Genomic DNA, 56,129 nt, shown 5'->3' with positions numbered 1-56,129 from the left:
TTGGCGCCGACGAGTTCCTTGCAGACCTGGACGCCCGGCTTCAGGGGCAGGTTCAGATCGAGTACGAGGACGTCGGGCGCGACGGCCTGTGCGCGGCGCACGGCCTGCTCGCCGTCGCCCGCCGTGGCGACCACGTCGAAGCCGGCCTCCGCGAGGTCGCGGGCGACGGCGTCCCGCCACATGGGGTGGTCGTCGACGACCATGACCCTGACGGTGCCCTCCTGCTGTTGCTGTGCGCTCATCGTTCCTTTCCTGCCTTCCCCCGTGTGCTTGCTGTGTTCGGCGAGTCCCGCGGGACCCTCAGTTCCACTTCCGTGCCCTGGCCCGGCACCGAGATCAGCTCGGCCGTGCCGCCGATGTCCCGCAGGCGCCCCCGGATCGACAGGGCGACACCGAGCCGCCCCTCCCCCTCGGCCTCGGCGAGACGGCCGTCGGGGATGCCGGGGCCGTCGTCCCGCACCGTCACGATCACGCAGTCCGGCTCGTCCTCGACGAGGATCCAGGCACCGGCGTCCGGGCCCGCGTGCCGGTGCACGTTGTCCAGGGCGGCGCCCACCGCGGCGGCCAGCTCCCGCGCGGCCTGCGGCGCCAGGCCGACCGGAGCGCCCGGCTCCGAGACGGTCACCTTCGCGCCCGCGTACGGGAAGAGGAGCGAGCGCAGATCGCAGGGCTCGCCGTCATCGGCGGCCGCGTGGTCGTCGGGCTCCTCCACCGCACGGACGACGGCTCCGAGCGAGGCGTCCTCCGACTCGTGCGAGGTCCGCACCAGGCCGCCCGCCACCAGCGTGCGCAGCGCGACCTCCTGTTCCCCCGCCATCCTGCCGAGCTCCGCCGCCTCGCCGCCGAGCGCGCTGCCGCGCCGCTGCACCATCGCGAGGACCTGGAGCACGCTGTCGTGGATGTCGCGGGCGAGGCGCTCGCGCTCGCGGGTCGCGGCCTCGATCTCCAGGGCGCGGGCGAGGGTGCGCTCGGAGGCGCGGGCCACCTCGACGACGTATCCGATGGCGATGGACGCGATGCAGACGAGCAGGACGTTGTGGAGCGTGTCCTGGGTGGGCCTGCCGCGCTGCGCGATGTTGGCGACGCCGACGAGTGCCGATGCCAGGGCCGCCCACCGCCAGCCGCCCTTGATCGCGAACGCGAGCACCGCGCCCGCCGTCCAGATCGAGGGCAGCGTCGGGCCGTCGTGGACGATCCGCTGGTGCGAGTCGGCGACCGGCGTGAGCAGGATGCCGACAAGGGCGATGGTCAGGTCGGTGATCAGGAACCGCTTGGTGCAGCTCGCCGCGTTCGCGACCTTCGGCAGGGTGCCGATGGTCCACCCGGCCAGCACCGCGTAGAACGCGATGGCCACCCAGGGCCGGTCGAACTTCTCGTACGCGGCGACGAACAGGCCGATCGCGTACAGCATCGTCAGTACGCGGTAGCCGGTCAGCGCACGCCACAGCGGCTGTTCGACCGACATCCTCATGACGCGGACGCGCTTGGTCATGTCCCCCACCCCTTGGGGTCGCCCTGCGGCTCCCCCTGGCACTCGACTCCCCCTTGCAGCGACGCGCTTACGCGCCGGACCGTTCCTTCTCGGCCGCCGCCGCTGCCTTCTCCGCCTTCTTCTCCGCTTCCTTCTCGGCCTTCGCCGCGTCCGAGGCGCGGCGCTTGGCCGCCGTCGCGTACTCGTCGACGTACTCCTGGCCGGACAGCTTCATGATCTCGTACATGACCTCGTCGGTCACCGCCCGCAGGATGAACCGGTCGTGATCCATGCCGTGGTAGCGGCTGAAGTCGAGCGGCTTGCCGATCTTGATGCCGGGCCGCATCAGCTTCGGCATCACCTTGCCCGGCGGCTGGATCTTCTCGGTGTCGATCATCGCCACGGGGAGCACGGGCGCCCCGGTGGAGAGGGCCACACGCGCGAGGCCTCCGGGCTTGCCACGGTAGAGCCTCCCGTCGGGCGAACGCGTGCCTTCCGGGTAGATGCCGAAGAGCTCACCGCGCTCCAGGACCTCGATGCCGCTCTTGATGGCCGCCTCGCCCGCGCCGCGGCCGCCCGAGCGGTCCACGGGCAGCTGGCCCACGCCCTTGAAGAAGGCCGCCGTGAGCTTGCCCTTCACGCCCGGAGACGTGAAGTACTCCGCCTTCGCGATGAAGGTGACCTTGCGGTCCAGGACCGCGGGCAGGAAGAAGGAGTCCGAGAAGGAGAGATGGTTGCTCGCCAGGATGGCCGGTCCCTCGGCGGGTACGTTCTCAAGGCCCTCCACCCAGGGCCTGAAGCCGAGCTTCAGTGGCCCTCCGATGGCGACCTTCATTGCGCCGTAGATCAAACCGAGTGCCTCCTGTTATGTGTGGATCAGACCTTAACCCGCGGTAAGCCCAAAGGGCCCGACGGCCCTGGTCGGTGTCAGTCCGGTCGCGTACGGTGAAGTACTCCTCGAATCCACGCAGTACATCTCACGAAGGAGACCGAAGTGCCGGTCCTCCCCGGAGCCGAGCCGTACCGCCACGAGGGCGGCGAGGTCGGCGTCCTCCTCTGTCACGGCTTCACCGGATCCCCGCAGTCCCTGCGCCCCTGGGCCGAGTACCTCGCGGACCGTGGCCTGACCGTCTCGCTCCCGCTCCTTCCCGGGCACGGCACGCGCTGGGAGGACATGCAGATCACCGGCTGGCAGGACTGGTACGCCGAGGTGGAGCGCGAGCTGCGTGGGCTCCTGGAGCGGTGCACCGACGTCTTCGTCTTCGGCCTCTCCATGGGCGGCGCGCTCACGCTGCGGCTCGCGGCCAAGCACGGCGACGAGGTGCGGGGCATCGTCCTGGTGAACCCGGCGAACAAGGTGCACGGCCTGGCCGCGCACGCGCTGCCGCTCGCCCGGCATCTGGTGCCCTCGACGAAGGGCATCGCGAGCGATATCGCCCTGGAGGGCTCGGTGGAGATCGGCTACGACCGGGTTCCGCTGCACGCGGCGCACTCGATGCGCCGGTTCTTCCAACGCCTGGACCGTGAACTGCCGCAGGTGACACAGCCGTTGCTCCTGCTGCACAGCCCGCAGGACCATGTGGTGCCGCCGGTCGACTCGGCCAGGATCCTCAGCCGGGTGTCGTCCACGGACGTCACCGAGACCCTCCTGGAACAGAGCTACCACGTCGCGACGTTGGACCATGATGCGGACCGGATCTTCGAGGAGAGCTACGCGTTCATCGGCCGGCTCGCCCCCAGTGTCGGTAAGGAAGGGACGGCCACCGGTGGCTGAGCAGGACCGAATCGAACCCGACGGCGACGAGAGCCGCGAGCCCGAGAAGCGGGATGAGCCCTCCCAGGGGCTGCCGCTCGACGAGGACGCGGCCTGGCAGGCGATCGTCGCGGGGTACGGCCAGGAGCCGGCGGACCCGCCCGGCGCCAAACCGTTCAAGTCCGTCGAGGACCTGGCACTGCTCGAACCGGAGACGAACGAGACTCCGGGGTCGGGCTCCGAGAAGACCAAGAACCCCACTGCCCCCGACGACCCCGACGACTCCGGGTCCAAGAAGACGCTGGGCGGCTCCGTCTCCTTCGCCCCCGGCGTGGGCGGCGGCCCGCGTGACCACACGGCGCCCGAGCCGTCCGACGACGACCTGGGCGCGGACGACGAGGGTCACTTCGTCCCGCCGGAGCCTCCGCCGCTGCCCGCCGCGGACGTCACCGCCAAGTTCGCCTGGCTCGCCGTGCTGGGCGGCCCGCTGCTGCTTCTGCTCGCGGTGCTGCTCGGCTGGCAGATGACGTGGTGGCTGACGACGCTCAGCATCGGCGGCTTCCTCGGCGGCTTCGGCACGCTGGTGGCGCGGATGAAGGGCGACGACGAAGAGGACGAGGATCCAGGCCGCGGCGCGGTGGTCTGAGGGACCTACAGGCTCTTGGCCGCGGGAATCCTGAGGGCGGCGAGCACCGGCAGGTGGTCGGTGGCCGCCCGCAGATCCGCCTCGCTCACCCCGTCGAGCTCCAACGGGACGCCACAGCCGAGGACTTCGACCCCCGAGGTGGCGAAGATCGCGTCGATGCGCTGATGCGGGTCGCACGGCGTCGAGGTGTTCTCGCCGCCCCAGGGCGCGGTGGCCCAGCAGTCCCGAAGCTCCGATGCGAGCCTGCGGAACGTACGGCCCTTGGGCCGGTCGTTGAGGTCACCGCCCGCGACGGCGTGCTCCACGCCCATCCCGGCGACCCGGTCGAGCAGCATCCCGCCCTGTGCGTACCGCTCGTCGCTCTGCAGGCTCAGATGGCAGCTCAGGACGCCGAGCCGCGCGCCGCCGAACCGCACGACGGCGGTCGCGAAGCCGCGCCGGTGCAGTCCTGGCGTCAGCGGGAGCAGCACGTCCTCGGTCCGCTCGACGGTGGCCCGCAGCGAGCAGAGCAGCGCGGGCCCGGACGCGGTGGCCCCGCCCGAGAGCAGCACCAGATCGGCGGCGCGGGCGAGGCGCGCCAGCTTCTTGCGCCACCGGAAGAAGCGAGGCGCTTCCTGGAGGAGTACGAGGTCGGGCTCGCAGGCGGCGACGACCCGGGCGAGCGCGTCGGTGTCGTCCCGCATGGACCGGATGTTGTAGCTGAGTACCCGGACCACGGCTGAACCGTCGTCCTCGGTCCTGGAGTTGGGAAGCGTCACCATGGAGATCAAGATACGCGGTGCGAGGGTGCCGCCACGACGAGGCCCGCCGCCCCCGGAGGGGACAGCGGGCCTCGGTCGGAATCAGCGAAAGAACAGCGAGAAAACAGCGGGAAGTCAGCGGCGACTAACCCTGGCGTGCCAGGTCGGCGGCGCCCACCATCCCCGCCTTGTTGCCGAGCTGCGCCGCGAGCACCTGCGCGTGCGGACGCCACTGTCCGCCGATGAGCCAGCGCCTGAACGACTTGCGGATCGGGTCGAGCACCAGCTCGCCCTCGTCGGAGAGGCCGCCGCCCACGATGAACGCGGAGGGGTCGAAGAGCGAGGCCAGGTCGGCCAGGCCAGCGCCGACCCAGCGGGCCAGCTCGCGGTACGAGTCGACGGCGACGGGGTCGCCCTGCCGGGCCGCCTCGCTGATGTGCTTGCCCTCAATGCCTTCGACCGTGCCGTCGCCCAGACCGAGCAGGATCTCGGCTGACTCCGGCGTCGCGTTGGCGCGCTGCTGTCCGTACCTCAGAAGGGCACGGCCGGATGCGTACTGCTCCCAGCAGCCCTGGCTGCCGCAGCCGCACAGCAGCCCGTCGGGCACCACACGGATGTGCCCGAACTCGGCGGCCACGCCGAAGCGCCCGCGCCGCAGCTTGTTGCCGATGATGATGCCGCCGCCGAGACCCGTGCCGAGGGTGATGACGATGACGTCCTCGTGGCCCTGGCCCGCGCCGAAGCGGTACTCGCCCCAGGCTGCGGCGTTCGCGTCGTTCTCCACGACGACCGGCATGCCGACCCGCTGCTCGACCTTGTCCTTCAGCGGCTCGTGGCGCCAGTCGATGTTCGGTGCGAAGAGAACGGTGGCGCGCTTGTCGTCGACATAACCGGCGGCACCGATGCCGACGGCCTCCACGTCGTTCCCTTTGCCGGCGCCGGAGACGGCGGCACAGATCGCGTCCACGATGCCTTCGGCGGTCGGCGGAGTGGGCACCGTGTGGGTGTCGAGAATGGTGCCCTCTTCGTCGACCACTCCGGCCGCGATCTTCGTGCCGCCGATATCGACGCCGATGGTGAGTCCCATGTGTCCCTCAGTTTCGGTCGAGCCCCGCTACGGCCAACCGTACCCGAGGGGGGCTCAGTCCAAGTCGATGTGTTCGGCGGGACCGGGACCCTCGTCCCGCGGGTCAGGGCCCTTCGCCGCGTCGCTCCCGCGGGTCCAGCGGCCCTCCTGGCCCTCGACCGCGGAGCGGTAGGCGGCGAGCAGTTCGCCACCGGCCGCGGCGAGGTGGTCGAAGACGTCGGGGTTGCGCTCGATGACGGGCTCGACGGCGGCCTTCGCCTGCTGGACGACCTGCTTCACGGTCTGCTCGACGGCACCCTGCGCGACCGCGCCGAGCAACGGCGACTGGAGCCCCGACAGCTTCTCCGAGACGGCGTCGACGAGTTTGCGCAGCTCCTCGGCGGCCGATCCGGGCGGCGGCCCGTACTGGGCACGGCGCCGGGCCTTCTCCGCCGCGAGGTCCTCGGCGCAGGCCTTCTCCCACGCGTCGGCGTCGGGGGCGGCCGCTTCGGGTTCGGGCACTTCGCGCTCGGTGGCATCGCTCATGACGGAAGACTCCTGCGGAGGGCGGTCCAAGGTTTCGTACTCTCGACGTTACCCGAACGGCGGTTGCGCGTTCACCGTGTCTGCGGCCACAGATCGGGGTCGGGCGCGAACCGCACCCGCAGCTCGCCCTCGCGCAGCCCGGCGCCCTCGACGGTGCAGCGGCGCAGGGCGGAGGGCAGCGTGACGATGCGCCGGAACGGGCCCGCGGTGACGACCAGTTCGTCGCCGCGCCGGACAAGGCCGAGCTCTTCGCGTACGACTCCGGGGAGCGGGATGTTCCAGATCAGTACGCCGTCCTCGGCGAGGGCGTCGACGACGGGCCACTTCACGGGGGCCGGGGCGGCGGCGGGGGCGGGCACGCCGAGACCGGCCAGGTCGTCGTTGCCGCGCGGATCGCGTCCCAGGTGCTTCAGGGGACTCAGGCTCTCGCCGTACGTCTCTTCCCACTCGGCCAGCGTCTTGCGCTGCTGGGCGACGAGCCCGGAGAGCCAGGTGTCGGCGGTGTCGTCGGGCAGGACGCGGTTGGCGGTCAGGGCGTCGGTGCGCAGGCCCTGGAGGGCGAGGCCGGTGGCGGCGGCGCGCACGGCGTCGGCGCCCGCGGGGCCCGGCTCGGCGACCAGGCGGACCGTCGTGCCCGGATCTTCGATCACGGCCTGCGCGGCGGCGAGTTCGGTGTCCCAGCGGGCCGCGGTCTCGTACAGCCAGTCGGCGGGCATCGGGACGCCCGCGAGGCGGCCGAGCATGGGGCGCAGGGCGCGGGCCGCCTGTCGCTCGGGCGGCAGGAGCCTGCGGAGGTAGCGGCGCAGCTGCTCGGGGAGCGCGAGGACCGCGAGGGCGCGGTTCACCGGGGGCAGATCCACCACGACGGTGTCGTACGCGTCCTGCCCGGCGTCGCGCAGGGCGCGCAGCAGGGCCAGCTCGTCGCTGCCGGGCAGCGGGGTGAGCTCCTCGCCGTCGAGGCGTCCGGCGCCGAGCAGGTCGAGCGCGGAGGCCGCGCGCTTCTGCAGGGCCATGAGGTCGTCGCGGAACTCGTCGCCGGGGGTCAGCCTGCGGACGGTGAGGTTCGCGTGTTCCACGCCGATGGCCTCGACGCGGTCGGCCGAGATCAGCAGGGCGCGGTGCCCCTCGCGGGCGGCGGACAGCGCGGTGGCCGCGGCGACAGTGGTTCGGCCGGAGCCGCCGGGGCCGGTGACGAGGAGGGTGCGCATAAGAGTGAACGGTACGGGAGCCGGCGGGGGCGCCTTTGGCCGCGGGCCTGTTGCTCGGCTGACTTTTACCGCCGCTTCGCGGCGGATGTCTCCCGCCCACCCACCCGATTACCCAGGGTCTTCAGGCCTGACCGCCCGACTCCACCCGCTTCTTCAAGCCCGCGAGCGCCCGGTCGATGATGACCTTCTCCGCCTTGCGCTTGATCATCCCGAGCATGGGGATCTTGACGTCGACGATCAGCTTGTACGTGACCTCCGTGCCGGTCCCCGAAGGCTTCAGGAGGTACGACCCGTCGAGCGAGCGCAGCATCTGCGACTTGACGAGGGTCCAGCTGACCTCGTTCTCGCCGGTCCACGTGTACCCGAGCGTCTGGTCGTCCTTGATCGCGCCCGCGTCCATGACGAGGCGGACCTGCTTGGCGCGGCCCTGGTCGTCGGTGTCGAGCACCTCCGCCTCCTTCACCTCGCCCGTCCAGTCCGGGTAGCGCGCGAAGTCGGCGATCACCGCCATCACCTCGGCCGGTGCCGCCTCGATCGTGATGCTCGAGCTGGTGTGTTCCGCCATCGCTGTGGCTCCTCCAGATGCGGTCCGGTACGGGGGGCTTGGTGTGTGTACGTGTGTGACGCGTGAAGGCTACCGCGCATGGGGTGGCCCGCTGTCACCACTCCAGGGCCCACGGCCTGCCCGAGCTCGCGAAGTGCCCCACGTTCACACACTCCGTCGCCCCGATCCTCATACGCGGGGTCAGCGGCTGGTGGACGTGGCCGAAAAGTGCGTATCGCGGGCGGGTCTTGTGAATGGCTGCGAGAAGCGCACGGCTACCCCTCTCGAAGCGGCGCGCCACGGTGTCGTACACGAGCTCGGGGACGTCCGGCGGGATGTGCGTGCAGAGCACGTCGACCTCGCCGACGGCCTCGATCTTGGCCGCGTACTCCTCGTCGCTGATCTCGTAGGGCGTCCGCATGGGAGTACGAAGACCGCCGCCGACGAACCCGAAGACCCGGCCGCCGATCTCGGCCCGGCCGCCGTCGAGGACGGTGGTGCCCGGGCCCGCGTACTCGGGCCAGAGGGTCGGCATGTCGACATTGCCGTACGTCGCGTACGTCGGTGTGGGGAAGGCGGCGAACAGCTCGGCGTACTGCTTGCGCACCGCTCTCTCGATGGCGGGCTTGCGGTCTATCCCCGCCCACAGCCCGGCGCCGAAGTCCCTGGCCTCGTCGAACCGCCGTGCGGTGCGCAGCTCGACGAGGCGGTCGGCGTTCTCCTTGCCGAAGAGGTCGGGGAAGATACCGCGCGAGTGGTCCGCGTAGTCGAGAAACAGGACCAGATCACCGAGACAGACGAGCGCGTCGGCCCCCTCGCCCGCGCGGGCGAGATCCTTTGTATTGCCGTGCACGTCACTGACCACGTTGACCCGGAAACCTGACATGCCGATCACCCTAGAACGAGCGGGCAAACGTGGGTAGAGGCATCGAGAAGGGGGCGGACCTGCGGTTACTTACGAGTCGGGAATGGCGTGGCGTACTGTGCGGTTCAGACCACAACGTCGTGTGACGCACCGAACATCTGGCCCGGACCCCCTATCGAACAAGCCATACCCATGGGTAACGTCCGGGCAGTCCAGTAGTGCTCCAGCCGCCTTTCCCCCCAATTTCCACGGAGCACCTGCCCGATCTTGGACCGCACCGTCGCATCGCACAACGTCGTGGCGCCGGCGCCCTATGTAGGAGCAGCAGTCTTGCGCGAGTTCAGCCTTCCGGCCCTGTACGAGGTCCCTGCGGACGGCAACCTGACCGACATCGTCCGCAGAAATGCCGCGCAGCACCCGGATGTCGCCGTCATCGGCCGCAAGGTGAACGGCAGCTGGCAGGACGTCAATGCCAAGACCTTCCTCGTCGAGGTGCGCGCGGCAGCGAAGGGGCTCATCGCCTCCGGTGTGCGCCCCGGTGACCGCGTGGCCCTGATGTCCCGCACCCGTTACGAGTGGACGCTCCTGGACTTCGCGATCTGGAGCGCGGGCGCGGTCACCGTGCCGGTGTACGAGACCAGCTCGGCCGAGCAGATCCAGTGGATCCTGGGCGATTCCGGTGCCGTCGGCATCGTCGTCGAGCTCGACGTGCACACCGCCGCCGTCGACTCCGTGCGCGACCGGCTTCCCGACCTGGTCAACATCTGGCAGATCGACCGCGGCGGCGTCGCCGAGCTGAACCGCGCGGGCGCCGACATCCCGGAGGAGACCGTCGACGAGCGCAGCGCGGTCGCGGGCGCCGACGACCCGGCCACCATCGTCTACACCTCGGGCACCACGGGCCGCCCCAAGGGCTGTGTCCTCACGCACCGCAGCTTCTTCGCCGAGTGCGGCAACGTGGTCGAGCGCCTCAAGCCCCTCTTCCGCACCGGCGAGTGCTCGGTGCTCCTCTTCCTTCCCGTCGCGCACGTCTTCGGACGCCTGGTCGAGGTCGCCGCGCTGATGGCGCCGATCAAGCTGGGCCACGCGCCCGACGTCAAGAACCTCACGGACGAGCTCGCGTCGTTCAGGCCGACCATGATCCTGGGCGTTCCGCGCGTCTTCGAGAAGGTCTACAACTCGGCGCGCGCCAAGGCGCAGGCCGACGGCAAGGGCAAGATCTTCGACAAGGCCGCGGACACGGCGATCGCGTACAGCCGCGCGCTCGACACCCCGAGCGGCCCTTCGCTCGGCCTGAAGATCAAGTACAAGACGTTCGACAAGCTGGTCTACAGCAAGCTGCGGGCCGTGCTCGGCGGGCGCGGCGAGTACGCGATCTCGGGCGGCGCACCGCTCGGCGAGCGCCTGGGCCACTTCTTCCGCGGCATCGGCTTCACGGTCCTCGAGGGCTACGGCCTCACCGAGTCGTGCGCGGCCACCGCCTTCAACCCCTGGGACCGCCAGAAGATCGGCACGGTCGGCCAGCCGCTGCCGGGCTCTGTCGTCAGGATCGCCGACGACGGCGAGGTCCTGCTGCACGGCGAGCACCTGTTCAAGGAGTACTGGAACAACGAGGGCGCGACCGAAGAGGCGCTCGCCGACGGCTGGTTCCACACGGGCGACATAGGCACGCTCGACGAGGACGGCTACCTCCGGATCACCGGCCGCAAGAAGGAGATCATCGTGACGGCGGGCGGCAAGAATGTCGCTCCCGCGGTGATCGAGGACCGTATCCGCGCGCACGCACTCGTCGCGGAGTGCATGGTCGTGGGCGACGGCCGCCCGTTCGTGGGCGCGCTCGTCACGGTCGACGACGAGTTCGTGGGCCGCTGGGCCTTGGACCACGGGAAGCCGGCGGACTCCACCGCGGCGTCGCTGCGGGACGACGCGGACTTCCTCGCGGAGATCCAGAGCGCGGTGGACGACGGCAACGCGGCGGTCTCCAAGGCGGAGTCCGTGCGCAAGTTCCGTGTCCTCGCTCTGCAGTTCACGGAGGAGTCGGGACATCTGACTCCGTCGTTGAAGCTGAAGAGGAATGTTGTCGCCAAGGACTACGCCGACGAGATCGAGGCGATTTACCGCGGGTAGCGGTGGCGGGGCGCCCACTCGCCGTGGGGGGCCTTGTCTCTTCGCGGCTCACGGTCTCTTGTGGTTGCTCGCGCAGTTCCCCGCGCCCCTTACGGGGCGTGGGGAACTGCGCGGCCAGCCCGGGACGGCGGTCAGTCGCGCAACAACCTCCAGCGGCACCCCACTAGGCGCTACAGCAACTCCCGAAGCTTCTCCGCCAGCAGGTCCCAGCGCCACTTCTCCTCGACCCACTCCCGCCCCCGCTCCCCCATGCGCTGACGCAACTCCGCGTCGCCGAGCAGCGTGATGATCCGGTCGGCGGCGGCCTCCGGGGAGCCGCCCCGGACAACCCACCCCGTCTCACCGTCGAGCACCGCGTCAGGCGCCCCGCCGGAGTCCCCGGCGACGACCGGAAGGCCGGTCGCGGAGGCCTCCAGGTAGACGATGCCGAGCCCCTCGACGTCAAGGCCCCCGCGCCGGGTGCGGCACGGCATCGCGAAGACGTCACCCGCGCCGTAGTGCGCGGGAAGTTCCTCCCACGGCACCGCCCCCGTGAACCGCACGGAGTCCGAGACCCCCGTCTCGGCGGCGAGCTTGCGCAGGTCCTTCTCGTAGGGGCCACCCCCGACGATCAGGAGCACCGCCTCAGGCTCCCGAGCCAGAATCCTCGGCATGGCGAGGATCAACGTGTCCTGCCCCTTGCGCGGCACAAGGCGCGAGACGCACACCACGACCGGCCGGTCCGTCAGGCCGAGGCGGGCCCGCACGGCGTCCCCGCCCGACCCGGGGTGGAACGTCTTCTCGTCGACGCCCGGCGGCAGTTGGACCATCCGCCCAGCCGCCGCGGGCGACACCGCGGCGGCGATGCGCGAGCGGGTGTACTCACCCAGATAGGTGATCGTGTCCGTCGACTCGCCGATACGGCCGAGCAGTTGCCGTGCGGCCGGCAGCTGCGCCCATCCCGCCTCGTGCCCGTGCGTCGTGGCGACAAGACGCCTGGCGCCCGCCTTCCGCAGTGCGGGCGCCATGAGCCCGAGGGGCGCCGCCGCCCCGAACCACACCGACTCGCAGCCGTGTTCCCGCAGGAGCGAGACCGCGCGCCGTGTGGCGCCCGGGGTCGGGAGCAGCATCGTCGTGGGGTCGCGTACGACCTTGAAGGGTTGCTCCGCGTCGAAGGCGGCCGTCGCGTCGGCACCCTCGCGCCCCCGCTTCCACGTGGAGGCGTAGACGACGAGCTGTTCGGGGTCCAGGCGCAGCGCCATGTTGTGCAGGAACGCCTGGATGCCACCGGGCCTGGGCGGGAAGTCGTTCGTGACGATCAGGGTCTTGTGCATCGTCGCCCGACAGTACCGAAAGCCCGCCGGAGCGCCGAACGGCCTCGCCTCCCGGACGGCCCCGCCTCATGGCCCATTCACAGCCGCGCCCGGCATCATGGCTCACCGAACCACAATGAAGTATCCGAAAAGGGGCGTGGTGCGCGTGGTGCGGATCCTGACCGTCTGGGTCCTGACCAGGACCGTGCTGCTGCTCTGCGTCTTCAAGGTGCTCACCGCCCCGGGTCCGGACGTGACCAGCGACGTCTCCGTCATCTACCAGGGCTGGTACGAGGTCCTGCGCACCGGCACCTTCCCCCTCGACGACGTCACCTGGCAGTACCCGCCCGCCGCCGCCCTCGCGATCCTCTCCCCCGCCCTGCTGCCCTTCCTCGGCTACACGTCGGCCTTCTTCGTGCTCGCCTTCCTCGCCGACACGCTGGCCTGCGGGCTGCTCCTGTACGCGGGCCGACGGCCCGGCAAGTCCCTGAAGGGAGCCTGGGTGTGGGTCGTGGGCCTGGCGCTGCTCGGGCCGACCGTGTACGCCCGCTACGACGTGATGGTGACGGCCGTCGCGGTCGCCGCGCTGCTCGCCGGGGCGCGGCACCCCCGCACGATGGGGGCGCTCGCCGGGTTCGGCGCGCTGCTCAAGGGGTGGCCCGCCCTGCTGCTCATCGGCACGCCACGCGCGCGTGCCACCCGGAGTTCGTGGGGCGCGGCCCTCGCCACCGCCCTCGGCCTGACCCTCGCCTTCCTCGTGACCATGCCCGGCGCGCTCGCCTTTCTGACCTTCCAGCGCGACCGCGGCACCGAGATCGAGTCGCTCGGCGCGCTCGTCTTCCATGTCGCGCGCCATCTCGGCTGGCAGGGCGACGTACAGCTCAACTACGGCTCGGTGGAGTTCCTCGGCCCGTATGTCGCGCTGGTCAGCACGGTGGCGCAGGGTCTTTCCGCGGCGGCCTTCTGCTGGCTGCTCGTGTGGCGGCTTCGCGCGCGGGTCCGGTCGGCGAGCACGGTCGCTGACGCGGCCTTCGTCGCCGTGCTGCTGTTCACGGCGACGAGCCGGGTGATCAGCCCGCAGTACCTACTGTGGCTGGTCGGGGTCGCCGCCGTGTGCCTGGCGTTTCGCGCGAGCCGCATGGTGGTGCCCGTGCGTCTGGTGCTCGCGGCCACGTTCGTCACGTTCCTGGAGTTCCCCCTCTGGTTCTCGCACGTGGTGGCGAGCGACCCGCTGGGCATCGCCCTGCTCTTCACCCGCAACGGTCTGCTCGTCGCGGCGGCGCTGCTCGGCTGCCGGAACCTCTGGCGGCAGACGGTGTCCGAACCCCGGGCCCGCGAACGCGAGTCGGCGCCCGAAGAGGTCAGCCGAGCTCCGCACGCAGATACGTACGCCACCGCGCCGTGAACTCCTGCTCACTGGTGTCCAGGACGTCCTTCAGCGCATCTTCCACCGCACCGGGCCTCTTCTTGTGCTCACCGACCGCTTCGTAGAAGCCCGTCAGCTTCGCCTCGCCCCACTGGTCCGCGATCATCCGGCAGGCCAGCCACGCCCCTTCGTACGCCTCGGCCAGCTTCCCCGCCTCCCCGCTGAAGCCGAACGCCTCGTCATCGGGGAGAGCGCCGGGCAGTTGGTCCCGCTGGACGGCTCGGCGCAGTTCGGGGGCGGCCTGTACGGCGGTGCGGCCCGTACCGCGGTAGCCCACCCAGTCGGCGAAGCCTTCGGAGAGCCACAGCGGGGTCGCCGGTGAGGTGCGCGCGCGGGTCGCGACGTGGGCCGTCTCGTGGGTCAGGACGACCTGCTTGCCGAAGTCGCCGAGCAGGCCGTACGCCTCGGGGTTGACGATGATCCGATCCGCGGGCGCCGCCCCGGATCCGCCCGCCTCCCCCGTGGTCACCGCCGCGATCCCCTTGTAGCCGGAAGCAGGCGCCCCCAGCAGCCCGGCCATGCCTTCAAGGGACTTGGGCACCAGGACGACGACCCGCTCCGGCCACTTCCCCGGCCAGGCGTCCTTCACCAGGGGAACCGCGCGGTCGGCGAGGTCCGCGTACCCATGCAGCGTCTCCTCGTCCCGCTCGCTGCGCCCGATGCCGAGCACAAGGCTGTGAGCGCCCCGTACGGACGTGACGGGACCCTGGTCCCAGAGTTGCTGCGTGGCCTTCTTCGCGGGGCGCTCAGCGGCGACGTACCACCGTCCGTCGCGCTCCTGGAGCGTGAGCACGCGCGAGGTGGTGAGCGGCTCGCTGTCGTAGCCCTTGATCCGGTACCGGAGGTCCGCGGTCGCCGTGGCCCGCGTGCCGTTGCGGTCGAAGGCGGTCAGGCGGTACTGCCAGGACGTCAGCGGCACCTCGCGGAGGTTGTCGTAGACGTCGGCGGCCTCGGCGTCGCGGCCCGTCGCGCGGTACGCCTTCGCGTCCCGGTCGAGCACCGCGTCCGCGCGCCGGTCGAGCAGCCTGCGCACGTCCGCGGGCGCGGCATCGGGCGCCGAAGGACCGCCGCACCCGACGAGCAGGGCGACACAGATCCCCAGCACCCACGAGCCACGCCCTCGACCAGCCACGTTTCAGATCGTACGGGCAGCGGGCCGCGGGGTGCCGGTCAGACCCGTGTCACCGATGAGACCGGCATCATGCCGACCGGGTCGTAGCGCACGGGCGCTCCGGGGTAGGGCGCGTGCACGACCTGGCCGTTGCCCATGTACATCCCGATGTGGCTCGCGTCGTCGCGGTAGGCGACCAGGTCACCGGGCTTGGCCTGCGAGAGGGGCACCTGCTGCCCGGCGTACCGCTGCGCCTGCGAGGTACGCGGCAGGCCCACACCCGCCTGCCCGTACGACCACTGCATGAGGCCCGAACAGTCGAAGCCGGAAGGGCCGTTGGCACCCCACACGTAGGGGCGGCCCACCGCGGAGCGTGCCGCCGCTACGGCGGCGGCGGCCCGTGACGAGGACGGCACGGCGCTCCCGAGGTCGGGCAGGTCGCCGCGCCCCGAGCGAGACGCCCTGTCGTACTGCTCCCGGTCCCGCGAGGACAGCGAGTTGAGCAGCTTGCGCGCCTTGGCGAGCTTGTGCTCGACGCCGCGCTTGTGGCGGGCCACGGCGGCGCGGCTCTTCTCGAGCTCGGAGAGTTTGTGGCCGGCCTCCGTGCGCTCCTGGGAGAGGCTGCGCTGGGCTTTCTGGAGATCGGTCAGTTCACCGGCCTGCCGGATGCTGATGCGGTCGAGCGCCGCCGCCTTGTCCAGATAGCCGTCCGGGTCGGAGGAGAGCAGCAGGGCCAGGGAGGGGTCGATGCCGCCCGAGCGGTACTGGGCCCCGGCGAGCGAACCGAGCGCGCCGCGCATCGTGTTGATGCGCTCCTGGCCGCGGGCGACGCTGTCCTTGGCCCGCTCGACCTGCCCCCGCAGTGTGTCCGCACGCTCATCGGCCTTGTTGTACAGCTCGGTGGCCTTCTCGGCCTGCTCGAAGAGGCGGTCCACCTTGGCCTTGGTGGTGGTCGGCGTGTCCTGCGGCGCGGCGCCCGCCGGTGCGGCGCCGAGGGCGGCCGCAGCGGTGGCCGCAGCGGCCGAAAGGATGGTGACGCGCGTGCTCCGGTCGAGGCCGGACAGTGCGAGACGACGATGGGACCCCACGGGAAGCCGCTCTCCCTCCGCATGACGGACCCCCGGGCGGACCCGGGGGAAAGTCCCCCGATGCGTCGGGGGAATGCGCGCGACAGTAGCCGTGGGATCACGTCACGGCCAAAGACCCTGCCGTGTACACACCGTGACGCCCCGCCGGAGACGCAGGTCACCGACGGGGCGCGGGGTCAGCGTGAGTTACCGGAATTCGCCCGTTTGGGCGGTACTCCGGTCGTTTCAGATGCGGACGCCGAACTGGAAGGAGCCGATGGTGGACATCGACTCGTAGCGCACCACGGCGCCCGGCTTCGGGGCGTGGAGCACCTGGCCGTTGCCCGCATAGAAACCGACGTGCGCGAGGCTGTTGAAGAACACCAGGTCGCCGGGCTTCAGCTCGCCGCGGCCGATCTTCGTGCCGTCGTTCTGCTGGGTGTACGTGGTCCGGGTGATCTGGACACCGGCCTGGTTGTACGCCCACTGCGTGAGGCCCGAGCAGTCGTAGGAGTTGGGGCCGCTGCCGCCGGACACGTACGGCTTGCCGACCTGCGTGGCGGCGGCGCTCAGGGCGGCCTGGCCGCGCTGCGAGGCAGGGACCTCCTTGCCGAGGTCCACGCGGTCGCCGGCGTCGCGGCTGGCGCGCGTCTCCTTCTCGGCGAGGGCCGCCTTCTCCTTGGCGGTGAGGGTGTTGAGCAGCTTCTGGGCGGCGCCGAGCTTGCTCTGGACTTCCTTCTTCTTCTTGCCCAGTTCCGTGCGCGTGTCGGCGAGGTCCTTGAGCTTGTCGGAAGCCTCCTTGCGCTCCTGCGCGAGGGTCCGCTGCTTCTCCTGGACCTTCTTGAGCGCCTCGACCTGCTGGCCGCTCAGCTGGTCCATGGTCGACGCCTTGTCCAGGTAGTCGTCCGGGTCGGCCGAGAGGAAGAGCTGGACGGAGGGGTCGAGGCCGCCGGAGCGGTACTGCGCGCTGGCCATCGAACCGAGGCCGTCGCGCAGGTCGTTGAGGCCCTCCTGGCCGCGTGCGACCTTGTCCTGAAGCTCGCCGATCTCCTTCTCGAGCTTCTCCTGCTTCTCCTTGGCGCCGTTGTACCGGTCGGTGGCCCGGCCCGCGTCCTCGTAGAGCTTGTCGACCTTGGACTTGACCTCGTCCTTGCTCGGCTTCTCACTCGGGGCCGCGTTGGCCGCCTGGGAGGTGAGTGCGACGGCAGCGGCGGCGGTGGCGGTGAGCACGGTCACGCGCGCGCGGCTCGGCTGCTTGGGTCGACGGTGGGACGCCACGAAGGCGGCTCCTTCTTCCTCCAGCCGCCTACCGAGACCCGGTCGGCGGGTACCACCGCTGCCACCCCGGATGGGTGATCAACCGAGCGGAGGTTCGAGGCGAGACCTTAGTGACCTTCTTGTGATCAGTTCAAATCCTGACCGGAAAAAAGGGGGGTGCGGGGCGCATATTTTACCGATAACGCACAGGCTGTAATGATCAATTGACGCTACGTTGCGTAGTCGGAGCCTCAATTCGAGCATACGGAACAGGAGTTACTTGCGTACTCTTTGCAGCGCGAACGGGGCGCACGTCAGCCACGCGCGAGCCCCTTGCGTCAGCCGCGTGAGAGCCGCTTCAGGAGGACGACCGAAGCGACCGGACGCGCCCCCGCCTTCGCGATCCCGTCGGCCACTTCGCGGTCGGTCGACACGACGACCACGGGGCGCCCGGGAGGCTCGGCGCGCACCAGTTGGCGGATCAGTTCGTCCGCGGTGACGCCGGGCTTGGAGAACAGCACCCGCACCCCTCGCGGCGGCGCGAGCAGCACGGGCGCGGCGAGTTCGGCCCCGTCGAAGACACAGGTCATCTCGGCGCCGGTCTGCGCGGCCAACTGGGAGAGCGAGCCGAGAAGGCGCAGCCGCTGCTTCTCCAGGGGCATCGTCGGATAGCCGGTCTTGGTGACGTTGTAGCCGTCGACGACCATGTGCGCCTGCGGCAGCGCGAGCAGCTGGTCGAGGATCGCCGGGTCGTTCTCGGAGAGCGCGCGGGCGGCGATGTCCTTCGGCGTCATCCGGCCCGGCTCGACGGCGTCCACGGTCTCGGCGGGCCGCACGGAGACGGGCGGCAGGGCCAGTTCACGGCGCAGCCCCTGGGCGGACTCCAGGACCGTGTCGAGCAGCAGGCGCACCCGCATGTCCTCGACGCTGCGGCCCTCGCGTGCCGCCCTGCGGCTGGCCTCCAGGGCGGCCTCCGTCTCGCTGAGCCGCGCCTTGAGCCGCCGGGACTCGCTCTCGGCGGCGGACAGCTGCGCCTGGCCGTCGGCGCGTGCCGCATCGAACTCGGCGGTGGCCTTGCGCAGGGCCGCCTCGCCGCGCTTGACGTCGCTGAGGGCGCCGCGCAGCTTGCGATGCATCGATTCGGCTTCCTTCTTCGCCGACTCGAGCTCCGCGCGCAGCCGTTCGGTGTCGGCCTTCGTCTGACCGCGGGCGACGGAGAGTTCCTCGCGCAGCCGTTCGAGCTCGACCCTCGTCTCGTCGTCCACGCGCTCGGCGTCCGCCCGCTGGGCTTCCTCGCCCGCGGCGGTCACCAGCTTCACCCAGCCGGTGGGACGCAGTACATAGGCCGCGGCCGCCACATCGAGGGGGTCCGCGGCCGGGGGTGGTGATCCCGCGTCCAGGGCGCCGGTGAGCTCGGGCTGCGTCTCTCTGAGACGTTCGCCGATGCGCTGGCGGAAGAGCGGGTCGCCCTCCAGTGCCGTCGCCATCGCGTTGCCCGCGAACTTCGTGCGCCGGGTCGGCGTGAAGCGGGCGTACTGCCGCAGCTGTGCGGGCAGTTCGCTGACCGTGAGGCCGCCGAAGCCGTCCGAGACGATCTGGACGACCCGCCGGCGCACCCCGTCCGGCAGCGGACGGTCGAGCACCTCAGCGGTGCCGTCGTCCGGCTCCCCGCTCGCGCTCTCCACCATCCGTCACCCCACTAGCTGTGCGGGGCCCGCTCCCTCAGGAGCCGGCACCCGGCCTGTCCACGAGTTCCACCTGGTCCACCGCGTTGCACCAACGGCAGCGCACCGACTCGATGGTCTCACTGACCACCTCGCGTTCCTCGATGTTCGACTCACCGGCCAGGTCGAGGTGCACATATTCGACGACCTTCGAACTGCGGGTCACGTCGAAGCGCGTGAGGTTGCCGCAGAGCGCGCAGCGCCACCGGGTGGTGTCGGTCGGCAGAGGAACCGTCATCGTGGCTGTTCGCTTTCCTTCGGAATTCCATGGTGCGTGGTGCCCGTAACCCTAAGGCCTGTAAGGGTCTCCATGCGGCGGCCTCCCGCGCGGCGGGGCGCTCTGTACGGTTTGCTGCCCTTACGTCATGCTCTGTTCATGATCAAGACGTGGGGTACGACAGCGGGCCGGACACTCAGGGGACAGTCGGCCCCGGTGACGTACGGCCTGATCGCTGCCTGCTGTCTGGTGTTCCTGATCTCCCCCATGTCCGGGTTCAATCCCTCGTACGGCACGGGCGACAAGCTGCTCGCCGCCCAGCAGGCCTACTTCGAGCGCTGGGGCGTGGTCCCCGAGGAGCTGTTCAGCGGGGCGCTGCGGCCCGTGCTCGCCCCGGCCACCGCCCTCTTCGTGCACGGCAGCTGGCTGCACCTCCTGGGCAACATGCTCTTCCTCTTCGTCTTCGGGGCGATGGCCGAGGAACGGATGGGGCACTTCCCGTTCGCGCTCTTCTACCTCTGCTGCGGCTATCTCGCCCTGTTCGCCTACGCGGTCGCGCACGCGGGCTCCGACCAGACCCTGGTGGGCGCGTCGGGGGCGATCTCCGCGGTGCTCGGCGCGTTCCTGCGGCTCTTCCCGAAGGCGCGGGTCACCAGCCTCTTCCCGTTCCTCTTCTTCCTGCCGCTGCGCTTCCCCGCGTGGGTGGTGCTTCCGTTCTGGGTGGCGCTGCAGTGGCTTGCGGCGCTGCAGGGCGTGCAGGGTCCCGGAGTCGCCTATCTGGCCCATATCGTGGGGTTCTCGCTGGGCTTCTGCTACGCGTGGGTGCGGTATGGCAGGACGGCTAGAGTGAAGAAGCCAGCACCGGTTACCGAGGGAGACAGCCAGCCGTGATCACCGCGATCGTGCTCATCAGGACCAGCGTGGACCGGATCCCGGAGATCGCCGAGTCGATCGCCGCCCTCGACTGCGTCAGCGAGGTCTTCTCCGTGACCGGCACGTACGACCTGATCGCCATGGTGCGTGTCGCGCACCACGACGACCTTGCCGACGTCATCCCCGGCAAGATCAGCAAGATCCCCGGCGTGGAGGGTACGGACACCCATGTCGCGTTCCGCACGTACTCCCAGCACGACCTCGAAGCGGCGTTCGCCATCGGCCTCGACTCCTAGGCTCGCGCGGGCAGCTGCCGGATGAGGGTTTCTTCATCTGCGGCTCATGCTTCTGACGCGGTACGCCCCGCACGCTCACTGCCATGGTCTTCTCCCACCGCATGGCGGCCCTCGCCGCCGTAGTGGCGATCCCCCTCGGCATCGCCGCGACCAGTTACGCCCTGACCGACAGCCCCGAATCTCCCAAGGCCCCGCCCAAAGTGGAGCTGGAGAGCGGCTCGTCGTCATCGCCGTCACCTCCGTCGTCGCCTTCGCCGAAGCCCACCACTCCCCGGCCGACGCCGAGTGACGAGACGGTGTCCCCGCCGCCGGTGAGCGAGAATTCCCCGGGCGATGACAGCAACGACGACGACGGCAACGAAGACAGCGGCCGAGGCGACAACGACGACGACGGCCCCGGTGACGACGGCTGAACACCCGCTCCGCCGGATATCGGCCCGTGTCCGCATCCTGCTCTGGCTGCTCGTGGTGATGGCCGTCGCGCTCACCGCGGTCGCGGCGACCACGCGCTCCGTCCTGCTGCGCGACGTCGATCACCGCATCGACCGGCTCCTTGCCCAGGAGACCGCGGAGTTCACCAATCTCGCCCGCGAAGGGGTCGATCCGCACACCGGCCGGAAGTTCGCCGCTCCCGACCCCCTCCTGCGGCTCTTCCTGTCCCGTCAGTACGCCGACCCCGACGAGGAGCTCCTCGGCCTGGTCGGCCGCCCCGGGAAGGCGCCCGCGAAGAAGGAACAGTCGCGCGAGCCGCGGATCGACCATCCGCTCGCCGAGGACCCCGCCGCGCTGCGCACCGTCTTCGGGTCCCCCGACGCGACCGGCACGCTGCACCGCGACCGGGGCGAGGTCCGCTGGGCGAAGGTGGAGATCGCGGCGAGCGCGGGCCATCCGGCGGCGGCGTTCGTCGTCGCCTTCCACCCGGCGGGCGAACAGGCCAAGGCAGGTGACGTGTTCACGATGCTGCTCGCCATCTCCGGGGTCGCCCTCCTGATGACGACCGGCATCGGCTGGGTGGTCGCGGGGCGCATCCTCAAGCCCGTACGCCTGGTGCGTACGACCGCCGCGCAGCTCACCGAGCAGGATCTGACCCAGCGCATCCCGGTACAGGGAAGGGACGACATCGCCGCGCTCGCCGAGACGTTCAACGGCATGCTCGACCGCCTGGAGCGCGCGTTCGCCGCGCAACGGGAGTTCGTCGACGACGCGGGGCACGAGCTGCGCACCCCCATCACCATCGTCCGCGGCCATCTGGAGCTGATGGGCGACGATCCGCGCGAGCGCGAGGAGACGACCCGCATCGTCATGGAGGAGCTCGACCGGATGAGCCGGATCGTCGAGGACCTCCTCCTCCTCGCCAAGGCCGAACGCCCCGACTTCGTCACCCCGGAGCCGGTGCAGCTCGCCGAGCTGACCGCCGACGTCTTCGTCAAGGCGCGGGCGCTCGGCGACCGCGAATGGAAGCTGGCCGAAGTGGCCGACGGCGAGACAGGCCTGGACCCGCAACGCATCACCCAGGCGATGGTGCAGCTCGCCCAGAACGCCGTCCAGCACACCGTCCCCGGGCAGCGCATCGGCATCGGCTCGCGCGGCACGGCGGGCCGGATCGAGTTGTACGTCGCCGACAGCGGGCCCGGCGTCCAGGCGCAGGACGCCGCAGTGATCTTCGAGCGGTTCCGGCGCGGCACCGCACGCCGCGGCTCCCGGGCCACCGGCGCCGGACTCGGCCTGGCCATCGTGCGCGCGATCGCCGAAGGACACGGAGGGCAGGTCGAGCTGCGGCCCACGGAAGGCGGCGGCGCCACCTTCGTCCTCGTACTGCGAGAAGTACTGCGAGAACAGGAACCAGGACTGCCATGAACCGGATTCTCATCGTCGAGGACGAGGAGCGCATCGCCTCCTTCGTCGAGAAGGGCCTGCGCGCCAACGGCTTCACCACCACCGCGGTCGGTGACGGCGACGCGGCCTACGACTACGCCCTGACCGGCGGCTTCGATCTGGTCGTTCTGGACATCGGCCTGCCCGGCAAGGACGGCTTCACGGTCCTGCGGCAGCTGCGCGAGGCCCGCGTGAGCACCCCGGTCATCGTCCTTACGGCGCGCGACTCGGTGCGGGACACGGTGGCGGGCCTGGAAGGCGGCGCCGACGACTGGATGACCAAGCCGTTCCGCTTCGAGGAGCTGCTCGCGCGGGTGCGCCTGCGGTTGCGTACGGCGGCGGGGGCGCCGGAGGTGACGGTGCTGCGCAGCGGGGAGCTGACGCTGGATCTGCGCACGCGCAGGGCGCGTTCGGGCGAGCGGACCGTGGACCTGACGGCACGTGAGTTCGTGCTGCTCGAACTCTTCCTGCGTCACCCGGGGCAGGTGCTCTCCCGGGAGCAGATCCTGTCGCACGTGTGGGGCTACGACTTCGACCCGGGGTCCAACATCGTGGACGTGTACGTACGGGCGCTGCGCAAGAAACTGGGCGCCGAGCGGGTGGAGACGGTGCGCGGGATGGGGTACCGGCTGCCGGGATGACGACCCGCAGCCGGGGCCGTGGGTGAAATTCCTTTCATCAACGGCTCATTGAGGCCTCACGGCCGAGCCCGAGGCTCGTCATGTGACCCTGAATCCCCGCCGAGCCGTCATCCTGTGCATCGCGCTCAGCCTGTGCGCGCTGCTCCTGGTGCCCGGCAACTTCCCCGGCCTGAGCGGCGACGCACGCCTCACCCTCGGCGTGTTCGCCCTGGCGACCTGTGCGTGGATCGGTACACCGATCGACGACACGTACATCGCGCTCGGCGCCGGGCTCGCGCTCACCGCGACCGGGGTGATCAGCAGCGACACACTCTTCGGCACCCTCGGTGACGAGACGGTCTGGCTGCTGATCTGCGCCTTCGTGCTCGCCGCCGCGGTCGCCCGCAGCGGTCTCGCGGGCCGCGCGGCGGCCTTTCTCGTCAGCGGGGCCCGCACCGTACGGCAGTTGACGCACCTGACCACGGCCGCCCTGGTCGTGACGGCGTTCGCGGTGCCCGCCACGTCGGGCCGCGCCGCGCTCGCCCTTCCCGTCTTCCTCGCGCTCGCCAAAGTCCTCGCCGACCGCAGGCGCCTCGTGGTGATGCTCGCCCTGCTGTTCCCGACCGTGATCCTGCTCTCCGCGGTCGCGACCCTGATCGGTGCGGGCGCACACCTGATCACGGTGTCCGTGCTGTGGGAGGCCACCGGGGAGCGGATCGGCTTCACGCAGTGGATGCTGCTCGGCCTGCCGCTCGCCGTCGCCTCGTCCCACCTGGCCGCGGAGGCCGTCCTGTTGACGACGACACGGCCCGCGGACCGCGAAGGGCCGGTCCACATCACCGTCGAGCAGCTTCAGGAGCACAGCGAGCAGCCGGTCACCGGAGTCTGGGAGCCCGCGGAGACCCGCTGCGCCCTCCTGCTCGCCACGGTCGTCGCGCTCTGGTGCAGCGAACCGCTGCACCAGGTGCCGCCCGCCGTGGTCGCGCTGATCGGCGCGGTCGTCGCCTCGTCCCCCGCCCTCGGCACCGTACGCCTGAAGGACGCGTTGAAGACGGTGCCCTGGTCGCTGCTGCTCTTCATGGCCGCGACGATGGCGATGGGGGTCGCGCTCGCCGATTCGGGAGCGGCGAAGTGGCTGGTGGGCGGGGTCCCTCTTGACGTGCCGCCCTGGCTCTTCCTGACCGTCGTCGTGGCGGTCAGCACGGCCGCGCATCTGGTCCTGCAGTCCCGTTCGGCCCGCTCGTCCGTCCTGGTCCCCCTCGTCGTCGCGGCGGCCGTCGGCGCGGGCGTCAACCCGGTCGCGGCCGCCCTCGCCTCCACCGCGGCGGCCGGCTTCTGCCACACCCTGCCCGCGTCCGCGAAGCCCGTCACGCTCTTCGCCGACATCCCGGGCACCCCCACCTACACCCCGCGCGACCTGCTTCGCCTCTCCGCGGTCCTCGCACCGCTGACCGCCGCGCTCGTCCTGCTCTTCGCCGTCGCGCTCTGGCCGCTGCTCGGCGTACCCGTCCGCTAGTTCCCTCTGCCGTGGAGACCCTCATGCTGACCCGTTTCGCCATCGCCCCCAGCGGCTTCAAGGAGTCCCTGTCCGCGCAGTCCGCGGCCGAGGCCATCGCCGAAGGGGTACGCCGCGTCGTCCCGCACGCGGAGACCGATCTGATCCCCCTGGTGGACGGCGGCGAGGGCACCGCCCGCGCCCTGGCCACCACCGGCGGCGGCCGACTGGTCGCGCTGCCCGCCACAGGGCCCGTCGGCCAGCGGATCGGCACGCACTTCGCGCTGCTCCCGTCCGGCGTCGCCGTGGTGGAGATGGCCGCGGTCGCCGGGCTCTCGCTGGTACCGCGCGATCTGCGCGACCCGGGGGCCACGACGACGTACGGCGTCGGCGAGCTGATCAGCGCAGCGCTCGACGCGGGCGCCCGCCGCATCCTGGTGGGCTGCGGCGACTCCGGCACGTCGGACGGCGGCGCGGGGGCACTCCAGGCGCTCGGCGCCCGACTCCTCGACGCGGACGGCTGGGAACTCCCGCGCGGCGGCGGGGAGTTGATGCGGCTGAGCCGTATCGACCCCTCGGGCCTCGACCCCCGCCTGAAGGACACCGAGATCCGCGTCGCCTGCAACCCCTTCAACGTCCTGACCGGCGAGCGCGGCGTCGCCCGCGTCTTCGGCCCCCAGAAGGGCGCGACGCCCACCCAGGTCGAACAGCTGGCGGCGGCCCTAGAACACTGGGCGTACGTCCTGACCCGCGACCTGCGTGTCACGGCGGACCTCTCCCTCGGCCCCGGAACGGGCGCCTCCGGCGGTCTGGGAGCCGGTCTCGCGGCGCTCGGCGCCCAGCTGCTCCCCCGCTTCGACGTCCTGCTCGACCATCTGGACCTGGACGCGCGCCTGGCCCGCGCCGACCTCGTCGTCACGGCCGAGGGCGCCCTCGACCACCAGACCCCGCGCGGCAAGATCCCCGCAGAGGTGGCACGGCGCGCCAAGCGGTTCGGCCGCCCGGTCCTCGTCCTGGCGGGCACGATCGGCCAGGGCGCGCACCATGTACGGGCGGAGGGCGTGGACGCCTACAGCGCGATCCTGCCCGCGCCTGTCTCGCTGACCGAGGCACTCGGCCGTGGCGGAGAGTTCCTCACCGACGCGACCGAGCGGGCCCTGCGGATGATCGTTCTGGGGTCACGCCTGAAGGGACGGGACAAGGGACAGACCAAGGGGCGGACCAAGGCTCAGGCGGCCGTGGTGTCCGGCACGCACCGGCCTTCCTCGGTGCGGTAGTTCCAGCGGGCACCGTCCGCCACGAGCTCCTTCACGGCGCGCACGAAACGCTCCACGTGCTCGTCGGGGGTGCCCGCGCCGAAGCTGACACGGATCGCGTTCAGCGACTTCTCGCCGGGCGCGGCCTCGGGGGCACCGCACTCGCCCTGCGTCTGCGGGTCAGTGCCGAGCAGGGTGCGCACCAGCGGGTGGGCGCAGAAGAGGCCGTCGCGTACGCCGATGCCGTACTCGGCGGAGAGAGCGGCGGCGAAGTGCGAGCTGTTCCAGCCCTCGACGACGAAGGAGATGACACCGACGCGCGGCGCGTCGTCACCGAAGAGCGAGAGCACCTTCACGGCGGGCACCTCGGCGAGGCCTTCGCGCACCTTCGCGATGAGCTGGTTCTCACGGGCGACGAGCTCGTCGAAGCCCGCCTCGGTCAGCGCCTTGCAGGCGGAGGCGATCGAGTACACGCCGATGACGTTCGGCGAACCGGCCTCGTGCCGTGCGGCGGTGTCGTGCCACTCCACGTCCACGCCGCCGTCCGCACGCCGCGCGACCTTGCGCGAGGCGCCGCCGCCCGCGAGGTAGGGCTCGGCAGCCCGCAGCCAGTCGGAGCGGCCCGCGAGGACACCCGAGCCGAAGGGCGCGTACAGCTTGTGGCCGGAGAAGGCGACCCAGTCGACGTCGAGCTCGCTGATGGAGACGGGGTGGTGCGGGGCGAGCTGCGCGGCGTCGAGAACGATGCGGGCGCCGTGCGCGTGAGAGGCGGCGGCGAGCTCCTTGACCGGCCACAGCTCACCGGTGACGTTCGACGCGCCGGTCACGCAGACCAGGGCGGGACCGTAGGGGTCACGGTCTGCGAGGGCGCGCTCCAGGGTCTCGACGGCCTGCTCGGCGGTGCGCGGGGCGTTCAGGTACGTCACACGGGCGTCGCGCCACGGCAGGAGCGAGGCGTGGTGCTCGGTCTCGAAGACGAAGACCTGGCAGTCGGCAGGGAGGGCCGAGGCCAGCAGGTTGAGGGAGTCGGTGGTCGAACGGGTGAAGACGACCTGGTCGTCCTCGCGGCAGCCGAGGAACTCGGCGACGGTGACGCGGCTGCTCTCGAACAGGTCGGTGGAGAGCTGCGAGAGGTACCCGGCACCGCGGTGCACGCTGCCGTAGTACGGCGCGTACGCGGCCACGTCGTCCCACACGCGCTGCAGGGCCGGGGCGCTCGCCGCGTAGTCGAGCGCCGCGTAGGTCACCTCGCCGCCGGTCACGAGCGGCACGGTGACGTCACGGCCGAGGACCGCGAGCGGCGCGGCACAGCAGGGGTCGGCGGACTCGGTGGCGGTGGCCTGGGCGACGGCGGGGTGTGCGGACATGGCGATATCTCCCTGCGAGCAAGACGAAACAGCTGCCTAAGATCCCGTGCGGCAGCACAACTACTGCTCCGCGTACGGGTGTTGCCTCAACGCGCGGCGCTCTTCGCCGGGCGGAGGGGATACTGCGAACGGGGCCCGAGGCCCTATCGCATTCGCTTGCTCACGAGACTGCTCCCTTGAGGACCAGGACCCCAGGGGTACGACACTCATCGAGTGCGCAGGGGTCCGCGCTTGCCATACGCCTTGCTGCGTACGGCCTGGTCTTCACCCGGGGCACCCCGCCACGGACGGAGGGTTGCCGGACAGCGAGCCGGGGCCTAATCGCTGTCACTCATGACCTGCGCAGCATCTTGCCACACGATCTTCTCGGTGCACACCGCAGTCCGGGATCCGGACTGCGGCGTGCGCCACACTCACCTGTTGCTGGCCGCCACCCAAAGCTCCAGGGACTTCTTCGCGGCCCCGGAGTCGATCGACTCCGCCGCCTTCGCGATACCGGCGCCGATCTGCTCCACGAGGCTCCCCTCGCCCGGCGAGAGGGCCACCAGGGCCGCCGCCGTGTTGAGCAGCACGGCGTCCCGCACAGGGCCGCTCTCCCCGTCCAGGAGGCGCAGCGCCACCTCGGCGTTGTACGAGGCGTCAGCGCCCCGCAGCGCCTCCACAGGGACGAGGTCGATGCCGACGTCCCGCGGGTCGAAGGCCTCCTCGCGCACGGCGCCGTCCCGCACGACCCAGACCCGCGATGTCGCCGTGGTCGTCAGCTCGTCGAGCCCGTCGTCGCCGCGGAAGACGAGGGACGAGTGCCCGCGCTCGGCGAAGACCCCGGCCACGATCGGCGCCATCCGCGCGTCGGCGACCCCGACCGCCTGGGCCCGCACCTTGGCCGGGTTGGTGAGCGGGCCGAGGGCGTTGAAGACGGTCCTGATCCCCAGCTGGCTGCGCGCGGCGCCGGCGTGTCGCAGCGCCGGGTGGAACTTCACGGCGAAGCAGAAGGTGATCCCCGCTTCCTCTGCCACCTCGACCACCCGGTTCAGCGGCAGCTCCAGATTCACCCCGAGCTTCTCCAGGACGTCGGAGGCTCCCGATGCGCTGGAGGCGGCGCGGTTGCCGTGCTTGACGACCTTCGCGCCCGCGCCGGCGGCCACGATCGCGGACATCGTGGAGATGTTGACGGTCTTGGCGCCGTCACCGCCGGTGCCGACGATGTCGACCGTCCGGCCCGGCACCTCGATCACATTGGCGTGTTCGTACATCGTGCGTACGAGACCGGAGATCTCCTCCACGGTCTCGCCCTTGGCCCGCAGCGCGACCACGAAGCCGGCGATCTGCGCGTCGGACGCCTCGCCGCGCATGATGCGGTCCATGGCCCAGGCCGTGTCCTCGGTGCTCTGGTCACGTCCCTCAAGAAGACCGTTCAGTACACCGGGCCAGGAACGGGCCGCCGCGGTGTTGCCTCCTGCGGGGGTCACAGCGCTCATCTGCCGCTCCTGGGTTCGTTTAAGGCGTAGGACAGGAACACCTTATCCAGCCCGGGGGACGGCAAAGAGCCCCGTCCATGCACTGGATGCATGGACGGGGCTCTCGCCGTGGCGACCTTGTGGTCAGAGCATCAGAGGATCAGTGGTGGCCGTGGCCGCTCGTGATCTCCTTGTACTCCTCGGTGGTGGGCTTGGGGATCTGGTTGTCCTCCCCGTAGTAGCCCTTGGAGAGCTTGGCCCGGAGCTTCTGCGGCCCCGACACCTTGCGCTCGACGCCGTTCTCGTCGACCGAGGGGCCGATCTCGACCGGCGCGTACTGCTCGTGCGCGGTGAGCGTGTGCAGCTGCTCCTGGTTGAGCGGCTCGTGGACCTCGATGAACTCACCGTGCGGCAGGCGCTTGATGATGCCCGACTCGCGGCCGTGCAGGACCTTCTCCCTGTCGCGCCGCTGCAGACCCAGGCAGATCCGCTTGGTGGCGATGAAGGCGAGGACCGGTGCCACGAAGAAGGCGATGCGCACGAACCAGGTGATCGAGTTGATCGACAGATGGAAGTGCGTGGCCCAGAGGTCGTTTCCACCACCGACGAGCAACACGAAGTACCAGGTGATCCATGCGACACCGAAGGCCGTACGGGTCGGGACGTTGCGCGGGCGGTCCAGGATGTGGTGCTCGCGCTTGTCGCCGGTGACCCAGGACTCGATGAACGGATAGACCGCGATCGCGACCAGGACCAGCGGGAAGATGATCAGCGGGATGAACACACCCAGGACGAGCGTGTGACCCCAGGCGTTGATCTCCCAGCCCGGCATGACACGGATCAGCCCCTCGGAGAAGCCCATGTACCAGTCGGGCTGGGCTCCGGTGGAGACCTGGTCCGGACGGTAGGGGCCGATCGCCCAGATCGGGTTGATCGTGGCGAGCGCCGAGACGATCGCGATGACACCGAAGACCAGGAAGAAGAAGCCTCCGGCCTTCGCCATGTAGACGGGAAGCAGCGGCATGCCGACGACGTTCTTGTTCGTCTTGCCGGGGCCCGCGAACTGCGTGTGCTTGTGGTAGAAGACCAGGATCAGGTGCGCCACCACGAGGCCGAGCATGATGCCCGGCAGCAGCAGGATGTGCACCGAATAGAACCGGGCCACGAAGTCGCCGCCGGGGAACTCTCCGCCGAACAGGAACATCGAGAGGTACGTGCCCACGATCGGCACGGACAGGACCGCGCCCTGCATGAAGCGCACACCGGTACCGGAGAGCAAGTCGTCAGGGAGCGAGTAACCGGTGAAGCCGGTGAACATGCCCAGGACGAACAGCAGGAAACCGAAGACCCAGTTGACCTCGCGCGGCTTGCGGAAGGCACCCGTGAAGAAGACGCGCATCATGTGCACGAACATCGCCGCGAGGAAGATCAGCGCCGCCCAGTGGTGGATCTGCCGGATCAGCAGACCACCGCGCACATCGAAGCTGATGTGCATGGTCGAGTTGAACGCCTCGGACATCAGCTGGCCCTGCAGCGGGATGTAGCTGCCGTGGTACTCCACCTCGTTCATCGACGGGTGGAAGAACAGGGTCAGGTACACACCCGTGAGGATGATGATGATGAAGCTGTAGAGGCAGATCTCACCGAGCATGAAGGACCAGTGGTCCGGGAAGATCTTGCGCATGTTGGCCTTGGCCAGGGAGTAGATCCCCAGGCGGCCGTCGGCCCAGTCGGCGACCCGCTCACCGGCGGGCGCCTCCTTCTTACGGTTGTCGTTCGCCGAAGTGCTCATCCGCGCTCCCAGAATGCAGGACCGACGGGCTCGGCGAAGTCGCCGAGCGCCTCGAGGTAGCCCTCTTCGTTCACGGCGATGCGCAGCTGCGGCAGCGCGTGACCGGCCGGGCCGAAGATCACTCGGGCACCGTCGGAGAGGTCGAAGGTGGACTGGTGGCACGGGCAGAGGACGTGGTGCGTCTGCTGCTCGTACAGGGAGATCGGGCAGCCGACGTGGGTGCAGATCTTCGAGTACGCGACGACACCTTCGTGCGACCACTCGAGCTCTTGCTTGTCCTTGATGTCCGCCGGCTGAATCCGGACGATCATCAGGGCCGCCTTGGCGATCTCCTTCTGGAAGTCGTGATCGTGCTCCTCCAGGCCCTCGGGCTTGGCGAAGGTCAGCGATCCGACCGCGACGTCCGACGGCCGCAGCGGCTCGTTCGTGTTCATGTTCACGAGCAGCTTGCCCTTGGACCACAGCGTGTGCCGCAGCTTGTCCTCGGGCAGCGGACCGAGGTCACGCAGCAGGACGACGCCGGAGAGCGGCACCATGGCCAGCGCGCCGAACATCGTGTTGCGGATCAGCTTGCGCCGGCCGAACTGCGACTCCGCGGCACCGGCCTTGAAGTCGGCCATGACCTTGGCCTTGACCTCGGGCTCGGCCTCGATCGGGTGCCGCTCGTCGGCGACCTCCACATCGGACATCAGGGTGCGGGCCCAGTGGACCGCGCCCGCGCCGATGCAGAAGAGCGCCACACCCAGGGTCATGCCCAGGGAGAAGTTCAGCGCACTGATGTGGCCGATCGGGAAGATATAGACGATCTTGCCGACCGGGAAGGCCACGTACGAGGCGATGAAGCCGATCGTGGCCAGCATCGACAGCACGAACAGGAAGGCGACCGCACGCTCGGAACGCCTGGCGGCCCGCTCGTCGATGTCCTGGACACGATGCTCATGGGGCGGAAGCCCCGGGTCGGCGAACGGGTTCTCGTCCGCTACCGCGACCGAGCCGTGCTCGGTCTCCTGCGCGCTGGGCAGGTTCTCTTCTGATTTCTCTTGGCTACTCATGACTTCTTGGCCTTTGCGGTCCGAGCGGCGACCCACACGGCGACCGCGATCAGCGAGCCGAGACCGAAGATCCAGCCGAACAGGCCTTCACTGACCGGCCCCAGGCCACCCAGCTTGAGACCGCCAGGGCTCTCGGACTCTTCGCCGTTGACCGCGTCGAGGTACGCGATGATGTCCTTTTTGTTCTTCTCCGGCATGATCGTGTCGGGGAAGGACGGCATGTTCTGCGGGCCGGTCTGCATGGCCTCGTAGATGTGCTTCGGGGAGACATCTTCCAACGTCGGAGCGAACTTGCCGTTCGTCAACGCGCCGCCCTCACCGGTGAAGTTGTGGCACTGCGCGCAGTTGGTGCGGAACAGCTCGCCACCCTTGGCGATGTCCGCCCCGTCCGGGCTGTACTGCTTCTCGGTGGGGACGGTCGGTCCCGCGCCCAGCGAGGCGATGTACGCCGCGAGCTGGTCGATCTGGGCCTGGTTGTAGATGGCCTTCTTCTTCGGCGCCTGGGCGCCCGGCTGCTGCAGCGGCATGCGGCCGGTGCTGACCTGGAAGTCGACGGCGGCTGCGCCGACGCCCACCAGGCTAGGACCGTCGGAGGACCCCTGACCGCCGGTTCCGTGGCAGCTGGAGCAGCCCACGGAGTACAGCTTCTTGCCCTCGTCGATGGCGAGGGACTGGGCGGTGTCGTCGGCCTGCGCCTTGTCCGCCGGAGCGAACGCGGCGTACAGCCCCCCGGTGGCCGCCAGCGCGAGGAGTAGGACGACGACCGCCGCCAGGGGGTGGCGTCGTCGTGCGGAGAGCTTTTTCACGGATTACCCCGGTGTCAGGATCTTCTGCGTCGATGCTTCTGGAATGAGTCGGAACGTCGGGCCCGTCTGAGCCCGGCCTCCGTTTACTTGATCATGTAGATCGTGGCAAAGAGACCGATCCAGACAACATCGACGAAGTGCCAGTAGTAGGACACGACGATGGCTGCGGTCGCCTGCTCATGGGTGAACTTCTTGGCCGCATACGTCCTGCCGAGGACCAACAGGAAGGCGATGAGCCCGCCTGTCACGTGCATGCCATGGAAGCCGGTGGTCAGGTAGAAGACCGAGCCGTACGGGTCGGACGAGAGCGAGAGGCCCTCGTGCTTGACCAGCTCGGTGTACTCGTACACCTGACCACCAATAAAGACCGCACCCATGATGAAGGTGACGATGAACCACATCCGGAGCTTCTTCACGTCACCACGCTCAGCGGCGAACACGCCTAGCTGGCAAGTGAGGGAGGAGAGCACCAGGATCGTGGTGTTCGTCGCCGAGAACGGGAAGTTCAGCGCGGACGCCATTTCCTTCCAGTGCTCAGGTCCTGTCACCGATCGCAGGGTGAAGTACATCGCGAAGAGGGCCGCGAAGAACATCAGCTCGGAACTCAGCCAAATGATGGTTCCGACGCTGGTGAGGTTCGGCCGATTGACCGGCGGGTGCGCGTGCCCGGTATCTACTGTCGTTGCTGTCGCCACGACCGACATTATGTCGGTCGCTTATCCCGCCCTCACCCCGGGGGGTGCCGTTCGGAGTGTCTGAGGGGTGTGTCCTGCCCGTATGGCCCATCGAAGGGCTGTCCGAACCGCTGTTGACGGGGTGTCCGGAGGAGTAGCATCCGCGCATCGGTCCCCGGCCGAATGCCCCTCAACGAAGCGGAGGAACAATGCAGCCGACCGCCACGGTGCTGGTCTACAGCGACAACGCGAGCACCCGCGAGCAGGTCCGGTTGGCCACCGGACGCAGGCCGGCGGCGGACGTTCCCGCGGTCGAGTTCATCGAGTGCGCGACGCTGCCCGCCGTCCTGAAGGAACTCGACCGGGGCGGAATCGACGTCTGCGTCCTGGACGGCGAGGCGACGCCCGTCGGCGGCATGGGAGTCTGCCGTCAGCTCAAGGACGAGATCTTCCAGTGCCCGCCCGTGCTCCTGCTCATGGGACGCCCGCAGGACGCCTGGCTGGCCACCTGGAGCCGCGCGGAGGCAGCGGTGACCCTTCCGGTCGATCCCGTCGAGTTCGCGAGCTCTCTGGCCGCCCTGCTGCGCGACAGGCTCGCCATCCAGGCCTGACGGCACGACAGGAGGCCCCGCACCTCGGTGCGGGGCCTCCTGCGCTGTTCTGTGCCTTCTGCGGAGCCGCTGGACCTGAGCCGCTAGACCTGCGGCCGCAGCCGGGCCGCGTCGATCACCGTGGGGCCCTTCTTGACGCCGCCCAACAGGGCGCTGCCGTCCCGCCAGTCCTTCCAGCCCACGTTCCAGTCGCCCAGGCCGTTGCCGAACGGATCCATGTCCGCTCCGGCGCTGTTGACGACCTTCACGATGTCGCCCTGCCGGACGGTCTCGTAGAACCAGGCGGCGTCGTCGGTGCTCATGCCGGTGCAGCCGTGGCTGGTGTTCGCGTAGCCCTGCGAGCCGACCGACCAAGGAGCGGCGTGCACGTACTCGCCGGAGTCGGTGACCCGCGTCGCGTAGTAGACCATCTTGTCGTAGAAGTCCGATGCGCCGATGCTGGCACTGGTCATGCGTACGGAGTACTCCTTGCCGAGCACCACCTTGACGCCGTTGCGCGTGGAGTAGCCGGGCTTGCCCGTCGTCACCGGCATGGAGTTGATCTCCTCACCGTTGCGGTAGACGGTCATGTAGTGCGACCCGGCGTCCGTCACGGCCTCGACGCGGTCGCCGATGCTCAGCTTCAGGGGCTTGGCGTCGCCGCCCCAGAGCCTCTCGCGGACCTTGATGCCTTCGAGGTTGCTCCGTACGTTGATCTTCGCGCCCGCGGGCCAGTACTCCTTGGGGCGGTAGTGCAGCGTCTTGCTGTCCACCCAGTGCCAGGCGCCCAGCGTGGCGGGCATCGTCTCGACCTTGAGCGCGCGCTCCACGATCGCCCTGGCCTTCTTGCCCTTCACCTTGGCGCTGAGCTTTGCCGTGACCGGCTGCCCGACGCCGTACTTGCCCGAGTCGGGGCCGAAGGTGACGTCGAGGCGCTTCTTCTTCTGCGGGGCGTTCGTGTCGAACGTCAAGACCTTGCGGCCCGGCGATCCTTCCTCGTCCTCGGCGCTGACCCGCACCGTGTAGTGCGTACCCGCCGCGAGAGGCGTGGTGCTGTGCCAACGGGCGCCGTCGGCGGAGAGTTCACCGGCCACGTAACGGCCCATCGCGTCGGTGGCCGTCACATCGGTGATGCGCCCCTCATCGCCCTGGGACGTGACCTCCAGGGGCTTGTCCGGATCCGCCTTCTGGCTGCCCACAGGACCGTTGAAGGCGATCTGGCCCGCCGCGTCGTACGGCTTCGCCGAGAGCGGATGGCTGCCGGAGCCGCCACAAGCCGTGGTTCCCACCCCGAGGGCGGCCACCAGCAAGGTGCAGCTCAGTACCGTGCGGATTCGCGGTGAGTGGCTCATGAACACACGGTATGAAGGTTCATCGGCCTCGGCGCGCCGAGTGACCCGTCCGAGGTGGGGACGCCACACACGAGGGGCCCGGATGCTCCTGACGGAGTATCCGGGCCCCTCGATGAAGCGGTGAAGCAAGTGGAGCGGTGGAGCGGTGAATCACAGACTCACTGAGTCTGGTTCTCGCCCCGGTAGTACTCGAAGACCCAGCCGAAGAGGCCGATCATCAGGAGGGGGGCCGAGAAGTACAGCAGCCACCAGCCGAAGACGACTCCCAGGAAGGCGAACGCGCCACCGATGGCCAGCGAGAGCGGCTGCCAGCTGTGCGGGCTGAAGAAGCCCACCTCGCCGGCCTCGTCCGCTACGTCGGCCTCCTTGTTGTCCTGTGCGGCAGCGTCGACACGCCGGGCCGTGAAGGCCAGGTAGTAGCCGATCATGATGCACAGACCGAAAGCCAGGAACAGCGCGGTCGTACCGGCCGGCTCCTTCGACCACACGCCATAGACGATCGCCATGACGAGCACGAAGACGCTCAGCCAGATGAACATCTTGCCTTGGACCTTCACTTGCCGGCCTCCTTGCCGCCCGCGAGCGCCTTGTCACCGTGGCCGCTGTTCTCGAGCTGGTCGAGAGCCGCGATCTCAGGGTGATGCAGGTCGAACGCCGGGGATTCGGAACGGATCCGCGGCAGGGTGAGGAAGTTGTGCCGCGGCGGCGGGCAGGACGTCGCCCATTCGAGCGAGCGGCCGTAGCCCCACGGGTCGTCGACCTCGATCTTCTTGCCGTACTTGGCGGTCTTCCAGATGTTGTAGAAGAACGGCAGGATCGACAGACCGAGCAGGAACGAGGAGATCGTCGAGATCGTGTTCAGCGCGGTGAAGCCGTCGGCAGCGAGGTAGTCCGCGTAACGACGCGGCATGCCCTCGGCACCCAGCCAGTGCTGCACCAGGAACGTGCCGTGGAAGCCGATGAACAGCGTCCAGAAGGTGATCTTGCCGAGCTTCTCGTCCAGCATCTTGCCGGTCATCTTCGGCCACCAGAAGTGGAAGCCGGAGAACATCGCGAAGACCACGGTGCCGAAGACGACGTAGTGGAAGTGCGCGACCACGAAGTACGAGTCCGACACGTGGAAGTCCATCGGCGGCGAGGCCAGGATGACGCCGGTCAGACCACCGAAGGTGAAGGTGATCAGGAAGCCGACGGCCCAGAGCATCGGTGTCTCGAAACTCAGTGAGCCCTTCCACATCGTTCCGATCCAGTTGAAGAACTTCACGCCCGTTGGCACGGCGATCAAGAACGTCATGAAGGAGAAGAACGGTAGGAGCACGCCACCGGTGACGTACATGTGGTGCGCCCACACGGTCACGGAGAGACCCGCGATGGCGATCGTCGCGCCGATCAGGCCCATGTAGCCGAACATCGGCTTCCGGGAGAAGACCGGGATCACTTCGGAAATGATTCCGAAGAATGGTAGAGCGATGATGTACACCTCTGGATGGCCGAAGAACCAGAAGAGGTGTTGCCATAGCAGCGCGCCGCCATTGGACGCGTCGAATACATGGGCACCGAATTTACGGTCCGCCTCCAGGGCGAACAGCGCGGCGGCCAGGACCGGGAAGGCCAGCAGGACCAGTACGGCGGTCAGCAGGACGTTCCACACGAAGATCGGCATCCGGAACATCGTCATGCCAGGAGCACGCATGCAGATGATCGTGGTGATGAAGTTGACCGAACCGAGGATCGTGCCGAAGCCGGAGAAGGCCAGGCCCATGATCCACATGTCGGCGCCGATGCCCGGCGAGCGGACGGCGTCCGACAGCGGGGAGTAGGCGAACCAGCCGAAGTCGGCCGCACCCTGCGGGGTGAGGAAGCCGGCCACCGCGATGAGCGAGCCGAAGAGGTACAGCCAGTACGCGAACATGTTCAGCCGCGGGAACGCCACGTCGGGCGCGCCGATCTGCAGCGGCATGATCCAGTTCGCGAATCCGGCGAACAGCGGCGTCGCGAACATCAGCAGCATGATCGTGCCGTGCATCGTGAACGCCTGGTTGAACTGCTCGTTCGACATCAGCTGCGAGCCGGGACGAGCGAGTTCGGCGCGCATGAAGAGCGCCATGACGCCGCCGATGCAGAAGAACGCGAACGACGTGACCAGGTAGAGCGTGCCGATCGTCTTGTGGTCGGTGGTGGTGAGCCACTTGATGACCACAGCGCCCGGCTGTGCGCGCCGTACCGGCAGCTCGTTCTCGGACGAGTCTTCCGCTGCCGCGGCACCCTGAGGTTCGTTGAGGATGCTCACAGGTTGTTCGTCTCCCGGTTCTTCTCGTGCTTCGTCTGCTCGATGCCGGCCGGGATGTAACCGGTCTGGTTCTTCTTCACCAGGTCCTCGAGGTGCTTCTGGTAGCGCTCGGGGGAAACGACCTTGACGTTGAAGAGCATCCGGGAGTGGTCGACACCGCAGAGCTCGGCGCACTTGCCCATGAAGGTGCCCTCCCTGTTGGGAGTCACCTCGAAGGCGTTGGTGTGGCCCGGGATGACGTCCTGCTTCATGAGGAACGGCACCACCCAGAAGGAGTGGATGACGTCACGCGAAGTCAGGACGAACCGGACCTTCTCGCCCTTGGGGAGCCAGAGGGTCGGACCGGGGTTGCCGTTCTGCGGGTTCCGCTGGCCGGGCGTACCGACGTCGTAGACGCCGCCGGCGTTGGACGGGAAGGCATCGCGGAACTTGTCCGGGATGGCCTCCAGCTCCTTGGCCGACTTCGCGTCGTCCTTGTCGGAACCCTTCACGTTCTCGATGTAGTTGAAGCCCCAGCTCCACTGATAGCCGACCACGTTGACCGTGTGGGCAGGCTTCGCGTCGAGATGGAGGAGCTTCGACTCATCACGTGCCGTGAAGTAGAAGAGCACCGAGACGATGATGAGGGGGACCACCGTGTAGAGCGCCTCGATGGGCATGTTGTAACGCGTCTGCGGAGGTACCTCCACCTTGGTGCGGCTGCGCCGGTGGAAGATGACACTCCAGATGATCAGCCCCCATACCAGCACGCCCGTGATGAGCGCTGCCGCCCACGAGCCCTGCCAGAGGGAGAGGATCCGAGGTGCCTCTTCCGTTACCGGGGTCGGCATTCCAAGGCGGGGGAAATCCTTGTATGTGCAACCGGTAGCGGTCGCAAGGATCAGGCCCGCAGTCAGCACCTGCGGCAGCTTCCGCCGCATCGGGCGCCGCGACGAGCGGTCGGAGCCGTTGGGACTCACGTAGCGCCTTCCCGAGAGTCTCGGCCCGCGCGGTCGGGTGCGGCCTTCTCGGTCGTCGGTCGCCGCCCTGCGGCGGGCAGGGGTTTGGATGTTTATGCGGGCCAAACCTTACTGGACGCTATTTGGGGTCGCGCGGGGAGGGTGCCTAACGCGCCGCGGGTCACTCCGAAGGGTGTTAAGGCCCGACGTCCGGCCCTTTCTGACGGGGGGTCTGGCCGCCCATCAGCTCGGGACGGCCTATGGGTTCGCGGCCGCGGGTTCCTCGTGGCTTGTCGCACGGTTCCTCGCACCCCTTTGGGGCGCTCCCCCGGGCGCACGCTTTAGCGTTGCCGCGTGTCCTACTTCGATGTCGCGTCCTCCGCTCCCCTCCACCCCGTGGCCCGGCAGGCGCTGCAGGCCTCGCTCGATGAGGGGTGGGCCGATCCGGCGCGGCTCTATCGCGAGGGGCGGCGGGCCAGGCTGTTGCTCGACGCCGCGCGGGAGGCCGCCGCCGATGCGGTCGGGTGCCGCCCCGACGAGCTCTCCTTCACCTCTTCGGGTACGCGGGCCGTGCACGCCGGGATTGCCGGGGCGCTCGCGGGGCGTCGGCGTGTCGGGCGGCATCTGGTGGTGTCGGCGGTCGAACACTCTTCGGTTCTCCATGCGGCGGCGGCCCTCGAAGCCGACGGGGGGACGGTGACGGAGATCCCGGTGGACCGGTCGGGTGCGGTGTCCCCGGCCGCGTACGCCGCCGGTCTTCGCCCCGACACGGCCCTCACCTGCCTCCAGTCCGCCAACCACGAGGTGGGCACCGAGCAGCCGGTGGCCGATGTCGCTTCGGCGTGTCACGCCGCCGGGGTGCCGCTCCTCGTGGACGCGGCGCAGTCGCTGCCGTGGGGCCGGGTGGGCGGGGAGTGGTCGCTGCTCGCCGCGAGCGCCCACAAGTGGGGCGGGCCTGCGGGAGCCGGGCTGCTCGTCGTGCGTAAAGGGGTGCGGTTCGCCGCGCAGGGGCCTGCCGACGAGCGGGAGTCGGGTCGTGCCCCCGGTTTCGAGAACATTCCGGCGGTGGTCGCCGCCGCGGCCTCGCTCCGTGCCGTACAGGCCGAGGCCGCCGATGAGGGCGCCCGGCTGCGGGAGTTGACGGAGCGGATCCGGGCGCGGGTGCCGGGGCTCGTGGCGGACGTGGAGGTGGTGGGCGATCCGGTGCGGCGCCTGCCCCACCTGGTGACGTTCTCGTGTCTCTATGTCGATGGCGAGAGCGTGCTGCACGAGCTGGACCGGGCCGGTTTCTCGGTCTCGTCCGGCTCCTCCTGCACCAGCTCGACACTGACCCCGAGCCACGTCCTGAAGGCGATGGGCGTACTGAGCGAGGGCAACGTCCGCGTGTCACTCCCACGGGGGACCCAGGAAGCGGAGGTGGAGCGTTTTCTGGAGGTGCTGCCGGGCGTGGTGGCCTCGGTGCGCGAACAACTGGGCGTGCCGATGGTGCCGGTGGCGCGTGCGGAGTCCGCTTCCCTGGTCGTGGACGCGCTCGGCAAGCGCTGCCCGCTCCCCGTCATCGAGCTCGCGAAGGTCATCGGGGACGTACCGGTGGGCGGCACCGTCACGGTCCTCGCCGACGACGAGGCGGCACGGCTCGACATCCCCGCGTGGTGCGAGATGCGGGGGCAGGAGTACGTGGGCGAGGAGTCGGCGGACCACGGCATCGCCTATGTGGTCCGCCGGAGCTCCTGACCGGGCCTGGCGGGGCCCGAAGGCCCCGGGCCCGGGCCTTCGGGCTAGACCAGGTGGCCCTTGACCTCGGACGCCGCCGCATGGCCGTACGCCTTGGTGAAGCGGTCCATGAAGTTGCTGCGCTGCAGCTCGTACTCCTGCGTGCCGACGGTCTCGATGACCAGGGTGGCGAGCATGCAGCCGACCTGCGCCGCGCGCTCGTGGGAGACGCCCCAGGCGAGGCCCGAAAGGAAGCCCGCGCGGAAGGCGTCGCCGACGCCGGTCGGCTCGACCTTCGCCTCTTCCTCGGGGGTGCCGACCTCGATCGGGTCGTGGCCCGTGGACTCGATGCGCACGCCGCGCGAGCCGAGGGTCGTCACGCGGTGGCCGACCTTCGAGAGGATCTCGGCGTCGGTCCAGCCGGTCTTGGACTCGATGAGCCCCTTCTCGTACTCGTTCGAGAAGAGGTACGTGGCGCCGTCGAGGAGCGTACGGATCTCCTCGCCCTCCATGCGCGCGATCTGCTGGGAGAAGTCCGCGGCGAAGGGGATCGCGCGCGTCCGGCACTCCTCGGTGTGGCGCAGCATCGCCTCGGGGTCGTCCGCACCGATGAGGACGAGGTCGAGGCCGCTCACGCGGTCGGCCACGGTCTTCAGTTCGATGAGGCGGGCCTCGCTCATCGCGCCCGTGTAGAACGAGCCGATCTGGTTGTGGTCGGCGTCCGTGGTGCACACGAAGCGGGCCGTGTGCAGCGTCTCGGAGATACGGACCGATGCCGTGTCCACGCCGTGCCGGTCGAGCCAGGCGCGGTACTCGCCGAAGTCCGAACCCGCGGCTCCGACCAGGATCGGGTCGGAGCCGAGCTGGCCCATACCGAAGCAGATGTTGGCGGCGACACCTCCCCTGCGTACGTCTAGGGCGTCGACCAGGAAAGAGAGAGAAACCGTGTGCAGCTGATCCGCGACCAGTTGGTCGGCGAAGCGGCCGGGGAAGGTCATCAGGTGGTCGGTGGCGATGGAGCCGGTGACTGCGATACGCACGACGGCATGCTCCTGTGGAGGAGAGGCGAGGGGTTGACACTTCACGCTACCGGGTCGGTGCACCCCCGCTGAAGAGGCCAAACTACCCGTTAGTAGGTCTTTTTTCGCGAGGTCCGCGATGCGTACGGTGCGGTCATGGCCGTTATCTCGAAGCATGTCGTCACCAAGCGTTCGATCGAGCTGCCCTCCGAGCCCCTGGAGAACATGGAGACGCTGCGCGGCGACTGCGCCCGCATGGCCCCGCACTGGGTGACCCCCGCTGTCGCCGCGACCGCTCCGGTGTCACCCGCTCTGATCCACGGGATCAGCGTCCCGCCCGCATCCGCCCGACTGATCGACGGCATGTCCGAGTACGGCGACTGAGGCGAGGGCCGGCCGCCGGACCGGCCCGGGCGTCGGCGCGCACCGAGGGAACCGTGCGCTCCCCCGCTGCGTCCCACCGCTGTCCCCCGTAAAGGGGACGCGGAATACGAACGAGGCCCACACACGGGCCTCCAGGGACAGCAGTGCAGTCAAAGGAGCGATGCGGTGAGCACCGAGCGATCCGGTCATGACGCGGCCGAGCAGCACCGGCGGCGATCCCGCCTCGCCGTCGCGTCGGTGGCGGCCACGGTGCTGCTCGTCGGTGGCGGCGGCGCGTACTTCGCCGCGACCGCCTCAGGCGGCAGCGGCGGCAACGGCAGTTCCCCCGCCGGTGACGGCGGCAAGCCGCCGCCACTCGCCCTCGACGGACACTCGGACGGCGACCGACAGGAGGGCGGCACCGAGGGCGGCACCGAGGGCATCGCCCCGGGAGAGCCCGACCCGAGCGGCGCCACCTACCGCGCCGAGGGCAAGCTGCCCGGCGGCCCCGGATCGGCACCCGTGTACCACGCGCGGGGCACCGTCACCGAGGACCAAGTCACCGATCTCGCCAAGGCTCTCGGCGTCAAGGGGAAGCCCACCTCACAGGACGGCGCCTGGAAGATCGGCCCCACCAAGGACGGCTCCGGACCCTCGCTCCAGGTGGGCAAGCAGGCACCGGGCACCTGGACCTTCTCGCGGTACGCCACCGGTGGCAGCGACAACTGCCAGAAGGGCAAGCGCTGTTCGGAGACGTCCGCCGCCCCGAACGGCTCGGGAGACGCGGTCGGCGAGGGCGCGGCGAAGAAGGCAGCGGCGCCGGTCCTGAAGGCCGTGGGACAGGACGACGCGAAGCTCGACGCGGGCCAACTCATGGGCGGCGTACGGGTGGTGAACGCCGACCCGAAGGTGGGCGGACTCCCGACGTACGGCTGGTCGACCGGCATCCAGGTCGGTTCGGACGGTCAAGTGGTCGGCGGCAGCGGCCAGTTGAAGGCGCCGGAGAAGGGTGCGACGTACCCGGTGATCAGTGCCGCCGAGACCCTGAAGCAGCTCAACGAGTCGGGCGGCGGCGACGATCGCGTCGGTGTCGGCGGCTGCGCCACGGCCATGCCCGAGGACGCGGCGGGCAAGGAAGGTCAGAAGCAGGCCCCCTGCGAGCCCTCGTCCGCGCCTCCGAAGCCGCAACCGGTCACGGTGAAGGGCGCCACGTTCGGGCTCGCGACGCACTTCGTGGACGGGCGCCAGACGCTCGTGCCCTCCTGGCTGTTCGACGTGAAGCCGCAGGGCGCGAAGGACACCTTCACGGTGACGCACCCGGCGGTGGAGCCGAAGTTCCTGACCTCGCCGAGCACACCGCCGTCCGACCCCACGCCCACATCGAAGCCCACGTCGAAGCCCACCGATGGGCCGGGCACGGGCCCGAAGGACCCGACCCTGCACGTCGAGTCCTACCGCGCGGACGGCAAGTCCCTGACGGTGCACTTCTGGGGCGGCGCCTGCAGTAAGTACTCGGCGTCGGCCGACGAGGGCAAGGACAGCGTGCGCGTGAAGGTGACCGAGACCCGCAAGAAGGGCGAGGTCTGCGTCATGGTGGCCAAGGAGTTCACGGAGACCGTGACCCTGGACAAGGCGCTCGGCGACCGCAAGGTCGTGGACGCGGACGGCGGCGGGACGGTGCCGCGCAAGTAGCACCCCCGCACGGACCCGTACACAACAGACCCGTACACATACGAAGGCGGCCCCCGAAGTTCTCCGGGGGCCGCCTTTCGTCTGTCCAGATCTAGCTGAACGAGTCGCCGCAGGCGCAGGAGCCCGTGGCGTTCGGGTTGTCGATCGTGAAGCCCTGCTTCTCGATGGTGTCGACGAAGTCGATGGAGGCGCCGCCGAGGTAAGGAGCGCTCATCCGGTCGGTGACGACCTTCACGCCGTCGAAGTCCTTGACCACGTCGCCGTCAAGCGAGCGCTCGTCGAAGAACAGCTGGTAGCGAAGGCCCGAGCAGCCGCCGGGCTGAACGGCGACGCGCAGCGCCAGGTCGTCCCGGCCCTCCTGCTCAAGAAGGCCCTTGACCTTGCCCGCGGCGGCCTCGGACAGGAGGATGCCGTCGCTCACGGTGGTGGTCTCGTCCGATACGGACATCTGCTTCTCTCCCGGGTTGTACGGAGACTGCTTGCCGACGGTTGCAACCGTCGGGGCCGCGGATTCATTCCGGGCCACGTGCTGTTCTCTTGGCTGTCTGCCCCTTCATGCTCGCACATGCCGTCGCCAGGGGCAGCGGCCCGTCGGAGGCGAACGCGTCACATCGACACTATGGCCATCGTCAAACTGACGTGAAGCGGTTATGATAGATAACGTCAATTAGACGAAAAGTCGTCTGCAGAGAAGAAAGGGTGCGTGTCCAGTGACCACCGCCCAGTCCCCCGTGGATCTCGACGTCCAGCCGACGCCGCTCGCCCTGCTGCTGCTCGGCCGCGAGGCCGACCCCAGGAGTGAGCGCGGCGTCGAGTGCCCCGGCGATCTACCGTCGCCCTCCGACCCCGACCTGGTGGAGCGCGCACGCGCCGCCAAGGAGAAGCTCGGCGACAAGGTCTTCGTGCTCGGCCACCACTACCAGCGCGACGAGGTCATCCAGTTCGCGGATGTCACCGGCGACTCCTTCAAGCTGGCCAAGGACGCGGCCGCCAAGCCGGAGGCCGAGTACATCGTCTTCTGCGGCGTGCACTTCATGGCCGAGTCCGCCGACATCCTGACCACCGACGACCAGAAGGTCGTCCTTCCCGACCTGGCCGCCGGCTGCTCGATGGCCGACATGGCCACCGCCGAGCAGGTCGCGGAGTGCTGGGACGTGCTGACCGAGGCCGGGATAGCCGAGCAGGTCGTGCCCGTCTCGTACATGAACTCCTCGGCCGACATCAAGGCCTTCACCGGCAAGCACGGCGGGACGATCTGTACGTCGTCCAACGCCAAGCGGGCCCTGGAGTGGGCCTTCGAGCAGGGCGAGAAGATCCTCTTCCTGCCCGACCAGCACCTCGGCCGCAACACCGCGGTCCGGGACATGGGCCTCACGCTGGAGGACTGCGTCCTCTACAACCCGCACAAGCCGAACGGCGGCCTGACCGCCGAGCAGCTGCGGAACGCGAAGATGATCCTGTGGCGCGGGCACTGCTCGGTGCACGGGCGCTTCTCACTGGAGTCCGTGGAGGACGTGCGCGCGCGCATTCCCGGCGTCAACGTCCTGGTGCACCCCGAGTGCAAGCACGAGGTCGTGGCAGCGGCGGACCACGTGGGCTCCACGGAGCACATCATCCAGACCCTGGAGGCGGCTCCCGCCGGTTCCAAGTGGGCGATCGGGACCGAGCTGAATCTCGTGCGCCGCCTGGCGAACCGTTTCGCCGCGGACGACAAGGAGATCGTCTTCCTCGACAAGACGGTCTGCTTCTGCTCGACCATGAACCGGATCGACCTGCCGCACCTGGTCTGGACGCTCGAGTCCCTGGCCGAGGGCAAGCTGGTCAACCAGATCGAGGTCGACCGCGAGACCGAGCAGTTCGCGAAGCTGGCCCTCGAGCGGATGCTGGCGCTTCCGTAGCCCTGCCCTGTCTTGATCCCGTAGGTAAGGGGCACCCGCCATTGCGGGTGCCCCTTACCGCGTTCTACGCTCCCTGAGCGCGCCCCCCAGCGCCTCAAGGGCCGGTACGGACGCGACCAGCGCCGCCGTCTGCTCCTCGGAGAGCGTGGCGAGCGCGTCGGCGAAGATCTCCGCCCAGGCGTTCTCGATCAGGGCCATGCCCTGCTCCGCCTTGAGGGTCGGCTTCAGGCGCACCACCCGGCCGTCGTTCGGGTCCTTCTCGCGCTCCAGGTGTCCCGCGTTGACCAGACCGCGGACCGCGGCGCTCACATTGCTGGCGTGCAGGCCGAGTTCGCGGGCCAGGACGCTCACCGTCACGCCCGGTTCCGCGTGGACGTAGCGCATCAGCTCCAGCTCCGACGGCGGCAGTCGCCACAGCCCCGCCTCCTCCATGCCCTGGAAGCGCAGGACGCGCGAGAGGGCGTACAGCGCGGGCGTCAGCTCCCTGGCGTGCTGGAAGAGCCTGCGGTCGGCCTCGTCACTCCTCTCCACGTTCGCTTGCGCGTTCCTCTGCACGTTCCTCTGCTCGGTCACGCCTCCATGTTAGCGTCACCTATAGATATATAACTATCTCTAACTCGTCCGGGGGGATTCTCTGCCATGCCCTTGCTCACCGCCGCGCTCGCGCTGCTCTCGTTCATAGGTCCGCTCTCGACCGACATGTACCTGCCTGCCTTTCCCCGGATGGCCGACGAACTGCACACCGACGCCTCCGGGGTGCAGCTCACCCTGACCGCGTTCCTGGTCGGCATGACGCTGGGGCATCTCGTCTTCGGGCCGCTCTCCGACCGGTACGGCAGACGGGCGCCGCTGCTCGCGGGTGCGGCCGCGTGCACCGTGGGCACCGCGCTGTGCGCCGTGGCGCCCTCACTGGGGTGGCTGGTCGCCCTGCGGTTCGTGGCCGGGTTCAGCGGGGCCGCGGGGGTCGTGATCAGCCGGGCCGTCGTCGCCGACCGGGTCCAGGGCGCCGCCGCGGCACGCCTCTTCGGGATCCTCATGACGCTGGCCGGGGTCGCGCCGATCATCGCCCCGCTGGCCGGTGGCGCCGTGATCGGGGCCGTGGGCTGGCGGGGCGTGTTCTGGGTCCTCGCCGGGGTGTCGTCGCTCGTGACCCTTGCGGTGGTGGTCGGCGTACCGGAAAGCCTGCCGAAGGAGCGGCGGCAGGCGGGTGGGGTGCGGCAGGTGGTGGCCTCGGTCCGCGAGGTCCTGGGCGATCGCGCCTATGTGGGCTACACGCTCGCCTTCACCTTCGGGTTCGGGATGCTGTTCTGCTACATCGCCGGGTCGCCGTTCCTGCTGCAGAACGTGCTGGGGATGGGGGTGGGGACTTCGTCGGTCGCGTTCTCCGGGGGTGCGGTGGTCGCGACGGCGTCGAGTGCGGTGGGGGCCCGTCTGGTGGGGCGGATCGCTCCCGAAGCGCTGCTGCGGGGTGGGCTGTTGGCGATGTTCTCGGGTACGTCCTTGCTGCTCGCCCTCACTCTGGCGGGGTTCCTGGGAGTGGTGGTGTGCCTCGCGCTCATGGCTCTGGTGTGCGGTGGGTTCGGGCTCGTGGTGGCCAACGCGGCGGCGCTCGCTCTCGCGCGGGTTCCTTACGCATCCGGGGTGGGATCCGCCCTGCTCGGCACCGCCCAAAGCGCGTTGGGCGCGGTGGTCGCGCCGCTGGTGGGGCTCGGCGGGGACGACACGGCGGTGCCGCTGTTCGTGGGGATGTCGCTCTGCAGCGGGGCGGCGGCTCTTGCTCTTGCGCTGGGCGTACGACGAAGGGGTGCTCCTCTGTTTGAGGAGCACCCCTTCGTCTGAGGGACCGGACCGCACCGGGCCCCGTCAGGGGCGCGGGGAACTGCGCGATCAGCCCCCACCGGCCCGCAGGATCAGACCTGGGCCGGTGCCGGGTCGTCCGAATCGGCGACGGCCTGCGGCGAGCCCTCGGCCTTCTTCGCCCGCTTCGCCTCGCGCTTGTCGCGCCTGCGCTCCTTGCGGAGTTCCACCATCGCGTACAGCGTCGGGACGAGGAGGAGGGTCAGGAGCGTCGACGTGATCAGACCGCCGATGACCACCACCGCGAGCGGCTGGGCGATGAAGCCGCCCTGGCCTGTGACGCCGAGGGCCATCGGGAGCAGGGCGAAGATGGTGGCGAGGGCCGTCATCAGGATCGGGCGCAGGCGGTGCCTGCCGCCCTCGATGACCGCCTCGACCACGCCGTGTCCCTGCCTGCGGTACTGGTTGATCAGGTCGATCAGGACGATCGCGTTCGTCACCACGATGCCGATCAGCATCAGCATGCCGATCATCGCGGGGACACCCATCGGGGTGTCGGTGGCGATCAGGAGGCCGATCGCCCCCGTGGCCGCGAACGGGATCGAGACCAGCAGGATCAGCGGCTGCACGAGCGAGCGGAACGTCGCCACGAGCAGCATGAAGACGATCGCGATCGCCGCGAGCATCGCGAGGCCGAGCGAGGCGAACGCCTCGTCCTGGTCCTCGGAGACGCCGCCGATGGACGCCGTCACGCCGTCCGGCAGGTTCAGCGCGTCGAGCTTCTTGGTGAGGTCGGCGCTGACCGCGCCCGTGTTCTCACCGGTCGGCTTCGCGGTGATCGTCGCGGCGCGCGCACCGTCGATGCGGGTCATCGAGACCGGCCCGTCGACCAGCTTCACCGAGGCGATGTCACCGAGCTTCACGGAGCCGAGGTTCAGCTCGCGCAGCTGGGCGAGCGTCTTCGCCGGCCGCTCCGACTTCACCACGATGTCGCGCTCGGTGTCGTCCAGGATCGCCTTGCCGCTCTCGGTGCCGCGGACCGCCTGGGCGACGGCCTGGCCGAGGGTGGTGTCGTTGAACCCGGCCGCCGCCGCCTTGGCGTTGGCCTTGACCGAGATCCGCGGAATGCTCTGCGACAGGTCGCTCTGCACGTCCGTGACGTCGTCGATCTTCGCGACCTCGTCGCGCACCTCGTCGGCCGCCTTGCGCAGCACGTCACCGTCTGCGGCCTTGACGACCACGCTCAGGTCCTGGCTGCCGAAGCCGTCACCGGCCGAGATGGACGTCTGGCCGATGCCGGAGAGCTTGCCGAGCTCCTCCTCGACCCGGTCCTGCGTCTTGTCGTACGACGACTTGTCCTTGAGCGTCAGCGTGTAGGACGCCTGGTTGGTGTCCGTGCTGCCGCCGAAGGCCGCCATGAAGCCGGACGAGCCGACCGTGACCTGGTAGTCCTTGATCTCGTCGAGGCCGTCCAGCATCTTCTCGACCTTCTTGGCCGATGCGTCGGACGCCGCGAGGCTGGTGCCCGGCTTCAACTCCTGCTTGATCGTCAGGACTTCCTGCTCGCCCTGGTCGAAGAAGTTGGTCTTCAGGAACGGTGCCATGCCGAACGTACCCACGAGGATCACGATCGCGATGGCGAGGCTGGTGAAGCGGCGCCGCGTCGCGAAGCGCAGGACGGGGACGTAGAAGCGCTGGAGCCTGCTCTTCGCCTCCTTCTCCTCGGCCTTGCGGCGGGCCTCATCCGGGTCGGCGCCTCGGACGTCCTTGGGGGGCCGCAGGAACCAGTACGAGAGGACCGGCACGACGGTCAGCGAGACGAGCAGGGACGCCAGGAGCGCCGCCGTGACCGTCAGCGAGAAGGAGCCGAAGAGCTCGCCCACCATGCCGCCGACCAGGCCGATGGGGAGGAAGACCGCGACGGTCGTCAGGGTCGAGGACGTCACGGCGCCCGCGACCTCCTTGACCGCGGTGATGATCGCGGCCTCGCGCTCCTCGCCGTATCCGAGGTGGCGCTTGATGTTCTCCAGGACCACGATCGAGTCGTCGACGACGCGGCCGATCGCGATGGTCAGCGCGCCGAGCGTGAGCATGTTGAGGGAGAGGTCCCTCGTCCAGAGCACGACCAGGGCGAGGACGACCGAGAGCGGGATGGAGACCGCGGTGACCAGCGTCGAGCGGATCGACGCGAGGAAGACCAGGATGACCAGGACCGCGAAGACCAGGCCGAGTGCTCCCTCGGTGGTGAGGCCGTCGATCGACTTGGAGACCGCGGGGCCCTGGTCGCTCGCGACCGTCAGGTCCGATCCGGCGCCCAGGTCCTTGCGGAGGCCGGGCAGCTTGTCCTTGACCTCGTCGGAGATGGCGACGGCGCTGCCGTCCTGGTCCATCGTGATCGAGAGGGCGAGGCTGGGCTTGCCGTTCGTGCGCGTGATGGACGTGGCGTCCGACGGCTGCTGCTTGACGGTGGCGACCTCATCGAGGCGTACCGGCTTGCCCGCGCCCGCCGGGGAACCCGGCTTGGCCTCGGGGGTGACCATCAGGTCCTGGATCTGCTTCAGGGATGTGTAGCCGCCGCCGACCTGGACGGTGCGGTTCTTGCCCTCCTCGTCGAAGGAGCCCGCCGGGAGCGTGGCGCCGCCGGCCTGGAGCGCCTGGCCGAGCGCGGCCGGGGTCAGGCCCGCCTTGGCCAGCTTCTTGTCGTCGGGGGTGACGTCGACCTGGAGGTCGCGTACGCCGTCGACGGTGACCTGGGCGACGCCGTCGATGTCCTTCAGGGCGGGGACGACCGTGCGGTCGAGCCGGTCGGAGAGCGCCTGCTGGTCCTTGTCGGAGGTGACGGAGAGGACCACGGTCGGGATGTCGTCCGTGGAGCCCGCGACGACCTGCGGGTCCACGTCGTCGGGGAGCTCGGCCCCGGCGCGGTTCACGGCCTGCTGGACATCGGCGACGAGCTGCTTGGAGCCACTGCCGTAGTCGAACTGGGCCATGATCACGGCGTTGCCCTCGCTCGCCGTGGAGGTGATGCCGGTAATGCCGTCGACCGCGTCGATCGAGGACTCGAGGGGTTCGACGACCTGCTTTTCGACCACATCGGGGGACGCGCCCTGGTACGGGGCGAGGACGGAGACCATCGGCAGTTCGATGGAGGGCAGCAGCTGCTGCTTGAGCTGAGGTATCGCGATCGCGCCGAAGACAAGCGCGATGATGGATATCAGCCCGATCAGGGCCCGTTGGGCGAGGCTGAAGCGGGACAGCCAGGACATGGTGGTCTCTCTCTGTGGCGTACTGCGCAGGAAGGGGCACCGGCCGGCCGGTGCCCCCTACACGATCTGCCATGTCCAGGGCAGGAATCGTCACTCCGAGGACCCGTTCTTATACGGCGCATACTGCGGGCGCAGTACGTTGCGCCCGCACTCACTCCACCCTTGGACGTACCAGGCCCGATTCGTAGGCAATGACGACGAGTTGCGCCCGGTCACGGGCGCCCAGCTTTGCCATCGCACGGTTCACATGGGTCTTCACGGTGAGCGGGCTGACTTCGAGGCGCTCGGCGATCTCGTCGTTCGAATGCCCGCCCGCGACCTGCACGAGGACCTCGCGCTCGCGCCCGGTGAGCGCGTCGAGGCGCTCGGCGCGCGCCCCGCCGTCATCGTCCGAACTATCGCTCTGCGCGAGGAACTTGGCGATCAGGCCCTTGGTCGCCGCCGGGGAGAGAAGGGCGTCGCCCGCGGCCGCGATCCGGATCGCGCCGAGCAGTTCGTCCGGCTCCGCGCCCTTGCCGAGGAAGCCGGAGGCACCGGCGCGCAGCGACTGCACCACGTACTCGTCGACCTCGAAGGTCGTCAGCATGACCACCCGTACGTGGGCCAGGGCGGGGTCGGCGCTGATCAGGCGGGTGGCGGCGAGGCCGTCCATGCCGGGCATGCGGATGTCCATCAGGACGACGTCGGCGGACCGGGTCTTCGCGAGCTCGACGGCCTCCGCGCCGTCCGACGCCTCGGCGACGACCTCCATGTCGGGCTCGGAGTTGACGAGCACCTTGAACGCGCTGCGCAGCAAGGCCTGATCGTCGGCCAGCAGCACCCGGATCGTCACGCGGTCCCTCCCTCTGCCGGGGTGACCGGCTTTGCCGTGACGGGCAGGATCGCATGGACGCGGAACCCGCCGCCGTAGCGGGGTCCCACGGTGCAGCGGCCGCCCAGGGCGCTGACGCGCTCGCGCATGCCGATCAGACCGTGCCCGCCGCCGTCGCTCTCCCTGCTCTCATCGCCCTTGTCGCCCGCCCCGTCGTCCAGGATCGTGACCTCGACGTTCGGTCCTACGCGGATGACGCTGACCTCGGCCTTGGCGCCCGTCCCCGCGTGCTTCTGCACGTTCGTGAGGGCTTCCTGGATGATGCGGTAGGCGGCCAGGTCGACTCCGGCGGGCAGGTTCGACGCCGCGTCGCCGCTGGTCACCTCCACGGGGAGGCCCGCGTGGCGGAAGGTCTCGACGAGGTCGTCGAGGCGGGCCAGGCCGGGGGCGGGTTCGGTGGGCGCCTCGGGGTCGCCGGTCTGCCGCAACAGGCCGACGGTGGCGCGCAGTTCGTTGAGGGCGGAGCGGCTTGCGTCCCGCACGTGGGAGAGGGCTTCCTTGGCCTGGTCGGGCCGCTTGTCCATGACGTGGGCCGCGACCCCGGCCTGGACGTTGACGAGGGCGATGTGGTGGGCCACCACGTCGTGCAGATCGCGGGCGATACGCAGCCGCTCCTCGGCGACGCGGCGCCGGGCCTCCTCCTCGCGGGTACGTTCCGCGCGTTCGGCGCGCTCGCGGATGGCGTCCACGAAGGCGCGGCGGCTGCGGACGGCGTCACCGGCGGCCGCGGCCATGCCGGTCCAGGCGAAGATGCCGAGGTTCTCCTGGGCGTACCAGGGCAGCGGGCCCGTCAGCATCGCGACTCCGGTGAGCCCGGTCATGGTGACCAGGCCGATGCGCCAGGTGGTGTGGCGGTTGGTGCGGGCGGCGACGGTGAAGAGCGCGATGACCGCGCTCATGACGACGCCGCCGCGGAACTCGCCGGTGACCAGGTCGGCGACGGTGAAGCCACAGGTCGCGGCGAGCACTACCCAGGGGGCGCGGCGGCGGAAGACCAGCGCGGTGGCGCCGAGCGTCATCAGGACCAGGCTGAGCGCGCTCGGGGTGCGGGTGCCCCAGCTGGGGCCGCCGTCATGGCCGTACGGCTCGACGAAGGAACCGATGACCATGCATACGAGGACGGCTGCCGCGAGGGCGGCGTCCACGGCCAGGGGGTGCGCCTTGGCCCAGCAACGGCCTCGCACGAGAGTGGTCACGCCTTGAACGGTACGGGGCCCTGCGGGCTGCTGGGACCGGGTCTGGCCGCTCGGCCCTGCGGGCGGCGCCCCTGTCTCTGCCGGTGCTTGCCGATCGGCCTCTGCGTGCCGGGCACCTTCCGTGCGCCCGGGGGCGCGGATTTCCCTGCGGGGTTCGCTCTGCCCTGCGGGGTTCGCTGTAGTGATCCTGGCCCACGGCTTCGCGGCGGAGCGGGGGCGGGGATTTCCCTGCGCGGCTCGCTCTGGTGATCCTGGACCACCGCTTCGCGGCGGAATTTTCCCGCCCACCCGCCCGATTACCCGGCGATCTTGGATTCGACGCGGGGCAAACGGGTGGGCGGGCGGGAAAAGCCCGGCGCGAAGCGCCGGGACAGGAAAGCCGCGCAGACGGAACTCAACAGAGACGGGCATCCGTCAGGCAAGCGCCGGGACGGGACAGCCGTGCGGACGGAGCTCAACCGAGACGGCACCCGTCAGCCAACCGCCGGGGCAGGGCATCGTCGCTCTGCAGGCCCCCGGCCAGAACTAGCCCGGGATCAGGCCGTCGTCGCTCAGCATTTCGCGGACCTCGTCCAGCGTCGCCTCCGGTGACGGGAGGATCAGCTCCGAGGGTTCCAGGGCATCGTCCGGGAGGGGCTCGCCCAGCTCCCGGACCTTGTCCAGCAACGCACCAAGCGTCCGGCGGAAGCCGGACTCGTCGCCGCCCTCCATCTCGGAGAGCAACTCGTCGTCCAGCTTGTTCAGTTCGGTGAAGTGGCTGTCGGCCAGCTTCACCTGCCCCTCCCCCATGATCCGTACGATCATGTCGCCCTCCTCGGACGTGAGCGGTGTGGCTGCTGCGTACGCCTACTGCTTGTCGAAACGCGGAGTGTCCTGCGGCTGCTTGGACGGGGCCTGTCCCTGCGTGCCGCCCTCGATCGCCGGCTTCGCCGCCGATGAACCGCCCGCGAGCTCGGCCTTCATCCGCTGCAGTTCCAGCTCTACATCAGTACCACCGGAGAGGCGATCCAGCTCGGACTGGATGTCGTCCTTGGCGAGCCCGGAGGAGTCGTCGAGAGCACCGGAGGCCAGGAGCTCGTCGATCGCGCCCGCCCGCGCCTGGAGCTGCGCGGTCTTGTCCTCGGCACGCTGGATCGCCATGCCGACGTCGCCCATCTCCTCGGAGATGCCGGAGAAGGCCTCGCCGATCCGGGTCTGCGCCTGGGCCGCGGTGTACGTGGCCTTGATCGTCTCCTTCTTCGTGCGGAAGGCGTCGACCTTGGCCTGGAGGCGCTGCGCCGCGAGGGTGAGCTTCTCCTCCTCACCCTGGAGCGTCTGGTGCTGCGTCTCCAGGTCGGTCACCTGCTGCTGAAGGGCCGAACGCCGCGAAAGGGCCTCGCGGGCCAAGTCCTCACGGCCGAGGGCGAGGGCCTTGCGGCCCTGGTCCTCAAGAGTGGAGGACTGCTTCTGGAGCTGGCTCAGCTGCAGTTCGAGGCGCTTGCGCGAGGTCGCCACATCGGCGACACCGCGGCGCACCTTCTGCAACAGCTCAAGCTGTTTCTGGTACGAGTAATCGAGGGTTTCGCGCGGGTCCTCGGCCCGGTCAAGGGCCTTGTTCGCCTTCGCGCGGAAGATCATCCCCATACGCTTCATGACACCGCTCATGGGCTTCGCGCGCCCCCTTCTGACGGACTTCCGGCTCCAGGTACTGCTCAGAACCCACAGTACGGGCCCTGCATCCATTACCGCACTGTTCGCGAGCGGATGCGCTCATCCCCAAGGACGACTGCGTCCGGTCCAGCTCCGGCGTAGGGAGTAGGTGCACCCCCAAGAACCGCCGGAAAACCGCTTGTAAACCACACGGAACATCCCTTTAGACACACAATCAAGACGCCCGGTGTTGCCGGATCGTTCCCCATCGGGCGGGGGTCCACACGTTCTCACCCCGTACCCTTGGGTTTTGTGTTCCGTAGCCGATCCAAGGACGAGAAGGCCCCGGCGAGCAAGGCCCCGGTGACCGACTCCCAGCAGCCCCGTGACCCCGAGGCCCCCAAGGGCCGCCCCACGCCCAAGCGCAGTGAGGCCCAGACCCAGCGACGCAGCGTGGCCAACACGCCTGTGACGCGCAAGGAGGCGGCGAAGCGGCAGCGCAGTGAACGCCGCGTCCAGATGGACAAGCAGCGTCAGGCGCTCGCCAGCGGTGACGAGCGCTATCTGCCGGCCCGCGACAAGGGTCCGGTGCGCAAGTTCGCCCGCGACTTCGTCGACTCGCGGTTCTGCATCGCCGAGTTCTTCCTGCCGCTCGCCGTGATCATCCTCGTACTGAGCATGGTCCGGATCCCGCAGCTGCAGAACATCGCGCTGCTGCTCTGGCTCTTCGTGATCGTCCTGATCATCGTGGACTCGGTGACGACGGCGGTCCGCCTGAAGAAGCGCCTGAACGAGCGCTTCCCGAGCGAGAGCAAGAAGGGCGCCGTCGCCTACGCCCTGATGCGTACGCTCCAGATGCGCCGACTGCGACTGCCGAAGCCGCAGGTCAAGCGCGGAGAGCGGCCCTGAGCGGTTTCGCCGGCGGGGCAGCAGCGTGGCTGGAGATACTGGGCGGCCTTCGCAATGCCGTACGCCAGGAGCTGGTGACCCGGCAGCTCGATGAGCAGATAGCCGGGCGCTTCCCCGTGGGGCAGCGGCTGCGCGTGCTCGACGTGGGCATGGGCCAGGGCACGCAGGCGCTGCGGCTAGCCCGCGCCGGGCACAAGGTGACGGGCGTCGAGCAGGACTCGGCGATGGTGGCCGCGGCCCGTGCCGCGCTCGGCGCCGAGCCCGAGGGAATCCAGGGGCGCGTGCGCATCGTCGAGGGCGACGGGCACGACACCGGCGTGCATTTCCTGCCGGGCAGCTTCGACGTCGTCCTTTGCCACGGCGTGCTGATGTACGTCGAGGAGCCGGACGCGCTGCTCGCGGGCCTCGCGCGGATGCTGGCCCCCGGCGGGCTGCTCTCCCTCCTCGTACGGAACGCGGACGCGCTGGCCATGCGGCCGGGGATGGCCGGGGACTGGGCGGGGGCGATGGGTGCCTTCGACTCCACCGTGTACCGCAATCGGCTCGGCCTTCAGGCGCGGGCGGATCGACTCGACGCGGTGAAGGCGTCCCTTGCCGGGATCGCGGCGCCGCTGCATGCCTGGTACGGCGTGCGGGTCTTCACCGACGGCGCGGCGGACGACGCGGTGGCGCCGGATGACGCGGAGTTGGCGGCGCTGCTTGCCGCGGAGGAGCGGGCCGGGCGTACCGACCCCTATCGGCGGGTGGCCGCGTTGCTGCACGTCTGCGGTGTGCGGGACTGACGACTGACTGAACCGCCGCTTCGCGGCGGATCTTTCCCGCTCACCCACCCGATTGCCCCGCATTCAGGGCGACATATTGGGGTGAACGGGACACTCGATTCATGACTGTCTCGCGTACCCGTCACGTCACCGTCGCCGTTGTCGCCGCCGCAGGCCTTCTCCTCGGCGGCTGCTCCGGATCCGGTTCCGGGGACTCCGGTGAGTCCACCACTCAGGCCGCCCCCATGGCGGCGAACGATCTGCAGGGCGACTACCAGCAGGTGATCAAGAACGTCCTGCCGTCGGTCGTCCAGATCGACGCCTCCGACAGCCTCGGCTCCGGCGTCGTCTACGACGACAAGGGCCATGTCGTCACCAACGCCCATGTCGTGGGCAAGGAACGGACCTTCAAGGTCACGACGGCCACCGGGGAACAGGCGCTCACCGCGAAGCTCGTCAGCTCCTACCCCGAGCAGGATCTCGCCGTGATCAAGCTCGACAACCCCCCGAGCGGGCTCAAGGCCGCGAAGTTCGGGGACTCCACGAAGGCCGAGGTCGGGCAGATCGTGCTCGCCATGGGTTCGCCGCTCGGCCTGTCGTCCAGCGTCACGCAGGGCATCGTCTCCGCCACCGGCAGGACCGTCAGCGAGGGCCGCTCGGAAGGCGCCACCGGTGCCACCATCGCGAACATGGTGCAGACGTCAGCCGCGATCAACCCGGGCAACAGCGGCGGCGCCCTGGTCACCCTCGACAGCGAGGTCATCGGCATTCCGACGCTCGCCGCCACCGACCCCGACATGGGTGGCAGCGCGGCGCCCGGCATCGGGTTCGCGATCCCGTCCTCGATGGTGAAGACGGTCGCCGACCAGATCATCAAGGACGGCAAGGTCACCGACTCGGGCCGGGCCGCACTCGGCATCACGGGACGCACGGTCCTCGGTGACGACTACAAACCCGCCGGTGTCGCCGTCGTCGAGGCACAGAAGGACGGCGGCGCGGCCAAGGCGGGCATCGAGGCCGGCGACATCATCACCGAGCTGGGCGGTACGGAGATCACCACGATCACCTCGCTCTCCGAGACGCTCGCCGGGGAGAAGCCGGGCGACAAGGCGCAGGTGGCGTACACACGGGACGGCGCCGAGAAGACCGCCGATCTCACGCTGGGCGAGATGTAGGCACCACGAGCGCTGCGAGCACCACGAGCACTGCGAGAGGGGGGTGG

The 56,129-nt window shown here is 69.7% G+C and carries 53 protein-coding genes and 1 riboswitch (1 of these 54 running past the window's edge); of the genes, 20 read left to right on the top strand and 33 right to left on the bottom strand.

Annotation, left to right across the window (positions count from 1 at the left end):
• The 3 genes from ACFQ7F_RS15110 to ACFQ7F_RS15100 form a co-directional block, all read right to left on the bottom strand.
• Positions 1-242, bottom strand: the start of a protein-coding gene (locus tag ACFQ7F_RS15110; protein ID WP_383270472.1) for a response regulator. It extends 442 nt beyond the left edge of the window; 242 of the gene's 684 nt are visible here — the first part of the coding sequence; it begins with the start codon at positions 240-242; the stop codon falls past the left edge of the window.
• The gene (macS, locus tag ACFQ7F_RS15105; protein WP_383270471.1) at positions 239-1,492 is read right to left on the bottom strand and encodes a MacS family sensor histidine kinase; all 1,254 of its coding nucleotides are present in this window, start codon (positions 1,490-1,492) and stop codon (positions 239-241) included. Before macS ends, ACFQ7F_RS15110 begins: the two co-directional genes overlap by 4 nt.
• A gap of 67 nt (positions 1,493-1,559) precedes the next feature.
• Positions 1,560-2,306, bottom strand: a complete 747-nt coding sequence (locus tag ACFQ7F_RS15100) for a lysophospholipid acyltransferase family protein (protein WP_383270506.1) — start codon at positions 2,304-2,306, stop codon at positions 1,560-1,562.
• Between the two features lie 159 nt (positions 2,307-2,465).
• On the opposite strand from ACFQ7F_RS15100, the gene ACFQ7F_RS15095 reads away from it, so the two are divergent.
• Positions 2,466-3,245, top strand: a complete 780-nt coding sequence (locus ACFQ7F_RS15095; protein ID WP_383270469.1) for an alpha/beta hydrolase — start codon at positions 2,466-2,468, stop codon at positions 3,243-3,245.
• Positions 3,157-3,870, top strand: a complete 714-nt coding sequence (locus ACFQ7F_RS15090) for a hypothetical protein (protein ID WP_383270467.1) — start codon at positions 3,157-3,159, stop codon at positions 3,868-3,870. The genes ACFQ7F_RS15095 and ACFQ7F_RS15090 overlap by 89 nt, the downstream gene beginning before the upstream one ends.
• Positions 3,871-3,875: 5 nt before the next feature.
• Here ACFQ7F_RS15090 and ACFQ7F_RS15085 read toward each other — a convergent pair whose 3' ends face one another.
• The 6 genes from ACFQ7F_RS15085 to ACFQ7F_RS15060 form a co-directional block, all read right to left on the bottom strand.
• A complete protein-coding gene (locus ACFQ7F_RS15085; RefSeq protein ID WP_383270465.1) occupies positions 3,876-4,631 on the bottom strand; it encodes an endonuclease/exonuclease/phosphatase family protein in 756 nt (251 codons plus the stop codon).
• Positions 4,632-4,755: 124 nt separating this feature from the next.
• A complete protein-coding gene (locus tag ACFQ7F_RS15080) occupies positions 4,756-5,697 on the bottom strand; it encodes an ROK family glucokinase (RefSeq protein WP_383270463.1) in 942 nt (313 codons plus the stop codon).
• A 54-nt stretch (positions 5,698-5,751) separates the two neighbouring features.
• The gene (locus tag ACFQ7F_RS15075; RefSeq protein WP_383270461.1) at positions 5,752-6,222 is read right to left on the bottom strand and encodes a DUF5304 domain-containing protein; all 471 of its coding nucleotides are present in this window, start codon (positions 6,220-6,222) and stop codon (positions 5,752-5,754) included.
• Positions 6,223-6,293: 71 nt separating this feature from the next.
• On the bottom strand, positions 6,294-7,430 hold the full coding sequence (locus tag ACFQ7F_RS15070; protein WP_383270460.1) for an ArsA family ATPase: 1,137 nt from the start codon (positions 7,428-7,430) through the stop codon (positions 6,294-6,296).
• A 121-nt stretch (positions 7,431-7,551) separates the two neighbouring features.
• Complete coding sequence (locus ACFQ7F_RS15065; RefSeq protein ID WP_383270458.1) at positions 7,552-7,995, bottom strand: SRPBCC family protein; 444 nt, start codon at positions 7,993-7,995, stop codon at positions 7,552-7,554.
• Between the two features lie 94 nt (positions 7,996-8,089).
• Positions 8,090-8,860, bottom strand: a complete 771-nt coding sequence (locus ACFQ7F_RS15060) for a metallophosphoesterase (RefSeq protein ID WP_383270456.1) — start codon at positions 8,858-8,860, stop codon at positions 8,090-8,092.
• 309 nt (positions 8,861-9,169) lie between these two features.
• Here ACFQ7F_RS15060 and ACFQ7F_RS15055 point away from each other — a divergent pair, with 309 nt between their 5' ends.
• A complete protein-coding gene (locus tag ACFQ7F_RS15055; RefSeq protein ID WP_383270454.1) occupies positions 9,170-10,966 on the top strand; it encodes an AMP-dependent synthetase/ligase in 1,797 nt (598 codons plus the stop codon).
• A gap of 170 nt (positions 10,967-11,136) precedes the next feature.
• On the opposite strand, the gene ACFQ7F_RS15050 is transcribed toward ACFQ7F_RS15055, so the two are convergent.
• The gene (locus tag ACFQ7F_RS15050) at positions 11,137-12,279 is read right to left on the bottom strand and encodes a glycosyltransferase family 4 protein (protein WP_383270452.1); all 1,143 of its coding nucleotides are present in this window, start codon (positions 12,277-12,279) and stop codon (positions 11,137-11,139) included.
• 115 nt (positions 12,280-12,394) lie between these two features.
• On the opposite strand from ACFQ7F_RS15050, the gene ACFQ7F_RS15045 reads away from it, so the two are divergent.
• Positions 12,395-13,663, top strand: a complete 1,269-nt coding sequence (locus tag ACFQ7F_RS15045; protein WP_383270451.1) for a glycosyltransferase 87 family protein — start codon at positions 12,395-12,397, stop codon at positions 13,661-13,663.
• Here ACFQ7F_RS15045 and ACFQ7F_RS15040 read toward each other — a convergent pair.
• The 5 genes from ACFQ7F_RS15040 to ACFQ7F_RS15020 all read right to left on the bottom strand — a co-directional run bounded on the left by ACFQ7F_RS15040 (position 13,620) and on the right by ACFQ7F_RS15020 (position 19,081).
• Positions 13,620-14,816, bottom strand: a complete 1,197-nt coding sequence (locus tag ACFQ7F_RS15040; protein WP_383270449.1) for a hypothetical protein — start codon at positions 14,814-14,816, stop codon at positions 13,620-13,622. The two genes, ACFQ7F_RS15045 and ACFQ7F_RS15040, sit on opposite strands and share 44 nt — an antisense overlap.
• 38 nt (positions 14,817-14,854) lie before the next feature.
• Entirely contained in the window at positions 14,855-15,883 is a 1,029-nt protein-coding gene (locus ACFQ7F_RS15035; RefSeq protein WP_383270447.1) for an NlpC/P60 family protein, read from the bottom strand.
• Positions 15,884-16,108: 225 nt separating this feature from the next.
• A complete protein-coding gene (locus ACFQ7F_RS15030) occupies positions 16,109-17,140 on the bottom strand; it encodes a C40 family peptidase (protein WP_383270445.1) in 1,032 nt (343 codons plus the stop codon).
• 317 nt (positions 17,141-17,457) lie between these two features.
• The gene (locus ACFQ7F_RS15025) at positions 17,458-18,807 is read right to left on the bottom strand and encodes an NYN domain-containing protein (RefSeq protein ID WP_383270443.1); all 1,350 of its coding nucleotides are present in this window, start codon (positions 18,805-18,807) and stop codon (positions 17,458-17,460) included.
• Between the two features lie 34 nt (positions 18,808-18,841).
• A complete protein-coding gene (locus ACFQ7F_RS15020) occupies positions 18,842-19,081 on the bottom strand; it encodes a hypothetical protein (protein ID WP_383270441.1) in 240 nt (79 codons plus the stop codon).
• 138 nt (positions 19,082-19,219) lie between these two features.
• Between ACFQ7F_RS15020 and ACFQ7F_RS15015 the strand changes: the two genes are divergently transcribed.
• From ACFQ7F_RS15015 to ACFQ7F_RS14985, 7 genes are all read left to right on the top strand, one after another.
• Entirely contained in the window at positions 19,220-19,951 is a 732-nt protein-coding gene (locus tag ACFQ7F_RS15015) for a rhomboid family intramembrane serine protease (RefSeq protein WP_383270439.1), read from the top strand.
• Positions 19,948-20,229 (top strand): Lrp/AsnC family transcriptional regulator, encoded by a 282-nt coding sequence (locus ACFQ7F_RS15010; RefSeq protein WP_383270438.1) that lies wholly within the window; start codon positions 19,948-19,950, stop codon positions 20,227-20,229. The genes ACFQ7F_RS15015 and ACFQ7F_RS15010 overlap by 4 nt, the downstream gene beginning before the upstream one ends.
• 83 nt (positions 20,230-20,312) lie before the next feature.
• Positions 20,313-20,642: a small secreted hydrophilic protein gene (locus tag ACFQ7F_RS15005; protein ID WP_383270436.1), complete on the top strand. Its 330-nt coding sequence runs from the start codon at positions 20,313-20,315 to the stop codon at positions 20,640-20,642.
• Positions 20,563-22,086: an ATP-binding protein gene (locus ACFQ7F_RS15000; RefSeq protein ID WP_383270434.1), complete on the top strand. Its 1,524-nt coding sequence runs from the start codon at positions 20,563-20,565 to the stop codon at positions 22,084-22,086. Before ACFQ7F_RS15005 ends, ACFQ7F_RS15000 begins: the two co-directional genes overlap by 80 nt.
• The gene (locus ACFQ7F_RS14995; RefSeq protein WP_361199069.1) at positions 22,083-22,745 is read left to right on the top strand and encodes a response regulator transcription factor; all 663 of its coding nucleotides are present in this window, start codon (positions 22,083-22,085) and stop codon (positions 22,743-22,745) included. The genes ACFQ7F_RS15000 and ACFQ7F_RS14995 overlap by 4 nt, the downstream gene beginning before the upstream one ends.
• A gap of 88 nt (positions 22,746-22,833) precedes the next feature.
• Positions 22,834-24,240 carry an SLC13 family permease gene (locus ACFQ7F_RS14990; RefSeq protein WP_383270504.1) on the top strand — a complete coding sequence of 469 codons (1,407 nt, stop codon included), beginning with the start codon at positions 22,834-22,836 and terminating at the stop codon, positions 24,238-24,240.
• A gap of 23 nt (positions 24,241-24,263) precedes the next feature.
• A complete protein-coding gene (locus ACFQ7F_RS14985) occupies positions 24,264-25,496 on the top strand; it encodes a glycerate kinase (RefSeq protein WP_383270432.1) in 1,233 nt (410 codons plus the stop codon).
• Here the strand turns inward: ACFQ7F_RS14985 and ACFQ7F_RS14980 are convergent.
• The 6 genes from ACFQ7F_RS14980 to ACFQ7F_RS14955 form a co-directional block, all read right to left on the bottom strand.
• Positions 25,448-26,842, bottom strand: coding sequence for an aminotransferase class V-fold PLP-dependent enzyme (locus ACFQ7F_RS14980; RefSeq protein ID WP_383270430.1), 1,395 nt, complete (start codon positions 26,840-26,842; stop codon positions 25,448-25,450). The two genes, ACFQ7F_RS14985 and ACFQ7F_RS14980, sit on opposite strands and share 49 nt — an antisense overlap.
• 222 nt (positions 26,843-27,064) lie before the next feature.
• Positions 27,065-27,181, bottom strand: a riboswitch (SAM riboswitch).
• A 74-nt stretch (positions 27,182-27,255) separates the two neighbouring features.
• Positions 27,256-28,320: an anthranilate phosphoribosyltransferase gene (trpD, locus tag ACFQ7F_RS14975; protein WP_383270428.1), complete on the bottom strand. Its 1,065-nt coding sequence runs from the start codon at positions 28,318-28,320 to the stop codon at positions 27,256-27,258.
• 139 nt (positions 28,321-28,459) lie between these two features.
• A complete protein-coding gene (locus tag ACFQ7F_RS14970) occupies positions 28,460-30,091 on the bottom strand; it encodes a cytochrome bc complex cytochrome b subunit (RefSeq protein WP_383270426.1) in 1,632 nt (543 codons plus the stop codon).
• The gene (locus ACFQ7F_RS14965; protein ID WP_383270425.1) at positions 30,088-31,143 is read right to left on the bottom strand and encodes a Rieske 2Fe-2S domain-containing protein; all 1,056 of its coding nucleotides are present in this window, start codon (positions 31,141-31,143) and stop codon (positions 30,088-30,090) included. Before ACFQ7F_RS14965 ends, ACFQ7F_RS14970 begins: the two co-directional genes overlap by 4 nt.
• On the bottom strand, positions 31,140-31,949 hold the full coding sequence (locus tag ACFQ7F_RS14960) for a c-type cytochrome (protein WP_383270423.1): 810 nt from the start codon (positions 31,947-31,949) through the stop codon (positions 31,140-31,142). Before ACFQ7F_RS14960 ends, ACFQ7F_RS14965 begins: the two co-directional genes overlap by 4 nt.
• Positions 31,950-32,032: 83 nt before the next feature.
• On the bottom strand, positions 32,033-32,653 hold the full coding sequence (locus ACFQ7F_RS14955) for a heme-copper oxidase subunit III (protein ID WP_383270422.1): 621 nt from the start codon (positions 32,651-32,653) through the stop codon (positions 32,033-32,035).
• Positions 32,654-32,832: 179 nt separating this feature from the next.
• Between ACFQ7F_RS14955 and ACFQ7F_RS14950 the strand changes: the two genes are divergently transcribed.
• Positions 32,833-33,234, top strand: a complete 402-nt coding sequence (locus tag ACFQ7F_RS14950; protein ID WP_383270420.1) for a hypothetical protein — start codon at positions 32,833-32,835, stop codon at positions 33,232-33,234.
• An 83-nt stretch (positions 33,235-33,317) separates the two neighbouring features.
• Here ACFQ7F_RS14950 and ACFQ7F_RS14945 read toward each other — a convergent pair whose 3' ends face one another.
• The 4 genes from ACFQ7F_RS14945 to coxB all read right to left on the bottom strand — a co-directional run bounded on the left by ACFQ7F_RS14945 (position 33,318) and on the right by coxB (position 37,814).
• The gene (locus ACFQ7F_RS14945; protein WP_383270419.1) at positions 33,318-34,565 is read right to left on the bottom strand and encodes an Ig-like domain-containing protein; all 1,248 of its coding nucleotides are present in this window, start codon (positions 34,563-34,565) and stop codon (positions 33,318-33,320) included.
• Between the two features lie 158 nt (positions 34,566-34,723).
• Positions 34,724-35,122, bottom strand: coding sequence for a cytochrome c oxidase subunit 4 (locus ACFQ7F_RS14940; protein ID WP_383270417.1), 399 nt, complete (start codon positions 35,120-35,122; stop codon positions 34,724-34,726).
• Positions 35,119-36,855, bottom strand: a complete 1,737-nt coding sequence (ctaD, locus tag ACFQ7F_RS14935) for a cytochrome c oxidase subunit I (RefSeq protein ID WP_383270415.1) — start codon at positions 36,853-36,855, stop codon at positions 35,119-35,121. Before ctaD ends, ACFQ7F_RS14940 begins: the two co-directional genes overlap by 4 nt.
• Positions 36,852-37,814, bottom strand: a complete 963-nt coding sequence (gene coxB / locus ACFQ7F_RS14930) for a cytochrome c oxidase subunit II (RefSeq protein ID WP_383270413.1) — start codon at positions 37,812-37,814, stop codon at positions 36,852-36,854. The genes ctaD and coxB overlap by 4 nt, the downstream gene beginning before the upstream one ends.
• A 333-nt stretch (positions 37,815-38,147) precedes the next feature.
• On the opposite strand from coxB, the gene ACFQ7F_RS14925 reads away from it, so the two are divergent.
• A complete protein-coding gene (locus ACFQ7F_RS14925; RefSeq protein WP_383270411.1) occupies positions 38,148-39,527 on the top strand; it encodes a cysteine desulfurase/sulfurtransferase TusA family protein in 1,380 nt (459 codons plus the stop codon).
• A gap of 44 nt (positions 39,528-39,571) precedes the next feature.
• On the opposite strand, the gene ACFQ7F_RS14920 is transcribed toward ACFQ7F_RS14925, so the two are convergent.
• Positions 39,572-40,546 carry a carbohydrate kinase family protein gene (locus ACFQ7F_RS14920; protein ID WP_383270410.1) on the bottom strand — a complete coding sequence of 325 codons (975 nt, stop codon included), beginning with the start codon at positions 40,544-40,546 and terminating at the stop codon, positions 39,572-39,574.
• 135 nt (positions 40,547-40,681) lie between these two features.
• Here ACFQ7F_RS14920 and ACFQ7F_RS14915 point away from each other — a divergent pair, with 135 nt between their 5' ends.
• Both ACFQ7F_RS14915 and ACFQ7F_RS14910 read left to right on the top strand, forming a co-directional pair.
• On the top strand, positions 40,682-40,909 hold the full coding sequence (locus ACFQ7F_RS14915; protein WP_383270510.1) for a hypothetical protein: 228 nt from the start codon (positions 40,682-40,684) through the stop codon (positions 40,907-40,909).
• A gap of 165 nt (positions 40,910-41,074) precedes the next feature.
• Positions 41,075-42,580 carry a hypothetical protein gene (locus tag ACFQ7F_RS14910; protein WP_383270409.1) on the top strand — a complete coding sequence of 502 codons (1,506 nt, stop codon included), beginning with the start codon at positions 41,075-41,077 and terminating at the stop codon, positions 42,578-42,580.
• Between the two features lie 91 nt (positions 42,581-42,671).
• On the opposite strand, the gene ACFQ7F_RS14905 is transcribed toward ACFQ7F_RS14910, so the two are convergent.
• Positions 42,672-43,028: a HesB/IscA family protein gene (locus tag ACFQ7F_RS14905; RefSeq protein ID WP_383270407.1), complete on the bottom strand. Its 357-nt coding sequence runs from the start codon at positions 43,026-43,028 to the stop codon at positions 42,672-42,674.
• 262 nt (positions 43,029-43,290) lie between these two features.
• Here ACFQ7F_RS14905 and nadA point away from each other — a divergent pair, with 262 nt between their 5' ends.
• Positions 43,291-44,478 carry a quinolinate synthase NadA gene (nadA, locus tag ACFQ7F_RS14900; RefSeq protein WP_383270406.1) on the top strand — a complete coding sequence of 396 codons (1,188 nt, stop codon included), beginning with the start codon at positions 43,291-43,293 and terminating at the stop codon, positions 44,476-44,478.
• A 54-nt stretch (positions 44,479-44,532) separates the two neighbouring features.
• Here nadA and ACFQ7F_RS14895 read toward each other — a convergent pair whose 3' ends face one another.
• Positions 44,533-45,051 carry a MarR family winged helix-turn-helix transcriptional regulator gene (locus ACFQ7F_RS14895; protein ID WP_383270404.1) on the bottom strand — a complete coding sequence of 173 codons (519 nt, stop codon included), beginning with the start codon at positions 45,049-45,051 and terminating at the stop codon, positions 44,533-44,535.
• A gap of 66 nt (positions 45,052-45,117) precedes the next feature.
• On the opposite strand from ACFQ7F_RS14895, the gene ACFQ7F_RS14890 reads away from it, so the two are divergent.
• Positions 45,118-46,317: a multidrug effflux MFS transporter gene (locus ACFQ7F_RS14890; protein WP_383270403.1), complete on the top strand. Its 1,200-nt coding sequence runs from the start codon at positions 45,118-45,120 to the stop codon at positions 46,315-46,317.
• Between the two features lie 71 nt (positions 46,318-46,388).
• On the opposite strand, the gene ACFQ7F_RS14885 is transcribed toward ACFQ7F_RS14890, so the two are convergent.
• The 5 genes from ACFQ7F_RS14885 to ACFQ7F_RS14865 all read right to left on the bottom strand — a co-directional run bounded on the left by ACFQ7F_RS14885 (position 46,389) and on the right by ACFQ7F_RS14865 (position 53,252).
• Positions 46,389-49,541, bottom strand: a complete 3,153-nt coding sequence (locus ACFQ7F_RS14885) for an efflux RND transporter permease subunit (RefSeq protein WP_383270401.1) — start codon at positions 49,539-49,541, stop codon at positions 46,389-46,391.
• Positions 49,542-49,692: 151 nt separating this feature from the next.
• Entirely contained in the window at positions 49,693-50,373 is a 681-nt protein-coding gene (locus ACFQ7F_RS14880) for a response regulator (protein WP_383270400.1), read from the bottom strand.
• Positions 50,370-51,608 (bottom strand): sensor histidine kinase, encoded by a 1,239-nt coding sequence (locus ACFQ7F_RS14875; RefSeq protein WP_383270398.1) that lies wholly within the window; start codon positions 51,606-51,608, stop codon positions 50,370-50,372. Before ACFQ7F_RS14875 ends, ACFQ7F_RS14880 begins: the two co-directional genes overlap by 4 nt.
• 525 nt (positions 51,609-52,133) lie before the next feature.
• Positions 52,134-52,412, bottom strand: a complete 279-nt coding sequence (locus tag ACFQ7F_RS14870; protein ID WP_383270397.1) for a hypothetical protein — start codon at positions 52,410-52,412, stop codon at positions 52,134-52,136.
• Between the two features lie 42 nt (positions 52,413-52,454).
• The gene (locus ACFQ7F_RS14865; RefSeq protein ID WP_383270396.1) at positions 52,455-53,252 is read right to left on the bottom strand and encodes a PspA/IM30 family protein; all 798 of its coding nucleotides are present in this window, start codon (positions 53,250-53,252) and stop codon (positions 52,455-52,457) included.
• Between the two features lie 219 nt (positions 53,253-53,471).
• Between ACFQ7F_RS14865 and ACFQ7F_RS14860 the strand changes: the two genes are divergently transcribed.
• The 3 genes from ACFQ7F_RS14860 (at position 53,472) to ACFQ7F_RS14850 (ending at position 56,082) form a co-directional block, all read left to right on the top strand.
• Positions 53,472-54,146, top strand: a complete 675-nt coding sequence (locus ACFQ7F_RS14860) for a DUF3043 domain-containing protein (RefSeq protein WP_383270502.1) — start codon at positions 53,472-53,474, stop codon at positions 54,144-54,146.
• Between the two features lie 74 nt (positions 54,147-54,220).
• The gene (locus ACFQ7F_RS14855; protein ID WP_383270394.1) at positions 54,221-54,928 is read left to right on the top strand and encodes a class I SAM-dependent methyltransferase; all 708 of its coding nucleotides are present in this window, start codon (positions 54,221-54,223) and stop codon (positions 54,926-54,928) included.
• Between the two features lie 101 nt (positions 54,929-55,029).
• Positions 55,030-56,082: a S1C family serine protease gene (locus tag ACFQ7F_RS14850; RefSeq protein WP_383270393.1), complete on the top strand. Its 1,053-nt coding sequence runs from the start codon at positions 55,030-55,032 to the stop codon at positions 56,080-56,082.
• Positions 56,083-56,129: the final 47 nt, after the last annotated feature.

Origin of the sequence: Streptomyces sp. NPDC056486, assembly GCF_042795295.1 — a bacterium.
GTDB lineage: Bacteria > Actinomycetota > Actinomycetes > Streptomycetales > Streptomycetaceae > Streptomyces.
Note: the sequence above shows the minus strand (reverse complement) of the source record. Positions and strands in the feature narration are given on the sequence as shown.

Coding starts and splice junctions, on each gene's coding strand:
- macS (WP_383270471.1), bottom strand. CDS start 1,492: ATGACCAAGCGCGTCCGCGTCATGAGGATGTCGGTCGAACAGCCGCTG.
- ACFQ7F_RS15100 (WP_383270506.1), bottom strand. CDS start 2,306: ATGAAGGTCGCCATCGGAGGGCCACTGAAGCTCGGCTTCAGGCCCTGG.
- ACFQ7F_RS15090 (WP_383270467.1), top strand. CDS start 3,157: ATGCGGACCGGATCTTCGAGGAGAGCTACGCGTTCATCGGCCGGCTCG.
- ACFQ7F_RS15085 (WP_383270465.1), bottom strand. CDS start 4,631: ATGGTGACGCTTCCCAACTCCAGGACCGAGGACGACGGTTCAGCCGTG.
- ACFQ7F_RS15080 (WP_383270463.1), bottom strand. CDS start 5,697: ATGGGACTCACCATCGGCGTCGATATCGGCGGCACGAAGATCGCGGCC.
- ACFQ7F_RS15075 (WP_383270461.1), bottom strand. CDS start 6,222: ATGAGCGATGCCACCGAGCGCGAAGTGCCCGAACCCGAAGCGGCCGCC.
- ACFQ7F_RS15070 (WP_383270460.1), bottom strand. CDS start 7,430: ATGCGCACCCTCCTCGTCACCGGCCCCGGCGGCTCCGGCCGAACCACT.
- ACFQ7F_RS15065 (WP_383270458.1), bottom strand. CDS start 7,995: ATGGCGGAACACACCAGCTCGAGCATCACGATCGAGGCGGCACCGGCC.
- ACFQ7F_RS15060 (WP_383270456.1), bottom strand. CDS start 8,860: ATGTCAGGTTTCCGGGTCAACGTGGTCAGTGACGTGCACGGCAATACA.
- ACFQ7F_RS15050 (WP_383270452.1), bottom strand. CDS start 12,279: ATGCACAAGACCCTGATCGTCACGAACGACTTCCCGCCCAGGCCCGGT.
- ACFQ7F_RS15045 (WP_383270451.1), top strand. CDS start 12,395: ATGAAGTATCCGAAAAGGGGCGTGGTGCGCGTGGTGCGGATCCTGACC.
- ACFQ7F_RS15025 (WP_383270443.1), bottom strand. CDS start 18,807: ATGGTGGAGAGCGCGAGCGGGGAGCCGGACGACGGCACCGCTGAGGTG.
- ACFQ7F_RS15020 (WP_383270441.1), bottom strand. CDS start 19,081: ATGACGGTTCCTCTGCCGACCGACACCACCCGGTGGCGCTGCGCGCTC.
- ACFQ7F_RS15015 (WP_383270439.1), top strand. CDS start 19,220: ATGATCAAGACGTGGGGTACGACAGCGGGCCGGACACTCAGGGGACAG.
- ACFQ7F_RS15005 (WP_383270436.1), top strand. CDS start 20,313: ATGGTCTTCTCCCACCGCATGGCGGCCCTCGCCGCCGTAGTGGCGATC.
- ACFQ7F_RS15000 (WP_383270434.1), top strand. CDS start 20,563: ATGACAGCAACGACGACGACGGCAACGAAGACAGCGGCCGAGGCGACA.
- ACFQ7F_RS14995 (WP_361199069.1), top strand. CDS start 22,083: ATGAACCGGATTCTCATCGTCGAGGACGAGGAGCGCATCGCCTCCTTC.
- ACFQ7F_RS14985 (WP_383270432.1), top strand. CDS start 24,264: ATGCTGACCCGTTTCGCCATCGCCCCCAGCGGCTTCAAGGAGTCCCTG.
- ACFQ7F_RS14980 (WP_383270430.1), bottom strand. CDS start 26,842: ATGTCCGCACACCCCGCCGTCGCCCAGGCCACCGCCACCGAGTCCGCC.
- trpD (WP_383270428.1), bottom strand. CDS start 28,320: ATGAGCGCTGTGACCCCCGCAGGAGGCAACACCGCGGCGGCCCGTTCC.
- ACFQ7F_RS14970 (WP_383270426.1), bottom strand. CDS start 30,091: ATGAGCACTTCGGCGAACGACAACCGTAAGAAGGAGGCGCCCGCCGGT.
- ACFQ7F_RS14965 (WP_383270425.1), bottom strand. CDS start 31,143: ATGAGTAGCCAAGAGAAATCAGAAGAGAACCTGCCCAGCGCGCAGGAG.
- ACFQ7F_RS14955 (WP_383270422.1), bottom strand. CDS start 32,653: ATGTCGGTCGTGGCGACAGCAACGACAGTAGATACCGGGCACGCGCAC.
- ACFQ7F_RS14950 (WP_383270420.1), top strand. CDS start 32,833: ATGCAGCCGACCGCCACGGTGCTGGTCTACAGCGACAACGCGAGCACC.
- ACFQ7F_RS14945 (WP_383270419.1), bottom strand. CDS start 34,565: ATGAGCCACTCACCGCGAATCCGCACGGTACTGAGCTGCACCTTGCTG.
- ACFQ7F_RS14915 (WP_383270510.1), top strand. CDS start 40,682: ATGGCCGTTATCTCGAAGCATGTCGTCACCAAGCGTTCGATCGAGCTG.
- ACFQ7F_RS14905 (WP_383270407.1), bottom strand. CDS start 43,028: ATGTCCGTATCGGACGAGACCACCACCGTGAGCGACGGCATCCTCCTG.
- ACFQ7F_RS14890 (WP_383270403.1), top strand. CDS start 45,118: ATGCCCTTGCTCACCGCCGCGCTCGCGCTGCTCTCGTTCATAGGTCCG.
- ACFQ7F_RS14885 (WP_383270401.1), bottom strand. CDS start 49,541: ATGTCCTGGCTGTCCCGCTTCAGCCTCGCCCAACGGGCCCTGATCGGG.
- ACFQ7F_RS14870 (WP_383270397.1), bottom strand. CDS start 52,412: ATGATCGTACGGATCATGGGGGAGGGGCAGGTGAAGCTGGCCGACAGC.
- ACFQ7F_RS14865 (WP_383270396.1), bottom strand. CDS start 53,252: ATGAGCGGTGTCATGAAGCGTATGGGGATGATCTTCCGCGCGAAGGCG.
- ACFQ7F_RS14850 (WP_383270393.1), top strand. CDS start 55,030: ATGACTGTCTCGCGTACCCGTCACGTCACCGTCGCCGTTGTCGCCGCC.